Below are 55910 nucleotides of genomic sequence, written 5' to 3'. Positions count from 1 at the left end.
CCATGCCGCCGATCATCAGCCCGCCCTTGGCGAAGATGGCCAGGCCCAGCGAGGCCACCATCGTGGCCAGCACCATGCCCTGCACGTCCTCGGCGATCGAGTGGCGCAGCGCTTTCTCATCGGCGGTGGTGCCGGCGCTGTCGGGCGGCGGGGTCAGCGGACCGGCAGTGACCAGGTGGCCGTCAGCGTCGTCGCACGGCGCGGGGCCATGGGAGGGAAGGGACATACAGGTGGGGAACAGCAGGTGGGGAGCGGTATTAGACACGATCTGCATGACAGTTGCAGATGAAATCGTTCAGCCAACTTCGCCCATTCAGGTTATTTCGGGACCACCGCAGGCAGCACGGCCAGCATGTCCTCTCCGTCGTCGTCCATCCCGGTCTCGACGAACCCGAAGCTGCCGTAGAAGGCGCCGGCCACCGGGTTGCGCGGGTTGTAGCAGATCTCGATCTCGGCCAGCCCGGGCGTGGCCCGGATCTGCGCCAGCGCCAGCTCCAGCGCACGTCGACCGATGCCACGGCCCTGCCAGCGTTGATCGACCATGAAGCGCCAGATCGACATCCGCTGCGGCGTCTCCGGCACCCACATGAAGAACCCGACCCACTCGCCATCGGCACGGATGGCGCGGGTCTGGTAGCCGGGATGGAATGCCGCCTGCACCAGCGACCAGGTATTGCTGGCCACGAAACCCTGCTGCGCCTCGCTGACGTCGAGGTCACATACCGCCTCGTAGTTGTGGAGGGTGATCGTTTCCAGCGTGACCTGCATGCGGGCGTCCTGCCTGAGGATGGACGCCCAGTCTGCCCGCCCCTGCATTCCGCGGGGCCAGGCCGCCGACAACCGTTCAGCGTGGGGTTGCCTGCTCAGCCCTTGCCAGCCAGATGGTGCGCCACCAGCGCGTTGGCATGGCCATGGCCCAGCCCATGCTCACTTTTCAGGAAGCTGACCAGTTCCATGTGTTTCAGGCCCTTCTTCCCGGCCAGCAGCCCGAACCAGTGCGCAACCGGCTGCCCGTAGGTCTTCTCGATGGAGGGGAAGTACGAGGCCGGGCCTTTCGGCTTGGTGTCAGTGCTCATGCGGAAGCTCCTTGCGTTGGATGTACCGGTACGACGAACAGGAGAGCCGGAATTCGACAGGCCCGTTCAATCCGGGAGCCTTATCATCCGATCATGCCCCGCGAAAACCTCAACGACCTGCAGGCCTTCGTGCACGTTGCCCGCGAGGGCAGCTTCACCAAGGCCGCCGCCCAGCTGGGCGTCTCCCAGTCCGCGCTCAGCCATGCCATGCGCGGACTGGAGCAGCGCCTGGGCGTGCCCCTGCTGACCCGCACCACCCGCAGCGTGTCCACCACCGAAGCCGGTGCCCGCCTGCTCGACACTCTGGGCCCGCGCCTGGCCGAGATCGAGGACGGGCTGGCCGCGCTGGCCGAATACCGTGAACGCCCGGCCGGCACCATCCGCATCAATGCCACCGGCCACGCCGCCGAGTACATCGCCTGGCCGAGGTTGGCGCCGCTGCTGCAGCAGTATCCGGATTTGAAGGTGGAACTGGCTGCCGACTACGGGCTGGCCGACATCGTGGCCGAGCGCTACGACATCGGCATCCGCCTCGGCGAGCGGCTGGCGCGCGACATGGTCGCCGTGCCGATCAGCCCGCCGCTGCGCATGCGCGTGGTCGGCGCACCCAGCTACTTCCGCCAGCACGTGGTGCCACGCCATCCGGACGAGCTGGCAGGCCACAACTGCGTGACCCTGCGCCTGCCTACGCATGGCGGGCTGATGCCGTGGGATTTCGGCCAGGACGGCAACGAACTGAGCGTGCGCGTGAGCGGCCAGTGGACCTTCAACACCATGGGCATGACCCGCGCCGCTGCGCTGGCCGGCAGCGGACTGGCCTGGCTGCCGGAGGACCAGGTGCAGCCAATGCTGGACGACGGCCGCCTACAGTCGGTGCTGGACGACTGGTGCCCGCACTTCGATGGCTACTACGCGTACTACCCGTCGCGCCGCCACGTCACCGTGGCGATGCGCACGGTGCTTGATGCGCTGCGCGGACCGATGGGGTGAGGGTTGAGGAGTGCGGACCAACGGTCCGCACCCACCTGCACCCACCACCAACGGTGCGCGCCCACCAGCGATCCGCACCCGCCTGATGGTCAGCCCTTGGCCTGGGCCGCACGCTGGGCGTTGTAGCGCTCACCAACAATCGATACTTCATCCAGCGCCTGCGCGATGCGCTGCAGTTCCTCCGGCGCCAGCTGCAGGTCGGCCGCGCCCAGGTTCTCTTCCAGGCGATGGACCTTGGTGGTGCCTGGAATCGGCACGATCCACGGTGCCTGCGCCAGCAGCCAGGCCAGCGCCACCTGCGCCGGGGTCGCACCACGTGCTGCGGCAATCGCGCTGATGCGGTCCACCAGCGCCTGGTTGGCGCGGCGGGCTTCCACTTCGAACCGCGGCACGCTGTTGCGGAAGTCGTTGGCATCGAAGGTGGTATCGGCGTTGATCGCGCCAGTCAGGAAGCCGCGGCCCAGCGGACTGAACGGCACGAAGCCGATGCCCAGTTCCTGCAGGGTCGGCAGCAGCTCGCGCTCCGGCTCGCGCCACCACAGCGAGTACTCGCTCTGCACGGCGGTGACCGGTTGCACCGCGTGCGCACGGCGCACGGTGGCGGCACTGGCCTCGGACAGGCCGAAGTGGCCGACCTTGCCCTCGGCAATCAGGTCGCGCACGGTGCCGGCCACATCTTCGATCGGCACGTTCGGGTCGACGCGGTGCTGGTAGAACAGGTCGATATGATCAGTGCGCAAGCGCTTGAGGCTGGCTTCGGCCACCGCACGGATGTTCTCCGGGCGACTGTCCAGGCCGGTATCGACGCGGGCATCCTTGAAACCAAACTTGGTGGCGATCACCAGCCTGTCGCGGTACGGCGCCAACGCCTCGCCAAGCAGATCTTCATTGGTGTACGGGCCGTACACCTCGGCGGTGTCGAAAAAGGTCACGCCGCGTTCAACGGCGGCTTGCAGCAGGGCGATGCCCTGGCTGCGCTCGACCGGCTGGCCGTAGCCATGGCTCAGGCCCATGCAGCCCAGGCCCAGGGCGGAAACTTTCAGGCCACTGCGGCCGAGTTCACGTGTCTGCATCGTCGTGCTCCAGAGGGGGAGCGCTGACGATACGCCTGCAGGGGCCGCCGATTGAATGGGCAGCATTGCAGTTGGTCATGACTGGAATTCATCAATGCGCAGAGCCGCCCGCCCGTAGAGTCGAGCTTGCTCGACTCGAAAAGAACAGTCGAGCAAGCTCGACTCTACGGAACACGCAGGTCACCGGATCTCGGAGATCTCCACGCCATCCAGCCCCTGCGACAGGGTGCGCGCGTCGCCGCCCTGGCTGAGCTTGATGCGCAGGCGCACCTCGTTCTGCGAATCGGCGTAGCGCAGCGCGTCCTCGTAGCTGATCTCGCCGGCCTGGTACAGCTCGAACAGGCTCTGGTCGAAGGTCTTCATGCCCAGCTGGACCGAGTCCTTCATCACTTCCTTCAGCTTGTGGATCTCGCCATCGCGGATGTAGTCCTGAACCAGCGGCGTGCCCAGCAGGATCTCCATCGCCACCTTGCGCGAGCGGCCATCGGGCGACGGCACCAGCTGCTGCGCGACCACGCCCTTGAGGTTCAGCGACAGGTCCATCAGCAGCTGGTTGCGGCGGTCTTCCGGGAAGAAGTTGACGATGCGGTCCATCGCCTGGTTGGCGTTGTTGGCATGCAGGGTGCACAGCACCAGGTGGCCGGTTTCGGCGAACGCGATGGCGTGGTCCATGCCTTCGCGGGTACGCACCTCGCCGATCATGATCACGTCCGGCGCCTGGCGCAGGGTGTTCTTCAGTGCGGCTTCCCAGCTGTCGGTATCGATGCCGACTTCGCGCTGGGTGATGATGCAGCCCTCGTGCTTGTGCACGAACTCGATCGGATCTTCGATGGTGATGATGTGGCCGGTCGAGTTCTGGTTGCGGTAACCGATCATCGCCGCCAGCGACGTCGATTTACCGGTGCCGGTGGCACCGACGAACAGGATGATGCCGCGCTTGGTCATCGCCAGCGTCTTGATGATCGGCGGCAGGCTCAACTCTTCCACGGTCGGAATGCGCGTCTCGATGCGACGCAGCACCATGCCGACCTGGTTGCGCTGGTAGAAGCAGCTCACGCGGAAGCGGCCGACACCGGACAGGCCGATGGCGAAGTTGCATTCGTGGGTCTTCTCGAATTCCTCGCGCTGCGCCGGGGTCATCACGTTGAGGACCAGGTCGCGGCTCTGCTGCGGCGTGAGCGGGGTCTGCGTGATCGGCGAGATCTTGCCGTTGACCTTCATCGCCGGCGGCATGCCCGCGGTGATGAACAGGTCCGAGGCGCGCTGGTGCGCCATCAGCTTGAGGAACGAAGTGAAATCGATGGTGGTCGCGGTGGTGTTCACGGCGGGCTCCCAATGGGGCATGTACCAGGAAACGGTCGGTGGAGGAAACGGCGCGGGAACGGCGGCGCACTGGCGCACGCCGCCCCGTTGCGGCCCCGCCTTACTCGAACAGGCGCTTGTCCTTGGCGTACTCGCGGGCCTGGTTGCGGGTGATCAGGCTGCGCTTGACCAGGTCCTGCAGGTGCTGGTCCAGGGTCATCATGCCGTACTGCTGGCCGGTCTGGATGGCCGAGTACATCTGCGCCACCTTGTCCTCGCGGATCAGGTTGCGGATGGCCGGTGTGCCGACCATGATTTCCCACGCAGCGGTACGACCGCCGCCGACCTTCTTCAGCAGCGCCTGCGAAATGACCGCGCGCAGCGATTCGGACAGCATCGAGCGCACCATCGGCTTTTCGCCGGCCGGGAACACGTCGATGATGCGGTCAATGGTCTTGGCCGCCGAGCTGGTATGCAGGGTGCCGAACACCAGGTGGCCGGTTTCCGCGGCGGTCAGTGCCAGGCGGATGGTTTCCAGGTCACGAAGTTCGCCGACCAGGATGATGTCCGGGTCCTCACGCAGCGCCGAGCGCAGTGCTTCATTGAAGCCATGCGTATCGCGGTGCACTTCGCGCTGGTTGATCAGGCACTTCTGCGAGGTGTGCACGAATTCGATCGGATCCTCGACGGTGAGGATGTGGCCGTATTCGTTCTTGTTGATGTAGTCGATCATCGCCGCCAGCGTGGTCGACTTGCCCGAGCCGGTCGGGCCGGTCACCAGGATCAGGCCCTGCGGCTGCTGGATCACTTCGCGGAACAACGGCGGGCAGGCCAGGTCCTCGAGGGTGAGCACCTCGGACGGGATGGTACGGAACACCGCACCGGCGCCGCGGTTCTGGTTGAACGCGTTCACACGGAAGCGCGCCAGCGACGGAATCTCGAAGGAGAAGTCCACTTCGAGGAATTCCTCGTAATCGCGGCGCTGCTTGTCGGACATGATGTCGTACACCAGCGCATGGACCTGCTTGTGGTCCAGGGCTGGGATGTTGATCCGGCGAACGTCGCCGTCCACGCGGATCATCGGCGGCAGGCCTGCGGACAGGTGCAGGTCGGACGCTTTGTTCTTGACGGAAAACGCCAACAGCTCGGCGATATCCATGAGCGGCTACTCCCCAATAACGGCTTCGACTGGAAGGATCTTTCCCCGGGCGGCAGTATAGCCTCCTGATTCAACGGAACGCGTTACGTGGCCACTCCCCTGCCCCAGATTCTGAGCAACCTGCATGCCGCCGCCGAGGCCGCTGGCAGGCCCGATCCACGCCTGCTGGCGGTGTCCAAGACCCAGCCGGCCGAGGCCGTGGCCGCGCTGGCCGCACAGGGCCAGCACGCCTTCGGCGAGAACTACGTGCAGGAAGCACTGGCCAAGATGCAGGCGCTGCAGCACCTGGCGCTGGAATGGCACCTGATCGGCCACCTGCAGTCGAACAAGGCCGATGCCGTGGCCAGCCATTTCGACTGGGTGCAGAGCGTGGACCGGCCCAAGCTGGTGACTGCGCTGGCACGCCACCGTCCGGCCGCACGCGGCCCGCTGAACGTGCTGATCCAGGTCAACATCGACGACGAATCCAGCAAGCATGGCTGTGCACCGGAAGAAGTGGATGCACTGGCCGCCGCGATTGCCGCCGAACCCACCCTGCGCCTGCGCGGACTGATGGCGATTCCCGCACCGTGGCCCGAGGCCGAGCGCCGTCGGGATGCATTCGTGCGCATGCGCACACTTTTCCAGTCGCTGGCTGCCCAGCACGCGCAGATCGACACGCTGTCGATGGGCATGAGCAGCGACTACGCCGAAGCCATCGCCGAGGGCGCCACCCTGGTGCGCATCGGCACCGCCCTGTTCGGCGCCCGCCCGCGCCCAGCCTGATTTTCCAAGGAGACTTCCATGGCAGCTGATTCCATCACCTTCATCGGCGGCGGCAACATGGCGCGCAGCCTGATCGCCGGCCTGATCCGCCAGGGCGTGCCGGCCGCGCACATCCACGTGGCCGAACCGGTGGCCGCACTTCGCGCGTCACTGGCGGCGGACTTCGGCGTGCAGGTGCACGACAACGCCGCCGATGCCGCCGCGCAGGGCCGCACCTGGTTGTTGGCGGTGAAGCCGCAGGTGCTGCGCGATGTCTGCCAGTCGCTGCAGGCACTGGCGCAGGCAAACCAGCCGTTGGTGGTGTCGATTGCCGCCGGCATCACCAGCGCGCAGCTGGAACGCTGGCTGGGCGGCAATCTGCCGGTGGTGCGTGCGATGCCGAACACCCCGGCCCTGCTCGGCGCCGGCGTGACCGGCCTGTACGCCACGCCCTCGGTGGATGCGCAGCAGCACGCGCAGGCCGAACAGGTGCTGGCCAGTGCCGGGCGCACGGTGTGGATCGATAGTGAGGCACTGATGGATTCGGTGACCGCCGTATCCGGCAGCGGTCCGGCCTATGTGTTCCTGCTGGCCGAAGCGATGGAAGCGGCGGGTATTGCCCAGGGCCTGCCGGCCGACGCCGCGCGCACGCTGGTGGTGCAGACCCTGCTGGGCGCCTCGCGCATGCTGGATGAGGCTGGTGAGAGCCCGGCGGAACTGCGCCGCCGCGTGACCTCGCCCAACGGCACCACCCAGGCCGCGATCGAGAGCTTCCAGGCCGGTGGTTTCGAGGCCCTGGTGGACACCGCACTGCGCGCCGCGCAGGTGCGCGGGCAGGAACTGTCTGCGGCGAATGATTGATCCCGATGCGTGCCGACCAACGGTCGGCACCCACCGTCATCCGCGCATGGCGTGGATCTACTGATACCTGTCGCCGCTGGAATGCACGGTGCTCTGCTGCCTGCGGCGAATGATTGATCCCGATGTGTGCCGACCAACGGTCGGCACCCACCGTCATCCGCGCATGGCGTGGATGCTCATTGCCCCAATGTGGTCATGACGAAATCGACGAAGCACTGCAAACGCGGGCGCGGCCTGCGGTCGGGCAGGTAGATCAGGTGCATCGGCCGCGGTTCGGGCAGGTAGTCGCGCAGCAGCGGCTTCAACCGCCCTGCCGCGATCTCGCCGGCCAGCAGTGCGGTCGGCTGCAGCACCAGCCCTGCTCCGGCCACCGCGGCTTCGCGCAGTGCAACACCATCATTGCAGGTCAGGCGCGCCTCCCAATCCACCTGTTCGCCGTTGGCCAGCTGCCAACCATGGCCGCCGCGCCAGGCCAGGTGGCTCAGACAATCATGCCCCTGCAGATCCGCGGGCGTACGCGGCGTGCCGCGCCGGCGCAGGTAGGATGGCGCCGCACACAGGCTCATCGCATATGGTGGCAGCGGCCGCGCCACCACCTCCTGCGATGGCAGCGGCCCAACCCGGATCGCCACATCGAAGCCGTCCTCGATCAGGTCCACACGGCGGTTGCTCAGATCCAGTTCGATGTTCAGCTGCGGCTGCGCGCGCAGCAGGCCGGCCAGCTGCGGCGCCAGCACGCAGCTACCCCAGGTGGTGGGTGCGCTGACCCGCAGCAGCCCGCGCGGTTGAACCTGCAGGCCGGCCACGTCGGCTTCGGCCTGCTGCACCTGCTCCAGCACCTGCCGGCACCCGGCCAGGTAGGCACTGCCGGCTTCGGTCAGGCGCTGGCGGCGGGTGTTCCGTTGCAGCAACGCGGTGCCCAGGTGCGCCTCCAGCTGCTGGATGTACTTGCCGACCATCACCGCCGACACCTGCAGCTGTTCGGCGGCCCCTGCAAAGCTGCCGCGCTCGGCTACCGCGACGAAAGCCTGCATGCAGCGAAGGGTATCCATTGCTAATCCAGAGTTAGGAATCTGCGAAGCATACGCCGCTTACCTAACCCCACTGTGACGGCGCAGACTGCGCTCACTCCCTCACGCAAGGAACGGCCATGAAGATCCTCCTCGTCGGTGCCAGCGGCACCCTCGGCCAGGCAGTCGCCCGTCAGCTCGGCCAACAGCATCAGATTCTCGCCGCCGGCCGCAGCAGCGGCGAACTGCGCGTGGACCTGACCGATGACGCCAGTGTCGCCGAACTGTTCGCGCGTACCGGCCCGGTCGATGCGGTGATCTCCACCACCGGCTCGGTGCACTTCGGCCCGTTGCAGCAGATGACGCCAGCACAGTTCAACACCGGCCTGCAGGACAAGCTGCTGGGGCAGGTGCGGCTGGCACTGGCCGCCCAGCACCACCTCAACGCCGGCGGCTCGATCACCCTGACCAGCGGCATCATCAGCGCCCAACCGATCCGCGACGGCGTCAACGCCACTGCAGTGAATGCCGCACTGGAAGGCTTCGTGCGCGCGGCGGCGCTGGAACTGCTGCCGCGTGGCCTGCGCATCAACGTGGTCAGCCCGAACGTGCTGATCGAATCAATGGCGACCTACGGCCCCTACTTCCCGGGCTTTGAAGCGGTAAGCGCACAGCGCGCGGCGCTGGCCTTCCAGCGTGCAGTGGAAGGCATCCAGAGCGGCGAGACGATCACGGTCTGGTAAGAAAAAAGGGGACGGAGGGGATTAAGTCGTTAATGCACAAACGACATAATCCCCTCCGTCCCCTTTTCGCAGGTCATTCCCAGCGCATCGGGCCGTCGCCGCGTTCGCCGAGGACGTCTTCGGGGTTGGCCAGGCGGCAGCGCTGCAGCGACAGGCAGCCGCAACCGATGCAGCCGGTCAGTTCGTCGCGCAGCAGTTCCAGCATGTGGATGCGCTCCTCCAGTTCGGTGCGCCAGCGCGCGGACAGCTTGGCCCAGTCGGCCTTGGTCGGGGCGCGGCCCTCGGGCAGGCTTTCAAAGGCACGGCTGACGGCTTCCAGTGGCATGCCCACCCGTTGCGCGACGCGGATCACGGCCAACCGCCGCAGCACGTCACGGCTGTAGCGACGCTGGTTGCCCGAGGTGCGCAGGCTGCTGATCAGACCCTTGCGCTCGTAGAAATGCAGCGCGGAAACTGCCACGCCACTGCGCTGGGAGACTTCGCCAACGCTGAGTTCCTGGGACACCATTGCTTGACCTAAACTGCAGTTGAGGTGGCATGCTGCTATCTTCGCCGCCAGTTGACAAGCGCGGCCCGCATCTGACTCGTATGTCCCCCACTCTTTCGCCCGCCGACGCCCGTGCGCCGGCTGATACGTCGATCCTATCCCCCCGCTATCGCGCCACCACCATCGGCATGGTGGCGCTGGTGGCGCTGCATGCCTTCGAAGCCCTGGCGGTGGCGGCGGCCATGCCGACCGTGGCCGAGGCGCTGGATGGCCTGCGCCTGTATGCGCTGGCCTTCGGCGGCACCCTGGCTACCAGCGTGATCGGCATGACCCTGGCCGGACGCTGGGCCGACCGCCAGGGGCCCGCCAGGCCACTGTGGTACGGCCTGGCCTGCTTCGTGCTGGGGCTGCTGCTGGCCGGCTTTGCGATGCGCATGGGCATGCTGGTGGCCGGGCGCCTGCTGCAGGGCCTGGGTGCGGGCGCGATCTCGGTCTCACTGTATGTGATGGTCGGGCGCAGCTATCCCGAACACCTGCGTCCGAAGGTATTTGCCGCGTTCTCCGCGGGCTGGGTAGTGCCGTCAATGATCGGCCCCGCGCTGAGCGGGCTGATCGTGCAGCATCTCGGCTGGCGCTGGGTGTTCCTGGCCGTGCCACTGCTGGCCATTCCGGCCGCGCTGCTGCTGCGCCCGGCACTCACGCGCATGCAACCCACCGATGGCGGCCTCGCCGACGATGGGCGAGGCACCGTGGTGCGCTGGGCCAGTGGTGCCTCGTTGGCGGCGCTGCTGCTCTACTTCGGCGGCCAGCAGCAGGGCCTGCCTGCACTGCTCTGCATCGGCGTGGCCATGCTGGCCCTGCTGTTCTGCGTGCATCGCCTGCTGCCGGCCGGCACATTGATCCTGCGCCGCGGACTGCCCAGCGTGATCGCGCTGCGCGGCGTCGCGGCGGCCGCATTTTTCGCCTGCGAGGCCTACCTGCCCCTGCTGCTGCAGCGCGAGCGCGGGCTCTCACCCAGCTGGGCCGGTGCCGTGCTCAGTCTTGGCGCACTGGGCTGGTTCGCCGGTTCATGGCTGCAGGGCCACCAGCAGCGTGGCTGGTCGCGCCAGCAGCTGCTGCGCGTGGGCACACCGCTGATGACGATCGGTATTGCCGCCACACTGGCCGTGCTGTTCAACGCAGTGCCGCTGCCGGTGGCCCTGGTCGGCTGGGCCATGACCGGCTTCGGCATGGGCATGATCTACGCCAGCCTGTCGGTGCTGACGCTGTCATTGTCCGCACCACACGAGCAGGGTGCCAACACCTCGGCACTGCAGCTGAGCGAAGCGCTGTCGGTGACCACCGCGCTGGCGGTTTCCGGCGCACTGTTCGCGCTGTTCGTGCAAAGCGCACCCCATACCGGCTACGTGCTGTGCCTGGCAATCACCTTCGGCCTGGCGCTGCTGGCCACGGTGGTCGCGCGGCGGGTGTAGCGCCGCCGGATTGTGGGATTGCCGGCCAGCGGCCGGCACTACCGGGTGCCGGTCCCCATGTCATCGATATCCCGGTGCAGGATGCGCCGCACCTCCAGTACCGCCTGCGGGGTTTCCTGCACGCTGTGGCCGGAGATGATCACCTTCTCCGACAGCGCGCCCGGCAGATGTGCGCTCCAGTACGGCACCAGCCCGTCATCGGACTTCTCCACCGGCAGTTCCGGTTTGCGCTGGGCGATGATCGAGTGGTACTTCAGGCCCGCTTCGATCGGCAGCTGTGCGGCGGCCTTCACGAACGGATCGCTGGCCTTGAGGTTGTCGATGCTGTTCGGGATCTTCGGCTTGGCGGTGCCATCGACCTGCTGTTCGGCCTGCGCCAGTGCCATGAACACATCCTCGAATTTGCCGAGGATGGTCAGCGGCAGGCGCACCAGGCGACCGATCAGGCGACCGACCTTGTTGCCGGCAATGTCGGTGCCCTGGTGCGGCGCGGCGATGAAGATCGCGCGTTCCACGTTCGGCTGTGCCTTGAAATGCAGCAGCGGACCCAGCTTGTTCTGCACCCGCTTCAGCCGTTCACCCTTCAGGTCGTAGTTGGCCAGCAGGTCGTTCCACAGCACGTCGCCCGAATCGCTCACCAGCAGCCGGGCCAATACACCGCCCATGCTGTGGCCGATGTAAACCATGTCCTTCGATGCTCGCGTGCTGCCGTTGGGGTCGAAATGCTTCAGCGTGTCGTTGAATGCATTGGCGATCTCGTAGCGGTTCAGCGCGATCGGTGCATTGGTCGGGTAATAGACCTGCCACACCTGGAACTGCTGGCGCAGCTCGGGGTCGCCCATGATCTCGTTGGCCAGGTTCACCCAGGCTTCCGGGCTGCTGGCCAGGCCATGCAGCATGAAGATGATGCGGCGGTTCGGGTCCCACGGCTGCATCAGGTAGATGTGCGGCTCGCCGATGCCCTCGCTCATGCCGAACAGGGTGCGCAGCGACTGCCGGGCGAAGCCACTCTGCGCCAGCCACAGGCCATAGGCGGCAGTGAAGTTGCCGGCCAGCGGTACCTGCTCACCGTGCAGGGTGATGCGCTCGGTCGCTTCCGGCGAATAGGCATCCAGCTCGACCCGGCGCGTGCGCATCACGTCTTCCAGGCTGCTGCCCTCGAAGCGCAGCAGTGCGGTGACGTTGATCGAGGACATCTCACTGAACTCGGGCACCGAATCGTCATGCCGGTGGCGGCGGCCACGACGCTCGTCGTCCTCATCGTCCGATGCCGTTTCGGCCTTCGGGCCATCCGGCGCGATCACCGGCGCGACCAGCTTCGGTGGGTCCATCACCATCACCAGCTCGGCGCCGAAGCCATCGCGGCGATAGGTGCTGCGCAGGCCGACGAAGCTGACCGTTCCCGCCGGCACCAGCTGCGCGGGAATGCTCTTCAGGCCCAGCTGCTGGTAGTTGGAGGCCAGCGACCAGCTACCGACCGTGAGCGGCTTCGTGTAGTCCTCGCCAGCCAGCGCAGCGGCGCGTGCGCGCACGAACAGCACCACCGCCGCCTTCTCGGCCGCGTAGTTGTAGTAGTCACGCACCTGCGTCTGGCGGTCCTCGAAGGCACGGTCGGACGGTGAGCGTCCGCTGTAGAACAGGTAGGCATAGGCATAGCGCGCGGCTTCCAGCCAGGCATCCAATGCCGCATCGCTCATCGGCGGATCGCCGGCAGCCGTCTTCTTCGGCGTCATCGCCAGCGCGGCCTTCACCCACAGTTCGGACAGCGCCGACAGCCGCTGCTCGACATTGAGGTCATCGGTCATCAGCAGCGTGCTGCGGCAGACCAGGAAGTCCTTCTCGCACTGCGACTCGTCCAGCCCCGCTGCGCTGAGCGTTTCGCGCGCGGCCGGGCTGAGCTTGCCGGTGTTGAGCACGTCCGCGCGCTTGTTGACCAGCGAATCGCTGGATTTGACCTGCTTGACGGTGACCATCGCGCAGCCGCTGCTGCCCAGCAACAGGAAGGCGGCGAACAACACCGGCAGCAGGCGCTGCCAGCGAGTCAGAGAGAGTTGGGTCATTACTGCGGGTCCTGCTCGGTGCCGGGCACGCCCTGGCGGATCACGGTGGAGAAGTGGTCGCCGTCACCCAGGTCCAGTGCACGCTGGGTGATGCGGCCTTTGTCATGCAGCTCGGTGTACGGCACGCCCGGAGTGAGCGCGCCGACCTCCTGCGCGTACTCGGCCAGGTAACCGGACAGCAGCAGGCGGTAGTCCAGCGGCAGGCGCGGTGCGATGTGGCGGGCCAGGTCGAAGACGATCGTGGTGCAGTTGCTGGTCAGCGTGTTGTAGAAGCCGGGCTTCGCATCCAGTTCGCGGGCCTGTGCGATGTACGCAGCGAACAGTTCCTTCAGCTGCGCGCGGTCCATGCCATGCAGTCGGTACAGGTAGACATCCTCGCCACGCGCGTTGGTGCGTGTGCGGATGATGTCGGTCTCCTCCGAAGCCACCAGGGTCATCTCGAACTTGCGGAAGAAGCCACCCAGCGCCGAGAACGATTCACCGCGCTCCTTGCGGATCTCCAGCGAGAACACCACGTGGCGACCGTCCTCGAAACCAAACGAGATCAGCGTGTGGGCGATGGCCGGGCCCATCCAGTACGACAGCACCAGGTCGGCCGAGCGCAGCTGGTCCAGGTCGTACTCGCGGCGCACCCAGTGTGCGTCATAGTCGGTTTCGGTGCGCCAGCTGAAGTCACGCACATTGTCCAGCACCACATGGCGGCCATCGAAGGACACCACGTGCAGGCGCTGGGCCACGTCATCGGCCCACAGCCGGTCCTGGCGCGGCGTCAGCAGCAGCCACCACAGGCCGGCCAGTGCCAGCGATGCCCCGAACGCCAGGCCCAGGCGGCGCGAGGCACGGCCCCGCGCGACTCGCCACGATGCCCACAGCGCCACCAGCAGCCACAGCCCGGCGACGCCGGTGGCCAGCCAGCCCGGCCCCGGCAACTGATAGGCCAGCAGCCCGGTCACCCACAGCGCCAGCAGCGCCATGGCACTTCCTGTCATCCATCGTCCTGCGGCTTTCACTGGCATCCTGTCGCGTTCTTGAAGCCGCATAGTTAGCCACAAGCGGGTTCACCGTGGCATCTACGGCCCGTTCAGGCAGGCCGGCGCACCGTCGGCGGCGGCCGCTGCGGCCGCGTTCCACCTCACAGGAGCAACGATGGGCATCACTTCCGTGGCCGGCGTTCCGGTCCAACCCCGGCACCGCGCGACCTGCCACTGCGGCGCGGTCGAGCTGCTGCTGGAGCTGCCGGACGGCATCGTCGACCCGCGCCGCTGCGACTGCTCGATGTGCCGGCGCCGTGGCGCCATCGCCGCCAGCGTCAACCGCCAGGGCCTGCAGGTGCTGCGCGGGCAGAATCACCTGCAGATGTACCAGTTCAACACCCATGTGGCCGAGCACTACTTCTGTGGCGTGTGCGGCATCTACACCCACCACCGGCGCCGTTCCAACCCCGACCAGTACGGTTACAACGTGGCCTGCCTGGAAGGCATCGACCCGTTCGCACTGGGCATCATCCCGGTCAACGACGGGGTCAACCACCCGGCCGACCGCGGCGACTAGTGGCGCGTGCGTCGCGGCGGCGCGGCGATCTTCTGCCAGGGGGCCATGCCACTGCGGCCGGCCCGCACGGGGCGTTTCAACCAGGGCCGGCGGGGCGTCGCCTGCGGTTCGGCGGCGACCGGGGGAGGAACAGGTCTGCGGCCGGGCCAGAGATGATCGAGCAGCCACATGGCGGGTCTCCGTGGGGGACGGGGACGCTCTACGCTACCGATGGCCCGGCAAAGGACGGGTGAGGGCCTCGCTGCAGCCAGATGACAGCCGGCACCGGCCATCAGGCCGGCACACGGCCCAGACGGCGCACCAGCACGAAGAACAGCGGCACCAGCACCACCGCCAGCACCGTGCCGGACACCATGCCGCCGATCACGCTCATGCCGATCTCCCGGCGACTGACTGCACCCGCACCGGTCGCCAGCGCCAGCGGAATCACGCCGGCCACGAAGGCCAGCGACGTCATCACGATCGGCCGCAGGCGCAGGCGGGCGCCCTGCAGTGCAGCTTCCACCGCGGAGCTGCCGGCACGGTAGCGTGCTTCGGCGAACTCCACGATCAGGATCGCATTCTTCGCCGACAGACCGATGGTGGTCAGCAGGCCGACCTGGAAGTAGATGTCGTTGACGAAGCCTGCCGCCGTGGTCGCCAGCACGGTACCGATCACGCCCAAGGGAATCACCAGCACCACCGCCACCGGTACCGTCCAGCTCTCATAGAGCGCGGCCAGGCACAGGAAGATGAAGGCAATGGAGGCGGTGTACAGCCACAATGTCTGGTTGCTGGCCAATTGTTCCTGGTAGGACAGGCCACTCCACTGCAGGTCGAACCCGGGTTGATCGGCAACCAGCGCCTGCATGCGCTGCATCGCTTCGCCCGAGCTGCGCCCTTCAGCGGCGCTGCCCTGGATCTGCATTGCCGGCAGGCCGTTGAAGCGCTGCTGCAACTGCGGCCCGCGCGCCCAGTGGCTGCTGGCGAAGCTGGCAAACGACGCCATCTGCCCATTGCCACCGCGTACATACCACTGGCCGATGTCATCGGGCACGCTGCGATACGGCTGGTCGCCCTGCATGTAGACCCGCTTGACCCGGCCACGGTCGAGGAAATCATTGATGTAGCTGCCGCCCCAGGCAGCAGACAGGGTTGAGTTGATGTCGGCCTGGGACAGGCCAAGCGCACTGGCCTGGGCATGGTCGATGTCCAGCCGCAGTTCGGCCTTGTCACCCAGGCCGTTCAGGCGCACCGAGGTGAGCCCATCGTCCTCGCCGGCCGCACGCACGACCTGCTCCTGCGCCGCCTGCAACGCCACGCGCCCGGCAGCACTGGTGTCCTGCAACCACAGTTCGAAGCCGCTGGACTGACCCAGGCCGCGCACCGCCGGCGGTGCCAGTACATTGACCTTGGCGTCCGGCAAGCTGCGGAAGTAGGCATTGGCACGCGTGATGATCGCCGCAGCGGTGTTGTCGCCCGTGCGTTCGTCCCACGGCTTGAGCGCGAGGAAACCCTGCCCGGCGTTCTGGCCGGTGCCGGCGTTGTTGCGGCCGACCACCACGAACACCACATCCAGGTTCTGCTTCTCGTGCTCCATGAAGTAGCGGCTGATTTTCTCGCCCAGCGCTTCGGTACGCGCCATCGGCGTGCCCTCCGGCGTGGAGAACTGGAAGGTCACCTGACCCTGGTCTTCCACCGGCAGGAAGCCGGTGGGCATACGCGCGTACAGCGCGACCATGGCGACCACCAGCAGCAGGTAGAACGCCATCCAGCGCCGCGGGTGGCCAACCACACCCCCCAGCCGGCCCTGATAGGCCAACTGGCTGCGCTCGACACCCCGGTTGAACGCCCTGAAGAAACGGCCCTGCGGTTTCTGCGCCGAAGATGGCTTGAGCAGGGTCGCGCACAGCGCCGGGGTCAGCGTCAGCGCGACCAGCGCCGACAGCGCCATCGCCGAAGCAATGGTGATCGAGAACTGCCGGTAGATGATGCCGGTGGAACCACCAAACAAGGCCATCGGCAGGAACACCGCGCCCAGCACGACGGTGATGCCGATCAACGCACCGGTGATCTCGCCCATCGATTTTTCGGTAGCCTCGCGAGGTGGCAGGTGTTCGTCATGGATGATGCGCTCCACGTTTTCCACCACCACGATCGCATCGTCGACCAGCAGGCCGATCGCCAGCACCATCGCGAACAAGGTCAGCGTATTGATGGTGAATCCGGCAACCGCCAGCACGCCGAAGGTACCCAGCAGCACCACCGGCACCGTGATCGCCGGGATCAACGTGGCACGCAGGTTCTGCAGGAACAGGAACATCACCACGACCACCAGCACGATGGCTTCGATGAGGGTATGGATGACCCCCTCGATCGAGACCCGCACGAACGGTGTGCTGTCACGCGGATAGGCCACCTGCAGCCCCGGCGGGAAGGTCGGTCGCAGCCGTTCGATCTCCGCGCGCACGGCATCGGCAGTGGCCAGTGCATTGGCGCCGGAGGCCAGGGTCACCGAGAAGCCGGCCGCCGGATAACCGTTGAGATAGCTGCTGGTCTGGTAGTTCTCCGCGCCGATCTCGACCCGTGCGACGTCGCCCAGCAACACCGCCGCGCCATTGGGCAGGGTGCGCAGGATGATCGCGCGGAACTGTTCCGGCGTCTGCAGGCGCGACTGCGCGGTGACCGTGGCGTTGAGGCTCTGCGTCGGGCTGGACGGCATCGCGCCCAGCTCACCCGCTGTCACCTGCGTGTTCTGCGCCTGGATCGCAGTGCGCACGTCCGCCGGCATCAGGTCGTAGGCACGCAGCTTGTGCGGGTCCAGCCAGACCCGCATCGCATAGGCCGAGCCGAACACGTTGATCTCGCCAACGCCGGGAATGCGGCTGATCGGGTCCTGTACGTTGCTGACCAGGAAGTCGGAGACGTCCACGCGTTCCATGCGCCGGCTGGTGTCGTACAGCGAGACCACCATCAGCGAATCGCCCTGCGACTTGGCCACGGTCACGCCCTGCTGCTGCACTTCCTGCGGCAGCCGGTTGATGGCCTGGTTGACGCTGTTCTGCACCTGCACCTGGGCGATATCGGGGTTGGCGCTCTGGTCGAAGGTGACCGTGATCCGCGCCTGCCCCGATGACGAACTGGTCGACGAGAAATACAGCAGGTGGTCGATGCCCTTGATCTGCTGTTCGATCACCTGGGTGACGCTGTCTTCCACCGTCTGCGCCGAAGCGCCGGTGTAGTTGGCGGTGATGTTGACCTGCGGCGGCGCGATGTCCGGGTACTGTTCGACCGGCAGCTGGCTGACGGCAATCGCGCCGAAGGCCATGATGCAGATCGCCAGCACCCAGGCGAACACCGGGCGATGGATGAAGAAGCGCGGCAACATGGCTCAGCCCTTCCCGGCCGCTGCCGGCACGGCTGCCGGCGCGGGCTTCACCTGTACCGCCATGCCATCGGAGAGCCCCTGTGCGCCGGCCACCACCACCCGTTCACCGGCGGCGATGCCATCCAGCACCAGCCACTGGTCGCCGATCGCGCGGGCGGTACGGAACAGGCGCAGCTTCGCCTTGCCGCCCTCATCCACCACCCACACCTGCGCCTCGCCCTTCGGGCTGCGGTCCACCGCCGACTGCGGCACCAGCAGCGCCTGCCGCTGCGTACCCTGCCCCACCTGCGCGCGCACGTACATGCCCGGCAGCAGTTGCCCGGCGGGATTGGGGAAACGTGCCCGCAGGGTGATGCTGCCGGTGTCCTGCTGCACGTCGATATCGGCAAATTCCAGGGTGCCGGGCAACGGATACGCGCTGCCATCGGACAGGCGCAGCCGCACCGCGGCGGTGGTGGCCTGCACGCCACCGTCGGCGATCGCGCGGCGCAAGGCCAGGTACTCGTTGCTGGACTGGGTGATGTCCACGTTCATCGGGTCGACCTGGTGGATCCGCGCCAGCGGGTCGGCCTGGCCGGAGGTGACCAGTGCGCCCGGCGTGAACAGCGCACGACCGATGCGCCCGGCAATCGGCGCGGTAACCGTGGCAAAACCAAGCCGCGTACGCGCGGTATCGAGGCTCGCCTGTGCCGCCTGCACCGCGGCTGCGGCCTGCTGCCCACTGGCAATGGCGTCGTCCACGTCCTGGCGCGCGGCCAGCTGCTCGCCGCCCAGCGCCTGCATCCGCTGCGCGCGCAGGCGTGCGGTGACTGCCGCCGCTTCGGCGGTTTTCAGGTTGGCCTGGGCCTGGTTCAGTGCCGCCTGGTACAGGGCCGGCTCGATCTGGAACAAGGGCTGCCCGGCACGCACGGTTTCGCCTTCTTCGAACAGGCGTTTCACCAGCACGCCATCCACCTGCGGACGCACGTCCGACTCCTGCGATGCGATGGTCCGCCCCGGCAGCTCCTGTTCCATCGCCAGCGGCCTTTCCAGCAGTGTCAGCACTTCCACCTCGTGAAGCCTGCCGGCCGTCTTGGGCGCCTCCTTGCCGCAGGCCGTCAACAGGCCGAGCAGAATGAGCGCAAGCAGCAGGGGCCGCCGGAGCCGCGGTGGCCGGGCATGGCGTGGCAAGGGGGTGTGCAGGAGGTTCATCGGGTGCCGGGATTCCGCGCGCCGTGGGGAGACGCTCGGCGCCGAATATAGAAGACCCGTGCGCGGAATCCGGCGAATCGCGCATGAAACATTTTTCATTTGCAGTCACCGCGAACGGTTGCGAGGATGGCAGCCATCCAACCTGCACACTGGCCCATGCCGCGCGTACTCACCATCGAGGACGACCTTGTCACTGCGGAGGAAATCGCAACCGAGCTGCGCAGCCATGGCTTCGAGGTCGACGTTGCCGTTGATGGCACTGCCGGCCTCGCGTTGGCGCGTGCGGGCGACTACGCGGTGATCACCCTGGACCGCATGCTGCCCGGTATCGATGGCCTGGCATTGGTCACTGCGCTGCGGCGCGAAGGTATCGTCACCCCCGTACTGATGATCAGCGCGCTGTCGGACGTGGACGAGCGCGTGCGCGGCCTGCGTGCAGGCGGCGACGACTACCTGACCAAGCCGTTCGCCTCCGATGAGATGGCGGCCCGCGTGGAGGTATTGATCCGCCGCCGCAACCCGTCCGGCCCTGCCGACAGTGTCCTGCGCGCCGGCGACCTCGAACTGGATCTGATGACCCGTTCGGCCCGGCGTGGCGGGCAGGAGATCAGCCTGCTGCCGACCGAGTTCAAGCTGCTCGAATTCCTGGTCCGCAATGCCGGCCAGGTGGTCACCCGCAGCATGCTGTTCCAGGAAGTCTGGGGCTATCACTTCGACCCCGGCACCAACCTGATCGACGTCCACATCGGCCGCGTGCGCAAACGCATCGAGCAGCCGGGCCGCCCACAACCCATCACCACCGTACGTGGAACCGGCTATGTCTTCGATGCGCAATCCTGACCAGTGGCGCTCGTCCAGCAGCCGCCTGCTCGGGTTGTACTGCATCCTGTTCGTGGCCTGGTCGAGCCTGCTGCTGGGCGTGATGTACTGGCGCATCTCGGACTACCTCAATGACCTGACCGAATCCGGGCTGCAGCAGCGTGCCCATCTGTTCATGGCATTCGACGGCCAGGCACTGGACGATGCATTGCGCGACAGCCAGCGCTTCGACCTGCACCAGGTGTACACCTACGGGCTGTTCGACAGCCGCGGCTCGCCCAAGGGCGGCACGCTGATCGCCATTCCCGACGGACTGCCGCTGGATGGCCGCTCGCATCCGGTACAGGGCTGGACGCTGGCCGGAGGCCGGCACGACAGCGGCGGCAACGCGCTGGGCATGGTGACCCGGGATGGGCGGACGCTGGTGTTCGTCCGCCAGAACGGCAAGCTCACCGCCGTCAACAGCATCATCCTCGATGCGCTGTTGTGGGGCGTATCGCTGACCGTCATTCCCGGCCTGGCCGGATGGCATCTGCTGCGCCGGCGGCCCTTGAAGCGGATCCAGCAGATCGAAGCCGCCACCAACCGCATCGTGGCAGGTGACCTCGGTCAACGCCTGCCGGTATCCAACCGTCGCGACGAGATCGACCGGCTGTCGAGCATCGTCAATGCCATGCTTGAACGCATCGAACAGCTGATGACCGAGGTCAAAGGCGTGTGCGACAGCATCGCCCACGATCTGCGCACCCCGCTCACCCGCCTGCGGGCGCACCTGTACCGCATGCGCGTCGGCCTGGACGAGCAGGATCCGCATGCCGACCCGCTGGACAAGGCACTGGCGGAAACGGACATGCTGATGGCGCGCTTCACCGCGCTGCTGCGGGTATCCGAGCTGGAGAGCCACCAGCGCCGTTCGGCCTTCGACGAGGTCGACGTTGCCGAGCTGCTGCAGGAACTGCACCAGTTCTACCTGCCACTGGCCGAAGAGAAGCAGCAGTTGCTGGAGCTGCAGGTGGACCCACAGGTTGGCCTGCTGCGGGGCGACCGTGAACTGTTGTTCGAAGCGGTGGCGAACCTGCTGTCCAACGCCCTGCAGTTCACCCCTGCGCACGGCCGCATCCTGCTGCGTGCGGTCGATGATCACGGCGCGCCGAGGATCGATGTGATCGACAACGGGCCCGGCATCCCGCCGCAGGACCGCACGCTGATCTACCAGCGCTTCTTCCGAGGCAGCAGCAGCGCCGGCCAGGGGCCGGGATTCGGCCTGGGCCTGTCGATCGTGGCCGCCATCGCCGGCCTGCACGGCTTCCGGCTGCGCGCGGGCAGCGCCCCGGGTGGTGGCGCCTGGCTGAGCATCCGCGGCGCCTCGGACGGCCTGCCCTGACATACACCCCGGGCACTCAATCGCACTTGGGAATCATTTGTATTTGCAAGCTGGCATCCGGATAATCCGCCGTCACCGCCCTTCCCGGATTCCTGACGATGCCCGCCCTGTCGCCGCGCCGCCCGCTGCTGTATACGCTCGCCCTGCCCACCCTGCTGGCCTCGGCCATCGCCCAGGCCCAGGACGGCCCAGCGGCACGCACCCTGGACAAGGTGACCGTGGTGGCCGAGCGGGCCAGCACCGCGACCAAGACCGACACCGCCCTGACCGAGACGCCGCAGGCGATCAGCGTGGTCACCCAGCAGCTGTTCACCGATCGCGGTGCACACAACCTGCAGGAAGTGCTGCGCTACAGCGCTGGCGTCACCGCCGATGCCTGGGGCCTGGATACCCGCAACGATGCGACCTCGGTGCGCGGCCTGGACCCGGTGCAGTACCAGGATGGCCTGCGCCGCAGCTACGGGTTCAGCCCCCTCGCCCGCCCGGAGATCTATGGACTGGAACGGGTGGAAGTACTGCGCGGCCCGTCATCGGTGCTGTACGGTGCCGGCGCCACCGGCGGCATCATCAATGCGATGAGCAAGCGCCCGACCTTCGGCGCGCTCACGGGCGAGGTCGGCGTGCAGTTCGGCAGCTTCGACCGCAGGCAGCTTCAGGGTGACATCGGCGGTGCCTTGAACGATGCCGGTACGGTTGCCGGACGCTTCGTCGGGCTGGTGCGTGAATCGAACATGCAGACCGATGTACTCAACGATGACCGCATCTACCTGGCGCCCTCGATCAGCTGGCGCGGCGAACGCAGCACGCTGACCCTGCTGGCCAGCTACCAGCACGACAGGACCGGCTCCAGCCAGCAGTTCCTGCCCCTGGCAGCGACCCTGCTGGCGCCGCCAGGCCGTCGCCTGGACACCTCCACCTTCATCGGCCACCCCGGCTTTGATCGCATCGATTCGCGCGTCTACAGCCTGACCGCGCTGTTCGATCACAGCTTCAATGATGTGCTGAGCCTGCGCTCGGCGGTGCGCTACATCGATGGCAGGACCACCCTGCAGCAGATGTACGTGGACAGCTACAGCAATCCGGCAGATCCCTTCATCGACGCCGACCGCCGCGTGGTCAACCGCACCGCCTACGGCACCCGCCCCGACGTGCAGATCTTCAGCGCCGACAATGCGCTGCAGTTCGACTTCGCCACCGGTGCCTTCCAGCATCTGCTGCTGGCCGGTGTGGACTACAGCCAGTACAAGGAGCAGCTGCAGCGGCTGGACGCCACCGGCACGCCGATCGACATCTACACCCCGGTATCGGTCGCACCGATCGTGCGTGGCTGGGATCGTCAGCCGGACCAGACCTCCACCCAGCTGGGTGTCTATGTGCAGGACCAGATCCGCTGGGCCGACCGCGTCTCGCTGGTGCTGGGCGCGCGCCGCGACCATGCACGCTCCAGGACCGAAGGCCAACCCAGCCAGACCGACAACGCCACCACCTACCGCGCCGGCCTGATCGGCGACCTCGGCGCCGGAGTATCGCCCTACCTGAGCTACAGCGAATCGTTCCTGCCGGTCACTGGCCAGGACCTGTTCGGCCAGGCCTTCAAGCCGATGCGTGGCCGCCAGAGCGAGGCCGGCATCAAGTGGCAACCGGCACGCAACCTGCTGCTGACGATGGCGGCGTACCGCATCACCGAAACCAACCGGCAAACCAACGATCCGGACAACGTATTGAACGTGGTGCAGACCGGGCAGATCCGCTCCAAGGGCGTGGAACTGGAAGGGCAGTTCCAGTTCGCCAACGACCTGACGATCACCGCCGCCGTTGCGCGCAACGAGGCCGAGGTCAGCCGCAGCAACTTCGCGCTGGAAGTGGGCCAGCGCCTCAACGACACCCCACAGGACCTGGCCTCGGCCTGGGTGTCCAAGGGCTTCCAGCTGGACGATGCCGCACGCCTGCGTTTGGGGCTGGGCGTGCGCCATGTCGGCAACACGGCGTCGCTGGGTAATGGCGGGCGCATCATCACCCCCAGCTACACGTTGGCCGATGCCTTGGTGGAAGTGCAGGTGACCGACTGGACGATGGCATTGAACATCACCAACCTCACCGACAAGCGCTACTACGCCCCGTGCCGTACGTTTGGCGACTGCTTCGCCGGCTACCCGCGCGTGGTCACCGGCACCATCAGCTATCGGTTCTGAGCATTGCCAGCGCTGACCGATGGCCGCAGCAGCAGGTGCTGCCTGCACTGCCCACGCACGAAGGGCAGTTCTCGCTGCTATGGCCCGGTGGGCGCCATCCCGGTGCACGCCTGCGGGTGTTCATCGACTATGCCGTTGCCAACCTGTTCCGCGACGACGAGGCGTAGCGGATCCACCAAATCAGTTCGCACCCGCCGTCTGCAGGAAATTGCCCAGCACCGGCGACGGTGGTTCCGGGCGCACGCAGAACTGCAGGGCGAAACGGGCGGCTTCGCTCTCCAGCACGCGATAGACGATCTCCTGCGGGCGGAAGCTGGCCATGCTGGCCGGGACGATCGCCACGCCAGCGTCCACCGCCACCAGCGACAACACCGCGTGCATGCCCTGCGCTTCCTGCACCACGCGCGGGGTGAAGCCCGCCGCGGTGCACAGGCCCAGCACCTGCGCGTGGAAGCCGATGCCCTCACCCGCCGGCCATGAAACGAACGATTCGTCGGCCAGCATCGCCACACTGACCTCCGGCACGTCGGCCAGCGCATGAGCGCGCGGCAGCGCAATTGCCAGGCGGTCATGGTCGAAGTCGTGCAGCACCAGCTCGGCGGAGGGAATCGGTGGAATCAGCACGCCGACGTCGATGCGCTGCTCACGCAGCCACAACTGCTGCTGGCGCGACGTGACTTCCTGCAGGTGCAGTTGTACCTGCGGGTACTGCTGGCGGAAGCGGCGGATCAAGCCTGGCAGGCGCCCATACAGCGCACTGCCCACATAGCCCACGCGCAGGCTGCCGGACTGCCCGGCGGCGGCTTCGCGCGTGCGCTGCAATGCCTGCTCGGCCTGCTGCAGCGTTGCCCGCGCCTCCACCAGCAAGGTCTGCCCGGCCACGGTCAGGCCCAGCGTGCGGTTGCCGCGCACGATCAGTTCACTTCCGAGCTCGTCTTCCAGCCGTCGTATCGCCGCCGTCAGCGGCGGCTGTGACATGTGCAGGCGGGCGGCGGCGCGGTGGAAATGCAGTTCTTCGGCCACGGCGACATACTGGCGAAGCAGGCGCAGGTCGATCATCTCGATGCAAGCAATGGGAACCCGCCTAGGGTACGCCCTCAGCTGCGCGCGTCCACGCTGGCGCGGGCAATGGCTGGCCACTGCAGCGCCACCGACTCGATGCTGTCGGCACTGACCGCGCGCAGATCCCTTGGGTACGCCACATGCTCGGCCTCCTGCAGGCGCAGTGCGTGGAACTGGCCATTGCTTGCGCGCAGCACCCAGCCGCCGTCCTGGCAGCGCGTGGATGCCAGATAGGCCACACCTTGCGCAACAGCTTCCGGATGCAGTTCGTCGGGCTCGCCGTCGATGCCCCACATGCGCGTCTTCGCCACCGGCGAAACCGCATTGACCACGATGCCATGCTCGGTGCCTTCCAGCGCCAGCACATTGACCAGGCCGAGCGCGGCCAGTTTGCCCATTGCGTAGGCCGCCAGTCCGCGCTGTGCGTACTGCGGATACAGCGCGCGATCGGACGTGGTGATGACGATGCGACCACCACCCGCCGTGCGCATCGCGGGCCACGCCGCCTGCGCCAGCCACAGCGGCGTCTTCGCCGCCAGGCACAGCATCTGCTCCAGCGCCTCGTCCTCGATCGCTTCCAGTGGCTGGTACTCGACCCAGCCCGCGTTGTGGATCAGGAAGTCGATGCGGCCGTGCGCCTGCAGCAGTTCCTGCACCAGCGCATGGCAACCAGCACGATGGTCGATGGGACCGCTTGCGGCCTGCACCGGCAGACCCTGCGCCTGCAGCGCTTCGACGCTGCGCAGGATGCGCTGTGGATCGGCGCCGCGGCCATCGGTACCGGCACCGACGTCATGCATCACCACCTGCGCACCGCGCTCGGCCAGCAGGCGACTGTAGGCCAGGCCCAACCCACCCGCGGCACCGGTCACCAGGCCCACCTGGCCCTCGAAGGAAATACGCGAAATCGGCTTCATGCGCACAGCTTCAGCCAAGCGCACCGCCCCGGCCAATACCGTTGACCACCACCCACGATACGCCCCCGCTATCACCGGAAAAGGGGACGGAGGGATTAAGTCGTTTCAGGCACGGTAGGGCGAGTTACGACTTAATCCCCTCCGTCCCCTTTTCCTAGCGGCTGAAACGGCGCGCGCCGGCCACGCAGATCACCGCGACCACGGTCACCAGCACCATGCTGAGGCTGACCGATTCGTGCAGCAGCAGCGCGGCCAGGGCCAGGCCGAAGAAGGGCTGCAGCAGCTGCAGCTGGCCGACGGCGGCGATACCGCCCTGGGCCAGCCCGCGATACCAGAACAGGAAGCCGAGCAACATGCTGAACACCGCCACATACCCCAGTGCCCACCACGCCGAGGCATCGACCGCAGTAAACGAGGCCGGGCGCATCAGCACCGTCAACGGCAGCATCACCGGCAAGGCCAGCAGCAACGCCCAGCTGATCACCTGCCAACCGCCGAGATGACGGGCCAGCCGGCCACCTTCGGCGTAGCCCAGCCCGCACACCACGATGGCCGCCAGCATCAGCAGGTCGGCCTGCAACGACGCCTCGATGCCGTTGCGCACCGCATAGCCGACCACGCAGGCACTGCCCAGCAACGAAAACAGCCAGAACGCCGGACGCGGCCGTTCACCACCGCGCAGCACGCCGAACACCGCAGTGCTCAACGGCAACAGGCCGAGAAACACGATGGTGTGCGCCGACGATGCGTGACGCAGCGCGAGTGCGGTCAACAGCGGAAAGCCGACCACCACCCCGAGGCTGACCACCACCAGCCCCGGCAGGTCACTGCGCCGCGGCCACGGCTGGCGCAGCAGAAGGAGCAGGCCAAGGCCGAGCACGGCGGCAATGGTGGCGCGCGCAGCAGTGACGAATCCGGCATCCAGCTGCAGCACCGCAAGGCGGGTGGCCGGCAGGGAGCCAGCGAAGATCACCACACCAATGAAGCCATTGATCCAACCACTCGCCGACCGTTCCACGCCTGTACTCCTGAAGGTGCCGGACGATGCCCGGCTGGGCCTGTATGGAAGCATCCAGCGCGGGACGACCCCAGCTACAATCCAGTACAGTCTCAAGTAACTGTACTGCCCACACTTCCACTACGGTTCCGCCATGCCGCGTCCGCTCACCCGCATCGAATCGGTCATCCAGACCGTCCGCACCCGCATCAGTGCGCGGCTGGATGGTCCCGGCTCACGCCTGCCCTCAGTACGTGCGCAGGCGGCGGCGATGGGGGTATCGGTCTCCACCGTGGTCGAGGCCTACGAGCGCCTGGCGGCCGAAGGCCTGATCAGTGCGCGCGCAGGCTCGGGCTTCTACGTCAGTGGCCCGGCCGCACCGCTGGCGCTGGCCGAGATGGAGCCGCGGCTGGACCGCGCGGTGGATCCGCTGTGGGTATCACGGCAATCGCTGGAAACGCCGGCGGGCCACCTCAAGCCAGGTTGCGGCTGGATGCCCAGTGACTGGCTGTATCACGATGGCGTGCGCCGCGGCCTGCGCCGGCTGGCACGTGCCGATGCCATGCAGCTGGTCGACTACGCCGGCCCGCTCGGGCTGCCCGCATTGCGCCAGCTGCTGCAACGGCGCAGCGCGGCGCTGGGCATTGATGCACCGATGGAGCAGATCCTGCTGACCGAATCCGGCACGCACGCGGTCGACCTGCTCTGCCGCTTCCTGCTCAAGCCCGGGGACTGCGTGCTGGTGGATGATCCGAGCTACTTCAACTACCACGCGCTGCTGAAGGCGCACCAGGTGCAGGCCATCGGCGTGCCGTACACGCACAGCGGCCCGGACCTGGAGGCTTTTGCACAAGCACTGCAAGCGCATTCGCCGCGGCTGTACATCACCAACTCCGGCCTGCACAACCCGACCGGCGCGGTGCTATCCGCGAGCACCGCACACCGCCTGCTGGGCCTGGCCGAACGCAGCGAACTGATCATCGTCGAGGATGACATCTTCGCCGACTTCGAACTGCAGCCTGCACCGCGGCTGGCCGCGCTTGATGGACTGTCACGGGTGATCCACGTCGGCAGTTTCTCCAAGACGCTGTCGGCGGCCTCGCGCTGCGGCTACATCGCCGCGCGCCACGACTGGATCGAGGCGTTGACCGACCTGAAGCTGGCGACCAGCTTCGGCGGTGGCCATCTGGCCGCACAGTTGATGCACATCGCGCTGACCGACAGCGGTTACCGCCGCCACATGCAGTCGATACGTTCGCGCCTGGCCGATGCACGCCGGCACACGCTGCGGAAACTGCAGACGCTGGGCATCACGCCGTGGCTGCAGCCGGAAGCCGGCCTGTTCCTGTGGTGCCAGCTGCCCGATGGCCGCGACGCTGCCGCACTGGCGCGGCAATGCCTGCGCGAGGGCATCGTGCTGGCGCCGGGCAACGCGTTCAGCCAGTCGCAGCGCGCGGCCGACTATGTACGTTTCAACGTTTCGCAGTGCCAGGACCCGAGGGTCTGGCAGGTATTGGCGCGCGCGCTGCGTTGAGCTGGTAATGCGCGACCAGCGCATCCACCACCACGCGCAAGCCCGGCAACTGGCCGCGACGATGCCGCAGCGGCGCGCAATGCCTCTTGCGCGCCGCGCTACAGTGGTATGTCCCCCGCCGCAGGAATCCGCGCATGTCCACGTTCTCCGATCCGCAGGCGGTGGCCCGCTATGCCGAAGCGCCGCTGCGCCAGGTGCCCGGCTTCCTCGCCCTGCAGCAGATGAGCCGCCTGCTGCTGGCCGAACGCGTTCCCGCACAGGGCCGCGTGCTGGTGCTGGGCGCCGGTGGCGGGCTGGAGCTGAAGGCTTTTGCCGAGGCGCAGCCGGGCTGGCAGCTGCTGGGCGTGGACCCGGCTGCACCGATGCTGGCCCTGGCCGAACAGACACTGGGTCCGCTGATGTCGCGCGTGCAGCTGCTGGAAGGCTACATCGACGATGCGCCCGATCTGCGCTTCGACGGTGCCAGTTGCCTGCTGACCCTGCACTTCCTCGACGCCGCGCAGCGCCTGCACACGCTGCGCGAGCTGCACCGGCGCCTGCAGCCCGGCGCACCGCTGGTGGTGGCCCACCACAGCGTGCCGCAGGATCCGGCCGGCAAGCTGCGCTGGTTGCAGCGCTACGCAGCGTTCGCCGAAGCCTCGGGCGTTGCCCACGCCGATGCACAGCGCGCGATCGAGGCCATTGCCGAGCGGCTGCCGCTGCTGGCCCCCGAACAGGAAGTAGCGCTGCTGCAGGAGGCTGGCTTCGACGGTGTGGAGCTGTTCTATGCAGGCTTCAGCTTCAAGGGCTGGGTGGCGTACGCCGGGTGATGCCTACGGCACCACGGTGATGCCGATGCGCTGCATCAACAACGCTACCTGCTGCACGTCCAGCGTGGCGCCGCGCAGGCTGGTGCTGCGCAGGTCCAGCTCACCCAGCTCCGAGTTGGTCAGGTCGCAGTCGGTGAAGTTGGCGCTGTTCCAGTCGATGCCCTCGAACTGGCCGCCGGACAGGTCCGAGCCGGCGAAGCTGGCGCCACTCACATTCGCGCCATCCCATCGGTTTTCCCACAGCTCGCACTTTTCCAGCGTTACCCGCGAGAAATTGGCATAGCGCAGGTTCGACTTCTTGATGAACGCGCTGCAGAACCAGCTGCGCGTGGTGATCTGGTTCATGAAGCTGGCGTTGCTGAAATCCGCGCCCTGCGCACGGCACTCGCTGATCTCCAGGCCCAGCGCCTTGATGAAATTGAAATGGCACATGCTGATGTCGCAGCTGCGGAAACTGGCTTCCTTCAGCGTGGCGCCGTTGAAGCGGCAGCCGGTGCGGCTGTCGGCATCGTAGAAACTGCAGTTGATGAACTCGGTGCCGGTCAGGTCGGCACCGGAGAAATCGCACTCGTGGAACTGCTGGTCGACCACTTTCTGGCCGGTGTACTGGTCCGCGCCGATGCGCAGCTTGCGGTGAAGGGTGGGGGACATCAGGGATTCCATGCCAGGTGCCCCGCCATCATGCCGGGCCGCGGGGGCGATCCATAGACCCCGCGGCGGGCGGGTTCACCGGCAGTCCAGCCGCCCTGTACCCTCCCGACGAATGCACGTTGTTGCACGTTTATGCACGAACGTGCAGACTTGTGGCATGAGCGCCGACCCCAGCCCCCTACCCGCCCAGCGCACCCGGCAGATCCTCGAGGAGCTGCGCCAGCAGGGCCGCGTGGTCGCCGCCGAACTGGCGCGCCGTTATGCCGTCTCCGAAGATTCGATCCGCCGCGACCTGCGCGAGCTCGCCGCCCAGGGCCTGTGCCAGCGCGTCTACGGCGGCGCCGTGCTGCCGCCGCCCAAGGAACGGCCGCTGCGCGAGCGCCTGACCCGCGACCGCGGCGACAAGGCCGAGCTGGCCGCCCGCGTCTGCGCGCTGCTGCAACCCGGCCAGGTCGTACTGCTCGATGCCGGTTCGACCAATCTGGCGATCGCCCAGCAGCTGCCGGCCGCTCTCTGCTTGACGGTGATCACCAACGCGCCACAGATCGCCACCGCCGCCAGCATGCTTCAAGGCACCTCGGTGCAGCTGATCGGCGGCCGCCTGGCCAGCGGTGGCGGTGCGGTCGGTGCAGAAGCGCTGGCCCAGGTGCAGCGCCTGCGTGCCGACGTGTACCTGCCCGGCCCCTGCGCGGTGGACGGCGACACCGGCGTGTGGGCAATGGATTCGGAAGAAGCCACGCTGAAGCGCGCGATGGTGGCCTGCAGCAGCCGCGTCATCGTCGCCGCCACCACTGAAAAGCTCGGTGCGCGCGGCAACTGGCAGATCGCCAGCCTGGACGAGTTCGACGACCTGGTGCTGACCACCACCGCACCACCCGCACTGGCGGCTCGCTTCCGCGCCGCCGGCATCGCGGTGCACCCCACACCCCCCTGACCGTACCGCCCATGTCCCTTGCCAACCGCGCGCGTGCCGAACAGCACGCGACCCGCGCTGCGTTCTTCATTCCCGGCTTCGCCACCGCGCTGTGGGCCACCCTGGTGCCGTTCGCAAAGGCACGCACCGAAATCAACGACGCCACGCTGGGGCTGGTGCTGCTCTGCCTCGGTGCCGGTTCGCTGCTGGCGATGCCCTTGTCCGGCGTGCTGGCCGCACGCCTCGGTTGCCGCCGGGTGATGGTGGCCAGCAGTCTGCTGATCTGCCTGACCGTGCCCGGCCTGGCACTGGCCGGTTCGGCCTGGACGCTGGGCGTGGTGCTGTTCGTGTTCGGTGCGGCCGTGGGCGCGATGGACTGCACGATGAACGTGCAGGCCGTCATCGTCGAGCGCGAAGCACGGCGCGTGATGATGTCCGGCTTCCATGCCTTCTTCAGCATCGGCGGCTTCCTCGGCGCGGCCACCATGACCGTGCTGCTGTCCGCACAGTTGCCGCCCTTGGCATCGGTGCTGATCGGTGTCGGCGCCATGCTGCTGGTGATGCTGTTGTCGGCAACGTACTGGCACAGCGAACGCATGCCGCACGACACACCGATGCTGGCCCTGCCGCACGGCATCGTGCTGTTCATCGGCGTACTGGCGTTCGTTGCGTTCCTCGGCGAAGGTGCGATGCTGGACTGGAGCGCGGTGTTCCTCAGCGACGTGCGTCGCGTCGATGCCAGTCTTGCCGGCATCGGCTATGTGACCTTCACCCTGACCATGACCGTCGCGCGCCTGTTCGGCGATGCACTGGTGGCACGCGTGGGCCGCCAGCGCGCGATCGTGTTCGGCGCGTTGCTCGCCGCCGCGGGCGTACTGGTGCTGACCCTGGTCACGCCGTGGCAGGCGTCGCTGGTGGGCTATGTGCTGGTCGGCCTCGGCTGCGCCAACATCGCGCCGGCACTGTTCTCGCTGGCTGGCCACCAGACCCGCATGCCCGGCGCGCTGGCCATCACCGCCGTTTCCACGCTGGGCTTCGCCGGCATCCTTGCCGGACCGGCGTTGATCGGCTTTGCCGCCAATCATTTCGGTCTGATTGCTGCGTTCATCGGTGTGGCCACAGCCTTGTTGCTGGTGGCCGTGTCCACACGTTGGCTGCGGGTTTAGTCCAGGGCATCAGCGCCGCCTGCGCCGCAGCTTCATCCGCAACCGGCGGTAGCCGATCACCGTGGCCGTCGCGCACAGCGCAGTGCCCGCCAGGCTCAGCAGCAGCAACACCGCCGGCCGGGTGGTGTCCTGACGCAGCATCGCAGGCAGGTCCCAGCTGTGCAGGAAGTAGAACAGCCAGCGCCCCGCCCGCTCGCGATGCCCCATCGTCAGCAACGGGTCGCCGGTGGCCAGATCGAGGTAGACCCGCGTCGCCTCGGCATCGCCGAAATCAGCCACCGCCACCGGGAAGCGGCGTACCGCCGCGCCGTTCATGGCTTCCGGTGCACGCGGGTAGAAGTACGCATCCGCTGCATGCTGGACCCAGTACCCCTGCATGGGGGCATCCGACAGCGCCCGCACCTTCTGCTGCAACCACGCGGCCGGCAGCAACCGCGCAACCTGCAGATGGCCGTCACTGCCGGACACAATGCGGGTATTGCCTTGCCCATCCAGCAACACCGCGAACAGCTCGCCACCGATGCGTCGCCACTGGATCTCCACCGGCTTGAAGCGCTCGGCGTCGACGGCCGTCAGCAGCGCCGTCGGTTCGCCCAGTGCGCCATCCACCGCCACCGGACCACCTCGATAGCGTCCGCTGTCGATCGCCTCGCGCGTGCTACTGAAGACGCCCAACGGGTTCATCGACATCAGCCCGCTGAAGATCCAGGTGAATACGAAGGCCGCAGCCACCAGCCCGATCAGATGGTGCCAGCGCATCCATGGTTCGACGTATGGCGTCTTCGCACCCGAACGGTAGTGCCCACGGAAACGCCAGCGCCACACACCCACCACGATGCCGCTGACGGCGGCAACGGTGCACAGCGCGGACAGCACGATCACCACCCACGTCCACACCGGGTCCACCGACTGCATGCGCAGGAAGTACAGCCAGTGCAGCCAGGCGCCCACATAGTTCCAGCGCTGCTGCACATGCGGTGCGTCCAGCACCACTTCGCCGGTGTGCGAAGACACATACAGATCACCCGGCTGCGCGCCCCCCACCTCCACCCGGTACAGCGGCCGGTGCGCGTCCAGCCCGCGCGAATGCGTCCAGCGGTCTTCATCCACGCGCGTCGCACCCACGAAGGCCTGGCCGCCCGCGAACTGCGCAGCAGATGCTTCGGCACGCTGTGCCGACACCGGCAGCAGCGCCTGGCCGGTCACGGCAGACCAGGCGCCCACATTGCTGCCATTGCGCACCACGTACGCAGGCTCGCCACGCAGCGTCGTCAGCGCCACAACCTCCGGCTCGGCCTGCACCACGGCAGGCAGTACCGACAGCCCCTGCAAATCGCGAGCATCCCCCAGCACCGGCAACGCCGCCAGCCGCTCACCGGGTGTCAGCTTCGGGTAACCAATGAACAGCATCACCATGCCGCTGACAAACCACAGCAGCATCAGCAGGCATCCGCCGATGCCCAGCCAGCGGTGCGCCAGATAGGTCCAGCGCTTGGCGGTGGATCGCAACGTCATCGCCAGCGTCCTCAGAAGCGGTGATCGACGGTGAATTCGACGCGCCGGTCCGCACCCAGCAGCCACTGCGTGCTGGTGTAGTACGCGGTGGCGTAGTACGCCTTGTCGAACACGTTGAACAGCCGTGCGGACAGACGCGTGCGCGGCGCCGCCTGCCAGGTCAGTGCCAGGTCGGTGGTGCTGTAGCCGGGCAGCTCCAATGTGTTGGCGTTGTCGGCGTAGCGCTTGCCGACGTAACGCACGCCACCCGCCGCACTCCAGCCCGGTGCAAACTGCCAGCTCAGCCACACATTGGCCAGGCGCTCGGCCACGTTCGGTGGCACGTTGCCATCACGCGACACCAGCACCGCCGGCGAACCGGTGGTTTCCAGGAAGTCCTCGAACTCGGCCTTCAGCACCGTGGCGTTGGCATCGAGCGACCAGCGCGGCGCGAAGTTCCAGCTCAAGGACGCCTCAATGCCACGTGAGGTCTGCGCGCCCACCTGCACGCGGCGATCCGGCACCAGCGGATCGCGGCTGAGCAGCCCGGTCTTGCGGATGCGGTACGCCGCCAGCGTCCACTCGCCACCATCGAAGGCCTGCTTCAGGCCCACCTCGATCTGCCGCCCCTTGGCCAGATCGAAGGCACCATTGGCCGGGCTGATCATCAACAGGCCACTGACCGGGTCCGCCGCCTGCGAGTACTGCGCATACAGGCTCAACGTCGGCTGCAGCGCGAATACCGTGCCTGCACGCCAGCCGGTGCTGCTGTAGGTCTTCGAGAACGCATTCTGGCCGCTGACCAGATCGGTCCGATCGATGCGCGCGCGGTCGTGGCGCAGCCCACCCAGTACCGACCAGCGCTCGTTCAGCGCCAACCGGTCCTCCACGAACAGCGCGTACTGTTCGGCACGGTTGCGATAGCGCGGCAGGTTCGGCGCGTCGCTGGTGAACTGGCCCGGCACCGGATCGAACGGATCGACCGGGCCCGAGCTGCCGGCATAGGTGTTGTTGGTGTGCTTGAAGTGCGCGCGGTTCGCATCCAGGCCCACCGCGAAGCTGTTCTGCAGGCCACCCACCGTTCCCTGCACACGCAGCGTCGAGGTCAGTCCGCTCTGGTCCTGGTTGTGGGTGATCTCGGTGTTGCCTGAGCGATCGATCAAACCGGTGACCCCGTTGTAGACATAGGCTTCGGCATTGCGCCAATCGCGCTGGCTGTCGATCTGGTAGAGGCGCGTACGCCATTCGACGTTTGCGTTCGGCGTCCACAGCGCATCGAGCTGGGTCCAGCGGTCGCGGTAGCGGATCTCGCTGTCGTCCACGTTGTAGTTGCGGTGGCGCAGCTCCTCGAGCTGGCAGCCATCCACCAGCGGCGTGCCGAAGTAGCGCATCGGTTGCTGATGGCCCTGCGCATGGGTGAGGGTCAGCTGCAGGTCCGCGCGCGGCTGCCACAGCAAGGCACCGGAGAAGGTCGCATCGCTGTTTCGGCCACGGTCAACCCAGCCACCGCTGTAGTTGCCACTCACGTCCAGCCGATAGGCCAGGTCCGGGGTCAACGCACCGCCGCTGCCGAAGCCCAGGCGTGCGGTGTCCTCGCTGCCGACGGTCACGCTAATCTCGTTCTCGATGGCGCCACGCGAGGGCTTCTTCGGCACGATGTTGATCACGCCGCCGATCGCACCGTCGCCATGGATCACCGAAGCCGGCCCGCGCAGCACTTCGATGCGCTCGATCGACCAGGTGTCGAACGGGAAGGTGATGCCCACGCCGCCGTACTGGCGCAGCCCGTCGTACAGCCGCATCACCGAGGCACCGTCGGTGAAGCCGCGACTGGACAGCGCACTCAGGCCATTGCCGGGGTGCGGCATCGCACTGATCGCACCCGCCCGGCTGATCGCATCGTTGAGGTTGGTGTCGCCACGCTGCTCCAGCTGTTCGCGCGAGATCACGGTCAGGCTTGCTGGCGTCTGCAGCACGCTCAGGCCCAGCGCAGACCCGGCGCTGGCGGTGGAAGACAGTTCACCGCTGCGGGTGTCGACCACGCGCACGGTATCCAGCGTGGTCGGAGGTGCCGCATCGGCGGCAAGGGCGGGCACGGCGTGCAGCAGGGACATGCACAGCGCAGGCAGCGCCGCCCTGCGCAGGCGCGCGGAGTTGGGGTTGGTTTTCATTTATTCACGGCATGCAGGGCCACCCCGCAGTGGCAGGGCAGCTCAGGGAGTTCGGGGAACGCGCACGCAGTAGTGCCAGGCCATGCCTGGCAGCTTGGGAAAATCAATCCAAAGGCGTGCGCGCAGGGCTCAGACGGCCATCAGTGCCGGCGGCCCACGCGCTCCCAATGTGCCGCTGATCCGTTGCGGCAACGCCTGCACCGCACCGCGCAGCGCGCGGCATACCGGCGCCATCGGCGCCAACAGCAGCAATGCCGCCACCAGCAGGGTGATCAGCCGCGCGGCGATCAGGCAGTAATCGCAGTCCACGCCCATCTCATGGTCGGCGTGTGGATCGGCGGCCGGCTTCGGCGTCGATTCGCCGTGCTGCATCGCCATCGCGTGATGGTCGTGGTGCCCTTCCATCGTGTGCTGCGCATGCTCTGCGTGCATCGCGTGGTGCATCGCCGCCACCGGCGCAGCGGTAGCCACGTGACCGTGCGCCAGCCAGCGGCTCACCAACGGGGCGAGCAGCACCAGCAGCATGGCAAGCCATGCCAGGGACTGGAACCGGCGGTGGAGGACAGAACGACGCACGCCGCCATTCTACGGGGCTGCAGCCAACCTTGGACTACGTTCAGGGTTTGGCCCCTGCGACACGGTGACGCAGGGCTGTGCTGCCGGCCACAGCGATGGGTATGCCCTCCCTGCGCACGCCCATCACGCTGTGGATCCACGCCATGCGTGGATGCCTTTCGCGCATCAACTCACGTACTGCGCAACCCCGTTACCGAACGACCAGTTCTCCTTCTTCACTTCCACCAGGTTGATGAACACATCCTCGCGGCGGATGCCCACCGCCGCGTGCAGGCCATCAGCGATGCCGACGTACAGTGCCTTCTTCTGCTCCAGTGTGCGCCCTTCGTTCCAGGTGATCTGGATACAGATGAAGTCGTCGGTGCGGTTCACGCCCAGATAGCCGGGGTCGTAGATCAGCGTGCCGGGTGCGTGTTCCTGGAAGATCTGGAAGCGATCGTTTTCCGGCACGCCCACCGCGCGCATGGCCTGGTAGATGGTTTCACCGACGCGTTGCAGGTAGTCGGCGGATTTACCTTTGCGAAGATCGATGCGGGCGAGCGGCATGGCGGGGCTCCAGAGTGGATGGGTACGGCAGCAGGCTGAGACTACGCCTGCCCGGGGTGGCCGGACAGCGCAGGGGTGGAACCCTTTGCCTTCATCCGTGACACATTTCCGCCCGCGTGCGCCTGCAGGCCGCCGACCGTGCGCGCAGCGAAGGCGGCCCGGACGAACAGTTGGGCGCATTCCATATCGACGGACTGATCGTGGCCACACGACAACTGGTACGCGAGGCACATCATTGCCTCTCCGGCGGCGGCGCCTGATCGGCCCGGACATGCTCCCGCTACAATCGCGCAGGGAGCGCAGGGAGCGCAGGAGACCGCAATGGACGCCGAACACCTGGAGTACTTCAAGGCCGCACTGGAAGGTCGCGCAAGCGTGGGCTGGAACGTCTGGTTCGCAGCCAACCAGCAGGCGCTGGCACAACAACTGAGCCGCCCTGCACTGCTGCGCTTGAAGTTCAGCAAACTGGATGAAGCCGAACGCCTGCTGGCCGAGGCCGGCATCGTGCCCGGCAGCACAACGGGCAAGCGCTACGAAATGTACTGCGCGCAGTTCGCGGCAGACGTGGTGGACGCGAACGGTCGCCCGCTGCCGGCCATCTGGCGCGCGGCGCACGGCGGTGCCATCGGCCTGCTTGCCGATGGTGAGCAGGAGGCCGGGCAGGCGAAGCTGCTCGCGGAGTTCCGCCGGGTCCGCAAGCGCGGGATGCAGCAGGCCCACGAGTGGTTGGCCGATCTGTGCTTTGAAGGCGAGATGGAACTGACCAGCGGCAATGCCGAAGTGGGTCGTAGCCTGTTGGCGGTGGTGGTGCAGGCCGGCAGCGGTCACGACCTGCTGGATGCTACGGCGATGATCGCGCGCGCGCTGCTGGACGGACATGGCTGAGACGGTGCGCGCTTCCGGCTGATCTTTCTGGATCGCAGGCAACAAAAAAGCCCCCATTGCTGGAGGCTTCTTTCGTTCTGCAACATGGTGGGCGGTACAGGGATCGAACCTGTGACCCTTGCCGTGTGAAGGCAATGCTCTACCGCTGAGCTAACCGCCCGGTGTGTTGCTGAGCCGCTCATTATAGGGGCTTTTCAGAGGCCGTCAACCGTTTTTCACATTCGTGTTCACGGGTGTCTTCGGGCAACAGCAGTCGAGCATGGCTCGACTCTACAGGACCGCGAGGCGCTGCCTCACATCGTATGGGTCGGCTTGTCCGAGCCGGTCAAGCCGGCCAGCAGGGTCTCGATCTTGTGGCGCACGCCCTCGCCTTCGGCACCGTCGGCCAGCTGCACGCCGATGCCGGCGGTGCGGTTGCCCTGCGCGCCGGCCGGGGTCACCCAGATCACCTTGCCGGCCACCGGCAGGCGCTCGCTGGAATCCGGCAGGGTCAGCAGCAGGAACACCTCGTCGCCCAGGAAATAGCGCTTGGGCGTGGGCACGAAGATGCCGCCGTTTTTCACGAACGGCATGTACGCGCTGTACAGCGCGGCTTTGTCCTTCACGGCCAGGGACAGGATGCCCTGGCGGGCGTTGCTGGCACTCATCGATTTCCCCTTGCGGCAGCCCGCTCGTTCACCTTGTTCCAGGCCAGCAGCAACTCGACCACCGCAAGGTCTGCACGCACCGTGGTGCGCAGCAGGTCGCGGGTGCGGTTGGCAGCGTCGAACCAGGCTGCAAGCTTGTGCAATCGCTCCGGCGTGGTCAAGGCATCGGTGCTGGCCTGGGCCAGCGCCAGGTCGGCGGCAAAGCGCAGGCGCAGCGCCGCGTTGTCATCGCCACACCACTTCTGCGCCAGCTCTACCGCGCCAGTCTTGCCGGCGGCCAGCTGCTCCAGCTCGCGGCCTACTTCACGGCGCAGGCTCAGGCCGTCTTCACGCAGCCAGTTGTCGGCCTGGCCGGGATGGCCGCGCGCCGCGTCCAGCGCTTCGCGCGCCGATGCTTCGCTGTGGCCCTGCTGCTGCAGCCAGGCCATCGCTTCGTGCTGCGGCGGCAACTTGAATTCCAGGCGCTGGCACCGGCTGCGGATGGTCTGCGGCAGGCGCGCCGGATCGCTGCTGATCAGCCACAGGTAGCGGCCGGGCTGCGGCTCTTCCAGCGTCTTCAGCAGCGCGTTGGCCGCCGAGCGGTTGATCGCATCGGCCGGGTCGACGATCACCACCTGCGCCACGCCGTACTGTGGGGTCAGCGCCAGCTTGTCGGTGATCTCACGCACCTGCTCGATGACGATCTCGGTGCGCAGCTTGTCGCCGCTCTTGTTCGGAATGAAGCTGACCAGCTGCAGATCCGGATGAGTGCCGGCGGCGATCAGCTGGCGCGTGCGCGTGGCATGCGCGGCATCACCGCGCGCCAGCACGTGGTCGGCCAAGGCCAACGCCACCTCGCGCTTGCCCAGCCCCGCCGGCCCGCAGATCAGCAGGCCATGGCCGAGCCGATCAGCATCGAGTGCGGCAACTGTCTGATCGAACGCGCGCTGCTGCCATGGCGAAAACGTGCTCATGCACCCTCCCCGTCCTGCAGCCAATGCTCGACACATGCGACCACATCGGCCGCCACACGCGCCTGTACCTGGCCGGCGTCGATCAGCGCGAAGCGCTGCGGGTCCTGCTGCGCGCGGCTGCGAAACACTTCGCGCACGCGCTGGAAGAAATCGTCCTGTTCGCTCTCGATGCGGTCCGGCCACAGGTCACGGCCATTGGCGCGTGCACGGCCCACTGCCACGTCCACGTCCAGCAGCAGGGTCAGGCCCGGCAGCAGGCCCACCGCGCGACGTTCCAGATCGGCAATCCACTGCGGATCGAGGCCGCGGCCACCGCCCTGGTAGGCATAGCTGGAATCGGTGAAGCGATCGCTCAGCACATAGGCGCCGCGCTGCAGCGCCGGCTGGATCACCTGGCGCACATGCTGCGCGCGTGCAGCGAACACCAACAACAGTTCGGCCTCGGCACTGAGCGGCTCGGCGGCGATCTCGGCATCAGGTTTCAGCACCAGGCCGCGGATGCGCTCGGCCAGCGGCGTACCGCCCGGCTCGCGGGTCAGTACCACCTCGTGGCCATGGCTGCGCAGGCAGTCACGGATGGCATTGATGGCGGTGGTCTTGCCCGCGCCCTCGCCGCCTTCCAGGCTGACGAAACGCGGGTGGCGAAGCAGCGCGGGACTCATTGCGCCGGGGTCTCCTTGGTACGTTGCTGGCGCAGCTGCTGCAGGTAGCGGGCCACTGCGGCGTTGTGCTGGTCCAGGCTGGGCGAGAACACGTGCGCGCCGCTGCCATCGCCCACGGCGACGAAATACAGCGCGTCGCCCGGTGCAGGCTGTGCGGCCGCCATCAGCGCATCGCGGCTGGGCATGGCGATCGGGGTCGGGGTCAGGCCGGCACGGGTATAGGTGTTGTAGGGCGTATCGGTGGTCAGGTCGCGGCGGCGGATGTTGCCGTCATACGCGGCACCGATGCCGTAGATCACGGTCGGGTCCGTCTGCAGGCGCATGCCGATCTTCAGGCGGCGCATGAACACGCCGGCAATCTGCGGACGCTCGCTGGCCAGCGCGGTTTCCTTCTCGATGATCGACGCCATCGTCAGCAGTTCGTAGGGCGTGTTGATCGGCAGGTCCGGCGCGCGGCTTTCCCAGGCTTCATCCAGTGCCTTTTCCATCGCGGCGTGGGCGCGCTTGAGCACGTCCAGATCGCTGTCGCCGCGCTGGTAAACATAGGTCTCCGGCAGGAAGCGGCCTTCCGGATGCTGACCACCGAATCCGAGACGCTGCATCAACGCGGCATCATCCAGTGTGTCGGTGGTATGCAGCAGCGGCTCGGCGCGCTTGAGCGCGGCACGCAGCTGGCGGATGTTCCAGCCTTCGATGATGGTGACGCGGTGCTGCAGCACCTTGCCGGCGCGCATGCGCAGCAGCAGCTCACGCGGGGTCAGGTCGCCACTGAGCGCGTACTCGCCCACCTTCAGCTTGCCGGCCGCATCGAGCTGGCGCGCCAACAGCTGCCACTGGGTGTCCTGGCCCTCGTCCACACCGGCATCGCGCAGCTTGCGCAGCACGCTGTTCATGCCATCGCCACTGGCGATGACCACGCTCTCGGCGGACGGGGTGATCGGGGCATCGGCGAACCGGGTCTGCTGGTAGAAGAACCACGCGCCCGCGCCGGCCACGACGGCGGCCAGCACCACCACCAGCGTTACCACGAACAGACACCCGCGCTTGGCTCCCGCCATGGACTACCTCTGAACTCGATTCCGTCGTGCAGGATACCGTGCCGGTGGATTGGGGTCATGACCGGGTGGCGTCGCCGTGCCGACCAACGGTCGGCACCCACCCGAACAATGGCCCCCACTGGTACCGGTAGTGCCGGCCGCTGGCCGGCAATCGCGCGGATCATGGGTGTATCAGATTGCCGGCCAGCGGCCGGCACTACCGGAATACGCCTAGCCCTGCTGGCCCAGCGCGCGCAGCAGGCCGCGGGCCTTGGCGCGGGTCTCGTCCAGTTCCTTGTCCGGGTCCGAATCGACCACGATGCCGGCGCCGGTGCGGAAGCTCACCTCGTGGCCATCCACTTCGGCGGTACGGATCAGGATGTTCAGGTCCAGGTCGCCATCGCGGTTCAGCCAACCGAACGCGCCGGTGTAGGCACCACGCGGCACCTGCTCCAGCTCGCTGATGATCTGCATGCAGCGCACCTTGGGGCAGCCGGTGATGGTGCCACCCGGGAACGTGGCGGCAATCACCTCGCCGGGCGTGACCTCCGGGCGCAGATGGCCGCTGACATTGCTGACGATGTGGTGCACATGGGCGTAGCTCTCCACGGTCATCAGCTCATCCACCACCACGGTGCCCGGCAGGCAGATGCGGCCCAGGTCGTTGCGTTCCAGGTCGATCAGCATCACGTGCTCGGCCCGTTCCTTGGGGTGACCGACCAGCTCCTGGATGCGCGCAGCATCATCGTCCCCCTCGAAGCGCGGACGCGTGCCGGCAATCGGACGAGTCTGCGCGTGACCGGCATGCACCGACACCAGCCGCTCCGGCGAGGAACTGACCACATGGCGGCCGTGCGCGCTGAACAGGCCGGCGAACGGTGCCGGGTTGGCACGGCGCAGCTGCGCGTACAGCGCCTGCGGGCTGACCGGCACAGCGAACTGGGCGCTCCAGCGCCGCGACAGGTTCACCTGGAACACATCGCCGGCGCGCAGGTATTCGATCACCCGGCGCACGCCGTCGGTGAAGCGCTGCGGCGCATCCTCGCCCACCGACTGCGGCGGCTGCCAGCCCTGCCCGGCTTCGGGCAGCGCGGCCGAGGCCAGTGCTACCAGCGCATCCAGCAACGCCTGCTCGCCGGCTTCGGCGATGACGAAGCTGGCATCGTTGTGATGGTCGTGCAGCACCGCGGCCGGGCAGCGCAGTGCCAGCGCAGTCGGGCGGCCGTCCTCGCGCACACGCGCCGGCAGCACCGGTTCGATCTGGCTGGCCACTTCGTAGTCCAGCATCAACGCCCAGCCGCCGCGGAACGGCAGGCTGTGGCTGCCGTCGTGCGGCAGGCGTTCGCGCTGCCAGGCGCGATCCAGCACCTGCAGGAAGCTGCCGGCGTGTACCGCATCGTGCTGGTCGCGCACCTGGCCATCGGCGTCCAGCCGCAGGCAGTCGCCCTGCGCGGCCAGCAGCAGGCTCCAGCGACCCTGGGCGGTGCCCGAGTCGGTGGATTCCATCAGCAGCGGGAAGCGCGCCGGCTCGTGCTGCTGCAGGGCCAGCAGATCGATCGGGTGCGGCAGCGGGTGGATCAGCGGTGCGTGGGTCATGGCGGCCAGTTCAGGGATTCAGATGCACGGAAGCCGCCTTGCGGCGGCTCCGTAGAACGCGGAGTCGAGCATGGCCCGACGCTACAACTCGGTCAGACGCGCTTGAAGATCAGCGTGCCGTTGGTGCCGCCGAAGCCGAAACCATTCGACATCACCACGTCGACCTTGGCCTGGCGCGCTTCGTTGGGCACGTAGTCCAGGTCGCAGCCTTCGCCCGGCTGCTGCAGGTTGATGGTCGGCGGAATGACGTTGTCCTGCAGCGCCATCACCGAGAAGATCGCTTCCACGCCGCCGGCAGCGCCCAGCAGGTGGCCGGTCATCGACTTGGTGGAGCTGACCATCATCTTGTAGGCGTGGTCGCCGAAGGCGGTCTTCATCGCCATGGTCTCGCCCAGGTCGCCCAGCGGCGTGGAGGTGCCGTGCGCGTTGAGGTAACCGACCTGTTCCGGGGTCACGCCGGCGTCCTTCATGGCCATGGCCATGCAGCGCGCGGCACCTTCGCCGTTCTCGCTCGGTGCGGTCATGTGGTACGCGTCGGAGCTGGCGCCGAAGCCGGCCAGTTCACAGTAGATCTTCGCGCCACGCGCCTTGGCGTGCTCGTACTCTTCCAGGATCAGGATGCCGGCGCCGTCGCCCAGCACAAAGCCGTCACGGTCCTTGTCCCACGGGCGCGAGGCCTGTTCCGGAGCGTCGTTGCGGGTGCTCATGGCTTTCATCGCGCAGAAGCCGCCCAGTGCGGTCGGCGACGAGCCACGCTCGGCACCGCCGACCACCATCACGTCGGCATCGCCGTACTGGATCATGCGCATCGCGGTACCGATCGAATGGTTCGAGGTCGCGCACGCCGACACCGCCGAGAACGACGGGCCCTTCAGGCCGGTGATGATGCTCAGCTGGCCCGGCAGCATGTTGATGATGGTCTTGGGCACGTAGAAGGGCGAGATCTTCTTGCCCTCATGGAACTCGATGGTCTGCTCTTCGATGCCGAGCAGGCCACCGATGCCGGCGCCGACGATGGCGCCCATGCGATCGGCATTGGCTTCGGTGATCTCCAGGCCCGAGTCGTGCAGGGCCATGAACGAGGCACCGAGGCCGTAATGGATGAACGGGTCCATCTTCTTGGCATCCTTGCCGCTGACCCGGAATTTGCCGAACAGTTCGTTGTCGGCGGTGATGTCGAATCCCTTGACCTCACCTGCAATCTTGGTGGTGAACCGATCCAGGTAGGCATCAGAAACGTTGGTCAGCGGACCGATGCCCGAACGACCATGGGTGATGCCTTCCCAGCTGCTGGCCAGATCATTGCCCAACGGCGAGACGATACCCAGGCCGGTTACGACGACGCGACGCTTCATTGCTGATTCTCCTGGCCCGGATGATTTCAACGGGCAACTCGGTTTGCTTCGGTGTGATGCTCAAACACACGGGGCCGCAACTGCGGCCCCATGGGGTGCGGTGCGCGGCGAGCGTGAACCCGCGCGCGCACTGCCGTCTGACATCAGGCCTTGACGTGGGCCTTGATGTAGTCGATGGCGGCCTGCACGGTGCTGATCTTCTCGGCTTCTTCGTCCGGGATCTCGCACTCGAATTCTTCTTCCAGGGCCATCACCAGCTCGACGGTGTCCAGCGAGTCAGCGCCCAGGTCATCGACGAACGATGCGCTGTTGGTGACTTCTTCTTCCTTGACGCCAAGCTGTTCGACGACGATTTTCTTGACGCGTTCTTCGATGGTGCTCATGGGATCTCGCTCCAGATGGAGTTGTGGTTCAAAAGTGGTCGCCATCAAAGGCGATGGCCGTGGGATAGTGTAGTGGAAACCGGCGCGGCCTTGCATCGCAGCAAAAACCTCAGCAGATCAACCACTTGCGGCGCAATCCCTGCGCCCCTTGCTTACGGCATGTACATGCCACCGTTCACATGGAGGGTTTCGCCGGTGATGTAACCGGCAGCCGGGCCGGCCAGGAAGGCCACCGCATGGGCGATGTCTTCCGGCGAACCCAGGCGTTCGAGGGCGATGTCGTTGATCAGCGCGGTACGCGCTTCTTCCGGCAACGCCTTGGTCATGTCGGTGTCGATGAAGCCGGGTGCGACAACATTGACGGTGACACCGCGCGAACCGATTTCCTTGGCCAGCGACTTGCTGAAGCCGATGATGCCGGCCTTGGCAGCCGCGTAGTTGGCCTGGCCGGCATTGCCGGTCACGCCCACCACCGATGCGATGTTGATGATGCGGCCCTTGCGCGCCTTCATCATGCCGCGCATCACCGCCTTGCTGGTGCGGAACACGCTGGTCAGGTTGGTGTCGATGATCGACGCCCAGTCCTCGTCCTTCATGCGCATCAGCAGGTTGTCGCGGGTGATGCCGGCGTTGTTGACCAGGATCGAGATCGGACCGAATTCCTTGGCGATGCCGTCCAGCACGCTGTCCAGCGCAGCGGCGTCGGTGACATTCAGCGCGCGGCCGTGGCCACCGTGGGCGGCCAGGCGCTCACCAATCGCGGCCGCGCCGGATTCGGTGGTGGCGGTGCCGATGACGGTGGCGCCCTGGGCGGCCAGCAGATCGGCGATGGCGGCACCAATGCCACGGCTGGCGCCGGTGACCAGTGCGATTTCACCCTGCAGGGGCTTGCTCATGATGTTTTCCTCAGGCTGGGACAGCCGTCGTACCCGTACCGCTTGCAGCGGCCACCGGTACGCTCGGCAGGAACAAGGGGGATCAGGCCGACCATGCCTCGCGGGCGGCTTCGAAGTCGCCCGGCGTGGCCAGCGAACGGCCGTCGATGGCCTTGTCGATGCGCTTGACCAGGCCGGTCAGCACCTTGCCCGGGCCGCACTCGGCGATCTGGGTGACGCCACGGCCAGCCAGCGCCTGCACGCACCCGGTCCACTGCACCGGCTGGTACAGCTGCTGGACCAGCGCAGTACGGATCGCGTCGATGCCGTCATACACCTTGGCGTCGACGTTCTGCACCACCGGCAGCTGCGGCGCCTGCCAGGCCAGGCCGGCCATCACTTCGGCCAGGCGGTTGGCGGCTTCGCGCATCAACGGGGTGTGCGAAGGCACGCTCACGGCCAGCTTGACCGCCTTGCGCACGCCCTTCTCGGCCAGCAGCGCCAGCGCACGGTCAACCGCGTCGGCGTCGCCACCAATCACGATCTGGCCCGGCGAATTGAAGTTGGCCGGCACCACCACCTGGCTGCCTGCCGCTTCAGCGCAGACGTCCAGCACCAGCTGATCTTCGGCGCCGAGCACGGCGGCCATGGCGCCGACACCGGCCGGTGCAGCTTCCTGCATCAGCTGGCCGCGCAGGCGCACCAGGTGCGCACCGTCATGCAGGCTCAGCGCGCCAGCGGCAACCAGGGCGGTGTATTCGCCCAGACTGTGGCCGGCCAGCACCGACGGGCGCGGACCGCCCACGGCGTTCCAGGCGCGCCACACGCCGATGCTTGCGGCCAGCAGGGCCGGCTGGGTGTATTCGGTGCGGTTGAGCATTTCCTCCGGGCCGCCCTGGGACAGCGCCCACAGGTCGACGCCGGCACCATCGGATGCCTCGGTGAAGGCGTCACGCACCTGCGGGTGCAGTTCAGCCAGCTCGGCCACCATGCCCACAGACTGCGAGCCCTGGCCGGGGAAGACAAAAGCGAGGGTGGATACGGTCACGCGGTCATCCGCTTGTTGCAATCGAAGCGGGCCATGATAAGGGGGAACATGCCGTGTCGTCTGTACGTGCGCGTATGCACGCGTATGGTGAAGGGCTGTCGCAACGCGCTGGAGATCGGGGTCGGATCCCTCTCCATGGGAAAAGGGATCCGGCCTCAGCCGTTGATCAGCAGAACAACTGCAGGACGTCCAGATCGCCGTCGGCGAGGAAATCCACGCACAGGCCGACCAGCATCAGCACGCCCGCGGTGCTGGCGCCATGGGCGATGAAGATCGAATGGGCCAGCGCGCGCGCTGAGCGGCCCAGCTTCATGCAGACCCGGGCCAGGCTGCGCAGGCGGCCACTGACCGCGTGCACGTGCTCGCGCACCGGCGCCTGGGCATCGCCCATCGCCTCGGCCATCATCGCCTGCAGGTGCTCGGGGCGGTCGGCATAGTACTTGGCCACGCCATAGCCGAACATCAGCCAGTCGCGGGCCTGCGCTTCGGACAGATCCATCACTTCCAGCGGATCTTCCTCGAAGTCGATGAAACCGACCTTCTCGCCATCCCAGGTGAGATTGCGTGGCAACGGCTGGCCGAAATAGGCGCCGCGCTCATGCGCTGCGGCAATGGCCAGCATCGCCGCCATCACCAGGCGGTCGCGGCCTGCCTCGTCGGCTTCGCGCAGGCAGGTATTGAACGAACTGCCGTTGTCGCCGATCACCAGCGCGGCATGCCCGGTGCCCAGCACATCGGGCACGTTCACGCCCTGCGCCTGCAGTTCTGCAAGGCGACGGGCTTCGGTTTCGCGTGCGGCATCACCGCCACGGTGCGGCGGCGGGCGCAGGGCGTCCAGATGAAAACGACGGGCAACAAAATTGAGCAGGCCAAGGGCCAGCGCCCGGCTTCCCTTGCCGTATTGCTTCAGCCAGGCACGTTGCCCTTCGATGACGATGGGCTCAACCATGACAGGTCCTCCTTAAACGCGTTACGGCCCCAGAGGGGCCGCAACGACAAAGCTTCACGTTGTCGTAACTTGCACTATCAATAGCGCAGCAGAGCCGAACCCCACGTGAAGCCGCCGCCGAAGGCTTCCAGCAGCAGCAGCTGGCCGCGCTCGACCTTGCCCGAACGCACGGCGGCGTCCAGCGCCAGCGGCACCGAGCCGGACGAGGTGTTGCCGTGCTTGTCGACGGTCACCACGACCTGGTCCATCGACATGTCCAGGCGCTTGGCGGTGGCTTCGATGATGCGCAGGTTGGCCTGGTGCGGAATCAGCCAGTCCAGGTCGGACTTGTCCAGGCCGTTGGCGGCCAGGGTCTCGTCCACGACCGAGTCCAGCGCCTTGACGGCGTACTTGAACACGTCGTTGCCCTTCATGTTGATGGTGCCGCCGCCATTGGCGCCGTCCTTGAAGCCGGTCGAGACACCGACCGGGTTCCACAGCAGCTCCTTCTTGCTGCCATCGGCATGCAGGTGGGTACTGAGGATGCCGGTCTCTTCGTCGGCCTTGAGCACGACGGCGCCAGCACCATCACCGAACAGCACGCAGGTGGTGCGATCGTTCCAGTCGACCATGCGGGTCAGCGTTTCGGTGCCGATCACCAGCACATGCTTGCAGTCACCGGAACGGATGAATTTGTCGGCCACGCCCAGCGCGAACACGAAGCCCGAGCAGGCTGCGTTGACGTCAAAGGCAGGGCACCCCGCAACACCGAGCTTGGCCTGGATCAGGCACGCGGTGGACGGGAAAATGAGATCAGGGGTGGTCGTGCCGACCACGATCATGTCGAGCTGCGAGGCGTCGATGCCTGCGGCTTCAAGCGCGCGCAGGGCGGCGTTGTAGCCAAGGTCGCTGGTGGTTTCGCCTTCGGCCGCGATGTGCCGTTCACGAATTCCGGTGCGCGACTGGATCCACTCATCCGAGGTTTCGACCATTTTTTCCAGGTCGGCGTTGGTCAGGACTTTTTCCGGCAAATAGCTACCGGTGCCCGCGATCCTCGAATAGATCCGCTTGCTCATCATGTTTCCTGTTGCGCGGGCCGCCGATCACCGGCACACCCGGGAAAGAAGGCAAAGGCCGCTGCCCGGAGGCAGCGGCCTTCCCGGCACATCAATCTTCTTCGACGGCCGAGGTCTTGGTCTGGATGACCTTCTTGCCGCGGTAGAAACCATCGGCAGTGATGTGGTGACGCAGGTGCACTTCGCCGGTGGTCGGGTCGGTCGACAGCTGCTTGGCGCTCAGGGCGTCATGCGCACGACGCATGCCGCGGCGGGACGGGGTGACACGGGATTTCTGCACAGCCATGGGATTGCTCCAAACTCGGTTCGTTTTGCTTCGTCGTATCGTCGCGCAGGACGCCAGCGCCCAGCACACTTTCGCTTTCGCCGCAGCCGCCGACGACAATCCGGCTGCTATTGTTTCTTCAGTGCCGCCAACGCCGCGAACGGGTTGGCCTGCTTTGTTTCTTCTTCGCTCGGTGCCCAGTCCTTGTCGACTGCTTCACCGTCGGGCGACAGCGGCACCACAGGCACCGCCAGCACCAGCTCGTCCTCGACCAGGTCCAGCGGACGCAGCTGACCGTCTTCCGGCACCAGCAACGCCTCGTATTCCTCCGGCAGGGACGATTCCTCGTCCTCGTCGCGGATCAGGCCAAGCCTCTGGGTCATCTTCACCGGCAACAGGAATCGCTGCATGCTGCGCTGACAGGTCAGCGGCAACGCGGTGTCGATGGTCAATTCCACATAGGATACCCGCAAGACGTCGTCGCGACCGAATTCAAGCGAGTAATTGCACTCGCCGTCGGTATCTGCGACCAACCCTTGCAGGCGGGTCAATTCAGCCAGGGAGACCTGACCGTCGAAGCGCCTTCGCGCTACAACCATCCGCCAGGCATCCAGCGTTTCGGGCACGTTCGCGGACATAAGCCGCTGAATACTAAGGATCGGGGCGGCGACTGTCAAATGCCCGCCATACAGGACTTGCCGCTGGCGCTGCGGACACGCCAGACTGCCATGCCCTGCCCCGGTATTCTCGCATGTCACTGGTCCTGGCCTCCACCTCCCGCTACCGCCGCGAACTGCTGCAGCGACTGGGCCTGGCCTTCGACTGCGCGCGCCCGGAGGTGGATGAAACCCCGTTGAACGGCGAAGCGCCACTGGCCCTGGCCACCCGCCTGGCCGCCGCCAAAGCGGCCGAGGTGGCGTCCCGTCATCCCGGCGCGTGGGTGATCGGCTCGGACCAGGTCGCGGACCTGAACGGCCAGCCGCTGGGCAAACCGGGTACGGTCGAGGCCGCCTGTGCTCAGCTGGCAGCGATGTCCGGGCAGACCGTCCGCTTCCACACCGCCGTCTGTCTCAGCCGTGATGGAGAATCATTCACGGCCGTCGATCTGACCGAAGTCTGCTTCCGCGCACTGGAACCGGACGAGATCGCCCGCTACGTGGCTACCGAACAGCCACTGGACTGCGCCGGCAGCTTCAAATGCGAGGGCCTGGGCATCAGCCTGTTCGACGCCATCGACAACCGCGACCCGACCGCACTGGTCGGCCTGCCGCTGATCGCGGTATGCGGATTGCTGCGCAGGGCCGGTTTCGCGGTGCCCTGAACTGTAGCGTCGAGCCATGCTCGACTGCCCTTTTTGTAGAGTCGAGCCGTGCTCGACTGCTTCTGCTGTAGATGGCAGGCGACCCGGAAAAAGCAGCCGAGCATCGGCTCGGCTCTACAGGACCAGAGGACCTCAACGAACCTCGAACGGTTGTTCCTGCCATTCCTCCACGCTGCCGTCGCGGCCGTGCAGGCGCAGGCCCAGCCAATGCCGACCCGGCGCCAGCGTGGCGGTATCCAGCGACGCATCAAAGCCCACCGCCGGATGCTGCGGATCGGTGCTGTCCGGCCAGATGTGGCGCACGTCGAACACACGCCCATAGCGGGCGTCACCGATCGAGCGGCCATCGAGCAGCATCTCCACGCGTGCCAGGCCGACGCCATCCTTGAACGCCCAGCCCTTGATCGCGAGTGTGCCGGACACCTTCTCGCCATTGGACGGCGCATCCAGCCACGCCATCGCCGGCGTCACGCACGGCCCTTCCGCGCGCTGCACCGGCAGGCGGAACAGCAGGAAGCGCTGGAACCCGTGATCACTGCTGACCACGCGTGGCGCAGGCATCGGCCCCACCTGTTCGCAGATGGCGTGATAGCGCTCCAACAGTTCGCGATAGCGCTGGTCGCTGGGTGACAGCACCAGCAGCATCGGCGCCGTGCGCTCGCCCTCATGCAGCAGGCCCCACTGCGCCAGCTGCGCGGTGCGGCCATGCTTGTCATTGAGCGGATGCGGCAGCACCTCGATGTTGCCGTTGCCCAGCTGGAAACCCAGCTCGGCGCCGACCTTGAAGTTGCCGGCCAGCACGCGCGTCCCTTCCGGCATCTGCCGCAGCTCTTCGTGGACCGCTACCGCCAGTGGCTGCCAGCCGGCGAAGTTGCGCGGGTAGTACTTGCTGCCGGCCATCTGCTCGCGCAGTGCCGGCGTGGATGCCATCAGGTAGTAGCCGAACGCCAGCACCATGCCCGCGCCTGCAAGCCACCAGCCGGTGCGGCGCAGCCAGCGCGGCCAGCCGTTGAGCACCACCGGCACCGCTACCAGCAGTGCGAGGTAGCCCGGCAGCGGCCAGTGGAAACTGATCCGCTCGACGTCAGTGAAGAAGCCGAGCACGAAAATACCCAGCGTGGATACGCCACCCACCAGGCCGAAATAGCGCCACTGCACGCGCGTACCGCCACCGCTCCGGGTTCCTGCCAGCGCCACCTTCCACATCGCCATGCACAGGATCGGCGTCACCAGCATCGGCTGGATCACCAGGAACCACAGCCCGCCCCATTCAAAGGCCCAGGGATGACGCTCGACCACCTGGAATTTCAAACCGGCATCGTGGTTGTCCGCATTCCACGCCAGCAGTGGCAGCCATGCCAGCACGCCCACCGCCAATGCCACCCACACGCGCGGATCGGCCAGCATGCGCCGCCCCTGCGGCAATGCCAGCAGCGCGATGAAACCGACGCCGATGACACCGATGAAACGGTAGTGGCTGAGTGCACCGATCAGCAGGCCCAGTGCCAGCTTCATCGCCGAGGAGGCATCCACGTTGTGCAGCAGGCGCGCACCGGCGTGCAGGCAGATCACCGCCGCCAGTGCCATCGGCACGTCCGGCACCGCCAGCAGGCCCAGCGTCGCCGACAACGGCATCAACAGCGTGAGGCTACCTGCCTGCCAACCGGCCACATTGCCGAACCAGCGCGTGGCCGTGCGCACCACCAGCAGCGGCAGCAGCGCACCGATGGCCAGGAACGGCAGGCGCAGCGCGAGCACGTGATGCCCACCGATCTCCACGCCCAGGCGGGCCAGCCAGGCGGTCAATCCGGGCAGATCCGAATAGGCCGCGGCCAGATGCTGGCCTTCCTGCCAATAGAACGCTTCGTCGACGAACAGCGGCAGGCGCGCGGCAACGATCAGCTTGGCCGCTGTGACCAGCGTCCATAACCAGAGAAATATCGTCCGTGCGCGCTGTTCGCCTTGCATTGCTCTATGGATAATCGAGTGGATTCCAGATCTGAGACGATCATGCCAGCTTCGTCCCCCAACCCCAGCATGCTAACCGATCAATTGCGTCAGGCCCTGCGGGAGGCACAGGATCAGGTGAACGCACTGGTACTGGGCAAGGTGCCGGAAGTCAGGCTGGCCTTCGTCGCATTGCTGTCCGGCGGTCACCTGCTGATCGAAGATCTGCCCGGCCTGGGCAAGACCACGCTGGCGCATGCACTGGCCAGCAGCCTCGGCCTCAGCTTCCAGCGCGTGCAGTTCACCTCCGACCTGTTGCCCGCCGATGTGCTGGGCGTGTCGGTGTATGAAGCCGGCAGCCGCCAGTTCCAGTTCCACCCCGGCCCGGTGTTCACCCACGTGCTGCTGGCCGACGAGATCAACCGTGCCCCACCGCGCACGCAGAGCGCGTTGCTGGAAGCAATGGCCGAGCAACAGGTCACCCTGGACGGGCAGACGCATCCGCTGCCCGACCCGTTCTTCGTGATCGCCACGCAGAACCCGGTGGACCTGTCCGGCACGTTCCCGCTGCCGGATTCACAGCTGGATCGCTTCCTGCTGCGGCTGGCGATGGGCTACCCCAGTGCCCAGGCCGAACGCGAACTGCTGCGTGGCAGCGACCGTCGCGACCTGATCGCGCGTGCCGTACCGAAGCTGGATGACACCCAGGTGCGCGCGCTGCGCGACGCGGTGAACCAGGTGCACGCCAGCGACGCGCTGATCGACTACGTGCAGGCGCTGCTGACCCGCAGCCGCCAGCACGCCGGCGTGCGCGTCGGCCTGTCACCCCGTGCCGGCCTGGCGCTGCTGCGTGCGGCCAGGGCACATGCCCTGCTGCTGGGTCGCGGGCATGTCGTGCCCGAGGACGTGCAGACGCTGTTCGTCGCAGTGGCCGGTCACCGGCTGGTGGCGGAAGCCGAATCCAGTTCGGGACCGGCACTGGCGCGCGCGATCCTGCAGACCGTCGCGGTGGATTGAGCGTGGCCACACGCTGGGCACGCATGCAGCTGCTGGCTCGGCCACGCAGGCCCGAAACCTTGCCGAAGCGGCTGGATCGCCATCGCATCTATGTGCTGCCCACCCGCTTCGGCCTGTTCGTTGCCACCCTGCTGGGGGCCATGCTGCTGGGCGCGCTGAACTACAACAACAATCCGGCGCTGCTGCTGGCCCTGCTGCTCGCGGCAGCGGCAATCGCCAGTGCCATTGCCGCGCATCTCCAGTTGTCCGGCGTGCAGATCGATGCGATCTCCGCCGAGCCGGTACCGGCCGGGCAACCGTTGCGCCTGCGCGTGGACCTCTCACTGCGTGATCCGCGTGCGCGGCACGGCCTTCATCTGCAGCTGGGTGACAGCAACGCCTGGACCTCGCTGCCTGCGCACGGCCGCGGCGAAGTGGAACTGGACGTTCCCAGCGAACGCCGTGGCTGGCTGGAACTGCCGCGTATCCGCCTGTCCACCACCCAGCCCCTGGGCCTGGTGCGGGCGTGGTCGTGGGTGTGGCCGGAACAGCCGCTGCTGGTCTACCCGCTGGCCGAAGCCATGGCACCTGCACTGCCGGAGAGCGGCAGCGATCCGCTGCATACCCGCGCCCACGCCAGCGGCGAGGAACTGCATCAGCTGCGTCCCTACCGGGCGGGCGATGCGCCGCGCAGCATTTCCTGGAAGCACTCGGCTCGCCGCGACAGCCTGCTGGTGCGCGAGTACGAAAAGCCGGTCGGCATCGAAGTGATCCTCGACTGGCGCTCATTGGCGCCGCTGGGCCATGAAGCACGCATCGCTCGATTGGCGCGCTGGGTGGATGTGGCCGAGCGCGAGGGCCGCCGCTACACCCTGCTGCTGCCTGCGCACCCGCCGTTCGGGCCTGGCCAGGGCGCCAGCCACCATCACCTGTGCCTGCGCGCGCTGGCGCTGATGCCGCATGACTGAGACCCCGGCCCTGCTCGACCGCAATGCCCGCAACTGGACCCTGGCCAGCGCGGCGCTGGCACTGTTGCCGTTGCTGCTGCAGCTGCCGCCACTGCTGGCTGGCGTGATCGCGCTGGCGGCGATCATCACCGCCGTCCTGTCGTGGCGGACCGTGTTGCCGATGCCGGTACGCCTGCTGCTGGTGCTTGGCATGCTCGGCGCCATCGTCTGGCAGATGGGCATGGTGCGCCCGGGACGCGATACCGGTTGCGCGCTGCTGGCCGCGATGCTGGCGATCAAGTCCAGCGAGCTGCGCAGCCTGCGTGATGCCCGCAGCCTGCTCGGCTTCGCGCTGTTCTCGCCCTTTGCAGCCTTCCTGCTCGACCAGGGGCCGCTGACAACAGTACTGGCCGCGCTGGCCGGGGGCAGCGCACTGATCGCGCTGCAACGCCTGGCCCAGGATGAAGGCCATGCTGGCCGCCTGCCACTGCGTGGGCAGCTGCATGGTGTCGGCCGCCTGCTGGCGATCGGCCTGCCGCTGGCATTGGCCTGCTTCTGGCTGTTCCCGCGCCTGGCCACGCCACTGTGGGGTGTTCCCGAGCGCGCCGTGGGTACGCCGGGGTTGTCCGACAGCATGGAGCCCGGCCAGTGGCTGGACCTGATGGCCGACGACAGCCCGGCGCTGCGCGTGCAGTTCTTCGGCGCTCCACCCGAGCCGGCGCAGCGCTACTGGCGCGGCCCTGTACTGACCGCCTTCGATGGACGGCGCTGGACACGCGACCGCGCCAGCGCGCGACGACCTGCCGCGGTGGTTGAAGCCGGTACACAGGGCTGGGATTACCAGATCGACTACGAGCCCACCGACCGCCGCCAGCTGGTGGCGCTGGACCTGCCCAGCCGCGCACCTGCGGGCAGCGTGCTGGATGCGGACATGAGCCTGAGCAGCGAACGCCCGCTGGCCTCGCTCAGCCGCTGGCGGTTGCATTCGGCCCCTCCACTGCGCTTCGACAACACGCTGTCGCCCTACCTGCGCCGCGCGACGTTGCAGCTGCCGGCCGGCTTCAACCCGCGCACCGCCACGTTGGCGCAGCAATGGCGACAGCAGGCTGGCAGCGATGACGAGGCCGTCGTGCGCCGCGCGCTGCAGTGGATCACCACCGATTTCTCGTACACGCTGGACACCCCTGCGGCGGGTCGCGACCCGATCGACGAGTTCCTGTTCGGCTACAAGGCCGGCTTCTGTGAACACTTCAGCTCGGCCTTCGTGGTGCTGATGCGCAACGCCGGCGTCCCGGCGCGGGTGGTGACCGGTTTCGCCGGCGGTACCCGCAACCGCATCGGCGACTACTGGGTGGTGCGGCGGATGGATGCCCACGCCTGGGCCGAGGTATGGCTGCCGCAGCGCGGCTGGGTCCGGGTCGACCCGACCGCAGCCGTTGCACCGGAACGCATCCTGGACACACTGGACGACCGCCTGCAGGCCGGTACGGACACGCCACTGCAGCAGCGTTGGCTGCAGCTGGGCCAGATGGGCGACTGGCTGCGCCGCGGCTGGAACGACCTGGTGCTGTCCTTCGATGCGCGCCGCCAGCAGCAACTGCTCAAGCCCTTCGGGCTGGACGATCTGGGCCCCGGGCAACTGGTCGCCGGCTTCGTGGTGGCCGCACTGCTGGCGCTTGCGTGGATGGCCTGGCTGCTGGCCCGAGGCGAGCGCGAACGCGACCCGCTGCTGCGCGCCTGGCACCGGCTCGGACGGCGCTACGCCCGCCTCGGCCTGGCCCGTGAACCGCACGAAACCGCACAGGACTGGGCACAGCGGGTGCACCGGCAGCGCCCCGACCCGACCCTGCTCGCACTCAGCCAGCGTTTCGCCGACGCGCGCTACGCTGGAACTTGCACCGACCTCGCTTCATTATTGCGGGACCTGCGCAGGCATCGCCCGACTTCCGGAGCCTCCCCATGAACACCAAGTTCCTTCTCACCGCTGTGGCCACGCTGGCCCTGTCGGCCTGCGCCACGGCCCCCAAGCCGCTGCAGGGACAGTTCAGCCTGGTCTCCCCTCGCGACTCGGTCGCTACCCAGCAGGTCGGCACGCCGGTCCGTTGGGGCGGTCGCATCATCGAAACCAAGCCCGGCCAGGGCGAGACCTGCTTCCAGATCATCTCGCGCCCGCTCAATGGCAGTGGCCGCCCGAACACCACCTCGTCCGACGCCAGCGACGGCCGTTTCATCGCCTGCCGTGCCGGTTTCTACGACCCGGCGGTGTTCGAAGCCGGTCGTGACGTGACCTTCATCGGCAAGATCGACGGCTACCAGAACACCCGCATCGGCGAGTACGACTACCGCCTGCCGAAGCTGTCGGCCGATGTGATCTACCTGTGGCCGGAGCAGCGCCAGGTCGACGTGGTGCCCTACCCCTATGGCCCGTGGGGCCCGAGCCCGTATGGCCCGTACTGGGGCGGCTACGGTCGCTGGGGCTGGTGGTGATCGTCACCGCACAGGCATGACGGAAAAGGCCGCCCTCGGGCGGCCTTTTTTCATCCACTGACCCGTCCTGAATTGGGTTGACACCTTTTCCCTCTGGAAAAGGAATGTTCAATGAAATCAACAATCAGGCGCAGCCAACGGGATTACTCGCTGGCCTTCAAGTTGTCAGTGGTCGACCAGGTCGA

53 protein-coding genes, 1 tRNA gene and 2 pseudogenes (1 of these 56 running past the window's edge) are annotated in these 55910 nt (G+C 67.1%); 21 read left to right on the top strand and 35 right to left on the bottom strand.

From position 1 onward, the window contains the following. From EKL94_RS07390 to EKL94_RS07380, 3 genes are all read right to left on the bottom strand, one after another. Positions 1-226, bottom strand: partial view of a YitT family protein gene (locus tag EKL94_RS07390; RefSeq protein ID WP_024956077.1) — the start only. It extends 482 nt beyond the left edge of the window; only the first 226 of its 708 coding nucleotides appear in the window; its start codon is at positions 224-226; its stop codon lies off the left edge, out of view. A 92-nt stretch (positions 227-318) separates the two neighbouring features. Next, positions 319-768, bottom strand: coding sequence for a GNAT family N-acetyltransferase (locus tag EKL94_RS07385; RefSeq protein ID WP_126928589.1), 450 nt, complete (start codon positions 766-768; stop codon positions 319-321). Positions 769-863: 95 nt separating this feature from the next. Beyond that, the gene (locus EKL94_RS07380) at positions 864-1076 is read right to left on the bottom strand and encodes a DUF4287 domain-containing protein (RefSeq protein WP_014646220.1); all 213 of its coding nucleotides are present in this window, start codon (positions 1074-1076) and stop codon (positions 864-866) included. Between the two features lie 93 nt (positions 1077-1169). Between EKL94_RS07380 and EKL94_RS07375 the strand changes: the two genes are divergently transcribed. Further along, entirely contained in the window at positions 1170-2066 is an 897-nt protein-coding gene (locus tag EKL94_RS07375) for a LysR family transcriptional regulator (RefSeq protein ID WP_126928588.1), read from the top strand. An 89-nt stretch (positions 2067-2155) separates the two neighbouring features. On the opposite strand, the gene EKL94_RS07370 is transcribed toward EKL94_RS07375, so the two are convergent. From EKL94_RS07370 to EKL94_RS07360, 3 genes are all read right to left on the bottom strand, one after another. After that, positions 2156-3139: an aldo/keto reductase gene (locus EKL94_RS07370; protein ID WP_126928587.1), complete on the bottom strand. Its 984-nt coding sequence runs from the start codon at positions 3137-3139 to the stop codon at positions 2156-2158. Between the two features lie 180 nt (positions 3140-3319). Beyond that, complete coding sequence (locus EKL94_RS07365) at positions 3320-4483, bottom strand: PilT/PilU family type 4a pilus ATPase (protein ID WP_049400675.1); 1164 nt, start codon at positions 4481-4483, stop codon at positions 3320-3322. 79 nt (positions 4484-4562) lie between these two features. Then, positions 4563-5600 (bottom strand): type IV pilus twitching motility protein PilT, encoded by a 1038-nt coding sequence (locus EKL94_RS07360; RefSeq protein WP_004147099.1) that lies wholly within the window; start codon positions 5598-5600, stop codon positions 4563-4565. An 87-nt stretch (positions 5601-5687) separates the two neighbouring features. On the opposite strand from EKL94_RS07360, the gene EKL94_RS07355 reads away from it, so the two are divergent. After that, positions 5688-6365, top strand: coding sequence for a YggS family pyridoxal phosphate-dependent enzyme (locus tag EKL94_RS07355; RefSeq protein ID WP_043398305.1), 678 nt, complete (start codon positions 5688-5690; stop codon positions 6363-6365). 18 nt (positions 6366-6383) lie between these two features. Further along, positions 6384-7205: a pyrroline-5-carboxylate reductase gene (proC, locus tag EKL94_RS07350; RefSeq protein WP_126928586.1), complete on the top strand. Its 822-nt coding sequence runs from the start codon at positions 6384-6386 to the stop codon at positions 7203-7205. Positions 7206-7381: 176 nt separating this feature from the next. On the opposite strand, the gene EKL94_RS07345 is transcribed toward proC, so the two are convergent. Further along, positions 7382-8257, bottom strand: a complete 876-nt coding sequence (locus EKL94_RS07345) for a LysR family transcriptional regulator (protein ID WP_126928585.1) — start codon at positions 8255-8257, stop codon at positions 7382-7384. A 71-nt stretch (positions 8258-8328) separates the two neighbouring features. Between EKL94_RS07345 and EKL94_RS07340 the strand changes: the two are divergent. After that, positions 8329-8958: pseudogene (locus tag EKL94_RS07340) on the top strand (short chain dehydrogenase); the annotation flags it as partial. A gap of 73 nt (positions 8959-9031) precedes the next feature. Here the strand turns inward: EKL94_RS07340 and soxR are convergent. Then, on the bottom strand, positions 9032-9466 hold the full coding sequence (soxR, locus tag EKL94_RS07335; protein ID WP_126928583.1) for a redox-sensitive transcriptional activator SoxR: 435 nt from the start codon (positions 9464-9466) through the stop codon (positions 9032-9034). A gap of 29 nt (positions 9467-9495) precedes the next feature. On the opposite strand from soxR, the gene EKL94_RS07330 reads away from it, so the two are divergent. After that, complete coding sequence (locus EKL94_RS07330) at positions 9496-10917, top strand: MFS transporter (RefSeq protein WP_126928582.1); 1422 nt, start codon at positions 9496-9498, stop codon at positions 10915-10917. A gap of 38 nt (positions 10918-10955) precedes the next feature. On the opposite strand, the gene EKL94_RS07325 is transcribed toward EKL94_RS07330, so the two are convergent. Beyond that, the gene (locus EKL94_RS07325; RefSeq protein WP_126928581.1) at positions 10956-12977 is read right to left on the bottom strand and encodes an esterase/lipase family protein; all 2022 of its coding nucleotides are present in this window, start codon (positions 12975-12977) and stop codon (positions 10956-10958) included. Continuing rightward, on the bottom strand, positions 12977-13951 hold the full coding sequence (locus EKL94_RS07320) for an Lnb N-terminal periplasmic domain-containing protein (protein ID WP_126928602.1): 975 nt from the start codon (positions 13949-13951) through the stop codon (positions 12977-12979). Before EKL94_RS07320 ends, EKL94_RS07325 begins: the two co-directional genes overlap by 1 nt. A gap of 172 nt (positions 13952-14123) precedes the next feature. Between EKL94_RS07320 and EKL94_RS07315 the strand changes: the two genes are divergently transcribed. Further along, a complete protein-coding gene (locus tag EKL94_RS07315) occupies positions 14124-14528 on the top strand; it encodes a GFA family protein (RefSeq protein ID WP_126928580.1) in 405 nt (134 codons plus the stop codon). Between the two features lie 271 nt (positions 14529-14799). Here the strand turns inward: EKL94_RS07315 and EKL94_RS07310 are convergent, their stop codons facing one another. After that, a complete protein-coding gene (locus EKL94_RS07310) occupies positions 14800-17895 on the bottom strand; it encodes an efflux RND transporter permease subunit (RefSeq protein ID WP_126928579.1) in 3096 nt (1031 codons plus the stop codon). Between the two features lie 3 nt (positions 17896-17898). Then, complete coding sequence (locus EKL94_RS07305) at positions 17899-18939, bottom strand: efflux RND transporter periplasmic adaptor subunit (protein ID WP_260473401.1); 1041 nt, start codon at positions 18937-18939, stop codon at positions 17899-17901. Positions 18940-19242: 303 nt separating this feature from the next. Here EKL94_RS07305 and EKL94_RS07300 point away from each other — a divergent pair, with 303 nt between their 5' ends. The 4 genes and pseudogenes from EKL94_RS07300 to EKL94_RS07285 all read left to right on the top strand — a co-directional run. Next, a complete protein-coding gene (locus tag EKL94_RS07300) occupies positions 19243-19926 on the top strand; it encodes a response regulator transcription factor (protein ID WP_126928577.1) in 684 nt (227 codons plus the stop codon). Then, entirely contained in the window at positions 19913-21289 is a 1377-nt protein-coding gene (locus tag EKL94_RS07295; protein ID WP_126928601.1) for a sensor histidine kinase, read from the top strand. Before EKL94_RS07300 ends, EKL94_RS07295 begins: the two co-directional genes overlap by 14 nt. A 98-nt stretch (positions 21290-21387) precedes the next feature. Next, complete coding sequence (locus tag EKL94_RS07290) at positions 21388-23481, top strand: TonB-dependent siderophore receptor (RefSeq protein ID WP_126928576.1); 2094 nt, start codon at positions 21388-21390, stop codon at positions 23479-23481. Beyond that, positions 23482-23648: pseudogene (locus EKL94_RS07285) on the top strand (LysR family transcriptional regulator); the annotation flags it as partial. 13 nt (positions 23649-23661) lie between these two features. Here EKL94_RS07285 and EKL94_RS07280 read toward each other — a convergent pair. From EKL94_RS07280 to EKL94_RS07270, 3 genes are all read right to left on the bottom strand, one after another. After that, entirely contained in the window at positions 23662-24540 is an 879-nt protein-coding gene (locus tag EKL94_RS07280; protein ID WP_126928575.1) for a LysR family transcriptional regulator, read from the bottom strand. Positions 24541-24578: 38 nt separating this feature from the next. Next, positions 24579-25460, bottom strand: coding sequence for an SDR family NAD(P)-dependent oxidoreductase (locus tag EKL94_RS07275; RefSeq protein WP_126928574.1), 882 nt, complete (start codon positions 25458-25460; stop codon positions 24579-24581). Between the two features lie 154 nt (positions 25461-25614). Next, positions 25615-26478, bottom strand: coding sequence for a DMT family transporter (locus EKL94_RS07270; protein WP_126928573.1), 864 nt, complete (start codon positions 26476-26478; stop codon positions 25615-25617). Between the two features lie 133 nt (positions 26479-26611). Here EKL94_RS07270 and EKL94_RS07265 point away from each other — a divergent pair, with 133 nt between their 5' ends. Continuing rightward, positions 26612-27991 carry an aminotransferase-like domain-containing protein gene (locus tag EKL94_RS07265; protein ID WP_126928572.1) on the top strand — a complete coding sequence of 460 codons (1380 nt, stop codon included), beginning with the start codon at positions 26612-26614 and terminating at the stop codon, positions 27989-27991. 134 nt (positions 27992-28125) lie between these two features. Beyond that, positions 28126-28800: a class I SAM-dependent methyltransferase gene (locus EKL94_RS07255; RefSeq protein WP_126928571.1), complete on the top strand. Its 675-nt coding sequence runs from the start codon at positions 28126-28128 to the stop codon at positions 28798-28800. A gap of 3 nt (positions 28801-28803) precedes the next feature. On the opposite strand, the gene smqnr is transcribed toward EKL94_RS07255, so the two are convergent. Further along, positions 28804-29451 carry a SmQnr family pentapeptide repeat protein gene (gene smqnr, locus EKL94_RS07250; RefSeq protein WP_126928570.1) on the bottom strand — a complete coding sequence of 216 codons (648 nt, stop codon included), beginning with the start codon at positions 29449-29451 and terminating at the stop codon, positions 28804-28806. Between the two features lie 157 nt (positions 29452-29608). On the opposite strand from smqnr, the gene EKL94_RS07245 reads away from it, so the two are divergent. Both EKL94_RS07245 and EKL94_RS07240 read left to right on the top strand, forming a co-directional pair. Continuing rightward, positions 29609-30385, top strand: coding sequence for a DeoR/GlpR family DNA-binding transcription regulator (locus EKL94_RS07245; RefSeq protein ID WP_126928569.1), 777 nt, complete (start codon positions 29609-29611; stop codon positions 30383-30385). 11 nt (positions 30386-30396) lie between these two features. Further along, positions 30397-31530, top strand: coding sequence for an MFS transporter (locus tag EKL94_RS07240; protein WP_126928568.1), 1134 nt, complete (start codon positions 30397-30399; stop codon positions 31528-31530). 9 nt (positions 31531-31539) lie between these two features. On the opposite strand, the gene EKL94_RS07235 is transcribed toward EKL94_RS07240, so the two are convergent. From EKL94_RS07235 to EKL94_RS07220, 4 genes are all read right to left on the bottom strand, one after another. After that, positions 31540-33045 carry a PepSY domain-containing protein gene (locus EKL94_RS07235; protein ID WP_126928567.1) on the bottom strand — a complete coding sequence of 502 codons (1506 nt, stop codon included), beginning with the start codon at positions 33043-33045 and terminating at the stop codon, positions 31540-31542. 11 nt (positions 33046-33056) lie between these two features. Continuing rightward, positions 33057-35195 (bottom strand): TonB-dependent receptor, encoded by a 2139-nt coding sequence (locus tag EKL94_RS07230; RefSeq protein WP_126928566.1) that lies wholly within the window; start codon positions 35193-35195, stop codon positions 33057-33059. A gap of 129 nt (positions 35196-35324) precedes the next feature. After that, complete coding sequence (locus EKL94_RS07225; RefSeq protein ID WP_126928600.1) at positions 35325-35720, bottom strand: DUF2946 family protein; 396 nt, start codon at positions 35718-35720, stop codon at positions 35325-35327. A gap of 216 nt (positions 35721-35936) precedes the next feature. Further along, entirely contained in the window at positions 35937-36317 is a 381-nt protein-coding gene (locus tag EKL94_RS07220) for a tautomerase family protein (protein WP_126928565.1), read from the bottom strand. A 116-nt stretch (positions 36318-36433) separates the two neighbouring features. On the opposite strand from EKL94_RS07220, the gene EKL94_RS22535 reads away from it, so the two are divergent. Both EKL94_RS22535 and EKL94_RS07215 read left to right on the top strand, forming a co-directional pair. Beyond that, positions 36434-36577 carry a hypothetical protein gene (locus tag EKL94_RS22535; protein WP_221767980.1) on the top strand — a complete coding sequence of 48 codons (144 nt, stop codon included), beginning with the start codon at positions 36434-36436 and terminating at the stop codon, positions 36575-36577. A 61-nt stretch (positions 36578-36638) separates the two neighbouring features. Next, positions 36639-37202, top strand: coding sequence for a hypothetical protein (locus EKL94_RS07215; protein WP_126928564.1), 564 nt, complete (start codon positions 36639-36641; stop codon positions 37200-37202). An 85-nt stretch (positions 37203-37287) separates the two neighbouring features. Here EKL94_RS07215 and EKL94_RS07210 read toward each other — a convergent pair. The 14 genes from EKL94_RS07210 to EKL94_RS07145 form a co-directional block, all read right to left on the bottom strand. Further along, a tRNA-Val gene (locus tag EKL94_RS07210) sits at positions 37288-37362 on the bottom strand. 133 nt (positions 37363-37495) lie between these two features. Then, positions 37496-37849 carry a PilZ domain-containing protein gene (locus EKL94_RS07205; RefSeq protein WP_005412452.1) on the bottom strand — a complete coding sequence of 118 codons (354 nt, stop codon included), beginning with the start codon at positions 37847-37849 and terminating at the stop codon, positions 37496-37498. Beyond that, on the bottom strand, positions 37846-38802 hold the full coding sequence (locus EKL94_RS07200; RefSeq protein WP_126928563.1) for a DNA polymerase III subunit delta': 957 nt from the start codon (positions 38800-38802) through the stop codon (positions 37846-37848). Before EKL94_RS07200 ends, EKL94_RS07205 begins: the two co-directional genes overlap by 4 nt. Then, the gene (tmk, locus tag EKL94_RS07195; RefSeq protein WP_126928562.1) at positions 38799-39464 is read right to left on the bottom strand and encodes a dTMP kinase; all 666 of its coding nucleotides are present in this window, start codon (positions 39462-39464) and stop codon (positions 38799-38801) included. The genes EKL94_RS07200 and tmk overlap by 4 nt, the downstream gene beginning before the upstream one ends. Next, positions 39461-40522: an endolytic transglycosylase MltG gene (gene mltG, locus EKL94_RS07190; RefSeq protein WP_126928561.1), complete on the bottom strand. Its 1062-nt coding sequence runs from the start codon at positions 40520-40522 to the stop codon at positions 39461-39463. The genes tmk and mltG overlap by 4 nt, the downstream gene beginning before the upstream one ends. 210 nt (positions 40523-40732) lie before the next feature. After that, the gene (locus EKL94_RS07185) at positions 40733-42097 is read right to left on the bottom strand and encodes an aminodeoxychorismate synthase component I (protein WP_126928560.1); all 1365 of its coding nucleotides are present in this window, start codon (positions 42095-42097) and stop codon (positions 40733-40735) included. Between the two features lie 92 nt (positions 42098-42189). After that, entirely contained in the window at positions 42190-43452 is a 1263-nt protein-coding gene (gene fabF / locus EKL94_RS07180) for a beta-ketoacyl-ACP synthase II (protein WP_126928559.1), read from the bottom strand. A gap of 143 nt (positions 43453-43595) precedes the next feature. After that, on the bottom strand, positions 43596-43835 hold the full coding sequence (acpP, locus tag EKL94_RS07175; RefSeq protein ID WP_005415509.1) for an acyl carrier protein: 240 nt from the start codon (positions 43833-43835) through the stop codon (positions 43596-43598). Positions 43836-43987: 152 nt separating this feature from the next. Next, positions 43988-44731: a 3-oxoacyl-ACP reductase FabG gene (fabG, locus tag EKL94_RS07170; protein ID WP_004146899.1), complete on the bottom strand. Its 744-nt coding sequence runs from the start codon at positions 44729-44731 to the stop codon at positions 43988-43990. A gap of 82 nt (positions 44732-44813) precedes the next feature. Beyond that, complete coding sequence (fabD, locus tag EKL94_RS07165) at positions 44814-45758, bottom strand: ACP S-malonyltransferase (protein WP_126928558.1); 945 nt, start codon at positions 45756-45758, stop codon at positions 44814-44816. A 166-nt stretch (positions 45759-45924) separates the two neighbouring features. Beyond that, on the bottom strand, positions 45925-46707 hold the full coding sequence (locus EKL94_RS07160) for a BUD32 family EKC/KEOPS complex subunit (protein ID WP_126928557.1): 783 nt from the start codon (positions 46705-46707) through the stop codon (positions 45925-45927). A gap of 77 nt (positions 46708-46784) precedes the next feature. Then, positions 46785-47762, bottom strand: coding sequence for a beta-ketoacyl-ACP synthase III (locus tag EKL94_RS07155; RefSeq protein ID WP_049434317.1), 978 nt, complete (start codon positions 47760-47762; stop codon positions 46785-46787). 91 nt (positions 47763-47853) lie between these two features. Continuing rightward, positions 47854-48048 carry a 50S ribosomal protein L32 gene (rpmF, locus tag EKL94_RS07150; protein ID WP_004154640.1) on the bottom strand — a complete coding sequence of 65 codons (195 nt, stop codon included), beginning with the start codon at positions 48046-48048 and terminating at the stop codon, positions 47854-47856. Positions 48049-48155: 107 nt separating this feature from the next. After that, a complete protein-coding gene (locus EKL94_RS07145; RefSeq protein WP_032127767.1) occupies positions 48156-48665 on the bottom strand; it encodes a YceD family protein in 510 nt (169 codons plus the stop codon). A gap of 113 nt (positions 48666-48778) precedes the next feature. Here EKL94_RS07145 and EKL94_RS07140 point away from each other — a divergent pair, with 113 nt between their 5' ends. Next, a complete protein-coding gene (locus EKL94_RS07140) occupies positions 48779-49348 on the top strand; it encodes a Maf family protein (RefSeq protein ID WP_126928556.1) in 570 nt (189 codons plus the stop codon). Positions 49349-49480: 132 nt separating this feature from the next. Here EKL94_RS07140 and EKL94_RS07135 read toward each other — a convergent pair whose 3' ends face one another. Beyond that, positions 49481-51316: a glycosyltransferase family 39 protein gene (locus EKL94_RS07135; RefSeq protein WP_126928555.1), complete on the bottom strand. Its 1836-nt coding sequence runs from the start codon at positions 51314-51316 to the stop codon at positions 49481-49483. Positions 51317-51358: 42 nt separating this feature from the next. Here EKL94_RS07135 and EKL94_RS07130 point away from each other — a divergent pair, with 42 nt between their 5' ends. The 4 genes from EKL94_RS07130 to EKL94_RS07115 are packed head-to-tail and all read left to right on the top strand — an operon-like array spanning position 51359 to position 55725. Further along, complete coding sequence (locus tag EKL94_RS07130) at positions 51359-52312, top strand: AAA family ATPase (protein WP_043398214.1); 954 nt, start codon at positions 51359-51361, stop codon at positions 52310-52312. Between the two features lie 23 nt (positions 52313-52335). Continuing rightward, the gene (locus EKL94_RS07125) at positions 52336-53259 is read left to right on the top strand and encodes a DUF58 domain-containing protein (RefSeq protein ID WP_185830003.1); all 924 of its coding nucleotides are present in this window, start codon (positions 52336-52338) and stop codon (positions 53257-53259) included. Beyond that, the gene (locus tag EKL94_RS07120; protein WP_126928553.1) at positions 53252-55201 is read left to right on the top strand and encodes a transglutaminase TgpA family protein; all 1950 of its coding nucleotides are present in this window, start codon (positions 53252-53254) and stop codon (positions 55199-55201) included. The genes EKL94_RS07125 and EKL94_RS07120 overlap by 8 nt, the downstream gene beginning before the upstream one ends. Beyond that, the gene (locus EKL94_RS07115; RefSeq protein ID WP_032127773.1) at positions 55198-55725 is read left to right on the top strand and encodes a Slp family lipoprotein; all 528 of its coding nucleotides are present in this window, start codon (positions 55198-55200) and stop codon (positions 55723-55725) included. The genes EKL94_RS07120 and EKL94_RS07115 overlap by 4 nt, the downstream gene beginning before the upstream one ends. The last annotated feature ends 185 nt before the right edge of the window (positions 55726-55910 follow it).

The sequence above is a fragment of the Stenotrophomonas maltophilia genome (genome assembly GCF_003970865.1).
Taxonomy (GTDB): domain Bacteria; phylum Pseudomonadota; class Gammaproteobacteria; order Xanthomonadales; family Xanthomonadaceae; genus Stenotrophomonas; species Stenotrophomonas maltophilia_AR.
Note: the sequence above shows the minus strand (reverse complement) of the source record. Positions and strands in the feature narration are given on the sequence as shown.

Bases quoted from the DNA above. Each gene is read 5' to 3' on its own strand.
- acpP (WP_005415509.1), bottom strand. From the start codon at position 43,835: ATGAGCACCATCGAAGAACGCGTCAAGAAAATCGTCGTCGAACAGCTT.
- EKL94_RS07360 (WP_004147099.1), bottom strand. From the start codon at position 5,600: ATGGATATCGCCGAGCTGTTGGCGTTTTCCGTCAAGAACAAAGCGTCC.
- EKL94_RS07160 (WP_126928557.1), bottom strand. From the start codon at position 46,707: ATGGTTGAGCCCATCGTCATCGAAGGGCAACGTGCCTGGCTGAAGCAA.
- EKL94_RS07225 (WP_126928600.1), bottom strand. From the start codon at position 35,720: ATGCTGCTGGTGCTGCTCGCCCCGTTGGTGAGCCGCTGGCTGGCGCAC.
- EKL94_RS07125 (WP_185830003.1), top strand. From the start codon at position 52,336: ATGCAGCTGCTGGCTCGGCCACGCAGGCCCGAAACCTTGCCGAAGCGG.
- EKL94_RS07230 (WP_126928566.1), bottom strand. From the start codon at position 35,195: ATGAAAACCAACCCCAACTCCGCGCGCCTGCGCAGGGCGGCGCTGCCT.
- EKL94_RS07315 (WP_126928580.1), top strand. From the start codon at position 14,124: ATGGGCATCACTTCCGTGGCCGGCGTTCCGGTCCAACCCCGGCACCGC.
- EKL94_RS07215 (WP_126928564.1), top strand. From the start codon at position 36,639: ATGGACGCCGAACACCTGGAGTACTTCAAGGCCGCACTGGAAGGTCGC.
- EKL94_RS07310 (WP_126928579.1), bottom strand. From the start codon at position 17,895: ATGTTGCCGCGCTTCTTCATCCATCGCCCGGTGTTCGCCTGGGTGCTG.
- EKL94_RS07365 (WP_049400675.1), bottom strand. From the start codon at position 4,483: ATGCCCCATTGGGAGCCCGCCGTGAACACCACCGCGACCACCATCGAT.
- EKL94_RS07205 (WP_005412452.1), bottom strand. From the start codon at position 37,849: ATGAGTGCCAGCAACGCCCGCCAGGGCATCCTGTCCCTGGCCGTGAAG.
- EKL94_RS07115 (WP_032127773.1), top strand. From the start codon at position 55,198: ATGAACACCAAGTTCCTTCTCACCGCTGTGGCCACGCTGGCCCTGTCG.
- EKL94_RS07200 (WP_126928563.1), bottom strand. From the start codon at position 38,802: ATGAGCACGTTTTCGCCATGGCAGCAGCGCGCGTTCGATCAGACAGTT.
- EKL94_RS07325 (WP_126928581.1), bottom strand. From the start codon at position 12,977: ATGACCCAACTCTCTCTGACTCGCTGGCAGCGCCTGCTGCCGGTGTTG.
- EKL94_RS07255 (WP_126928571.1), top strand. From the start codon at position 28,126: ATGTCCACGTTCTCCGATCCGCAGGCGGTGGCCCGCTATGCCGAAGCG.
- EKL94_RS07380 (WP_014646220.1), bottom strand. From the start codon at position 1,076: ATGAGCACTGACACCAAGCCGAAAGGCCCGGCCTCGTACTTCCCCTCC.
- EKL94_RS07320 (WP_126928602.1), bottom strand. From the start codon at position 13,951: ATGGCGCTGCTGGCGCTGTGGGTGACCGGGCTGCTGGCCTATCAGTTG.
- EKL94_RS07290 (WP_126928576.1), top strand. From the start codon at position 21,388: ATGCCCGCCCTGTCGCCGCGCCGCCCGCTGCTGTATACGCTCGCCCTG.
- EKL94_RS07155 (WP_049434317.1), bottom strand. From the start codon at position 47,762: ATGAGCAAGCGGATCTATTCGAGGATCGCGGGCACCGGTAGCTATTTG.
- EKL94_RS07240 (WP_126928568.1), top strand. From the start codon at position 30,397: ATGTCCCTTGCCAACCGCGCGCGTGCCGAACAGCACGCGACCCGCGCT.
- rpmF (WP_004154640.1), bottom strand. From the start codon at position 48,048: ATGGCTGTGCAGAAATCCCGTGTCACCCCGTCCCGCCGCGGCATGCGT.
- mltG (WP_126928561.1), bottom strand. From the start codon at position 40,522: ATGGCGGGAGCCAAGCGCGGGTGTCTGTTCGTGGTAACGCTGGTGGTG.
- smqnr (WP_126928570.1), bottom strand. From the start codon at position 29,451: ATGTCCCCCACCCTTCACCGCAAGCTGCGCATCGGCGCGGACCAGTAC.
- EKL94_RS07145 (WP_032127767.1), bottom strand. From the start codon at position 48,665: ATGTCCGCGAACGTGCCCGAAACGCTGGATGCCTGGCGGATGGTTGTA.
- tmk (WP_126928562.1), bottom strand. From the start codon at position 39,464: ATGAGTCCCGCGCTGCTTCGCCACCCGCGTTTCGTCAGCCTGGAAGGC.
- soxR (WP_126928583.1), bottom strand. From the start codon at position 9,466: ATGGTGTCCCAGGAACTCAGCGTTGGCGAAGTCTCCCAGCGCAGTGGC.
- EKL94_RS07140 (WP_126928556.1), top strand. From the start codon at position 48,779: ATGTCACTGGTCCTGGCCTCCACCTCCCGCTACCGCCGCGAACTGCTG.
- EKL94_RS07120 (WP_126928553.1), top strand. From the start codon at position 53,252: ATGACTGAGACCCCGGCCCTGCTCGACCGCAATGCCCGCAACTGGACC.
- EKL94_RS07345 (WP_126928585.1), bottom strand. From the start codon at position 8,257: ATGGATACCCTTCGCTGCATGCAGGCTTTCGTCGCGGTAGCCGAGCGC.
- EKL94_RS07385 (WP_126928589.1), bottom strand. From the start codon at position 768: ATGCAGGTCACGCTGGAAACGATCACCCTCCACAACTACGAGGCGGTA.
- EKL94_RS07245 (WP_126928569.1), top strand. From the start codon at position 29,609: ATGAGCGCCGACCCCAGCCCCCTACCCGCCCAGCGCACCCGGCAGATC.
- EKL94_RS07280 (WP_126928575.1), bottom strand. From the start codon at position 24,540: ATGATCGACCTGCGCCTGCTTCGCCAGTATGTCGCCGTGGCCGAAGAA.
- EKL94_RS07330 (WP_126928582.1), top strand. From the start codon at position 9,496: ATGCTGCTATCTTCGCCGCCAGTTGACAAGCGCGGCCCGCATCTGACT.
- EKL94_RS07130 (WP_043398214.1), top strand. From the start codon at position 51,359: ATGCCAGCTTCGTCCCCCAACCCCAGCATGCTAACCGATCAATTGCGT.
- EKL94_RS07300 (WP_126928577.1), top strand. From the start codon at position 19,243: ATGCCGCGCGTACTCACCATCGAGGACGACCTTGTCACTGCGGAGGAA.
- EKL94_RS07265 (WP_126928572.1), top strand. From the start codon at position 26,612: ATGCCGCGTCCGCTCACCCGCATCGAATCGGTCATCCAGACCGTCCGC.
- EKL94_RS07295 (WP_126928601.1), top strand. From the start codon at position 19,913: ATGCGCAATCCTGACCAGTGGCGCTCGTCCAGCAGCCGCCTGCTCGGG.
- EKL94_RS07275 (WP_126928574.1), bottom strand. From the start codon at position 25,460: ATGAAGCCGATTTCGCGTATTTCCTTCGAGGGCCAGGTGGGCCTGGTG.
- EKL94_RS07220 (WP_126928565.1), bottom strand. From the start codon at position 36,317: ATGCCGCTCGCCCGCATCGATCTTCGCAAAGGTAAATCCGCCGACTAC.
- fabG (WP_004146899.1), bottom strand. From the start codon at position 44,731: ATGAGCAAGCCCCTGCAGGGTGAAATCGCACTGGTCACCGGCGCCAGC.
- proC (WP_126928586.1), top strand. From the start codon at position 6,384: ATGGCAGCTGATTCCATCACCTTCATCGGCGGCGGCAACATGGCGCGC.
- EKL94_RS07370 (WP_126928587.1), bottom strand. From the start codon at position 3,139: ATGCAGACACGTGAACTCGGCCGCAGTGGCCTGAAAGTTTCCGCCCTG.
- EKL94_RS07375 (WP_126928588.1), top strand. From the start codon at position 1,170: ATGCCCCGCGAAAACCTCAACGACCTGCAGGCCTTCGTGCACGTTGCC.
- EKL94_RS07135 (WP_126928555.1), bottom strand. From the start codon at position 51,316: ATGCAAGGCGAACAGCGCGCACGGACGATATTTCTCTGGTTATGGACG.
- fabF (WP_126928559.1), bottom strand. From the start codon at position 43,452: ATGAAGCGTCGCGTCGTCGTAACCGGCCTGGGTATCGTCTCGCCGTTG.
- EKL94_RS07185 (WP_126928560.1), bottom strand. From the start codon at position 42,097: ATGACCCACGCACCGCTGATCCACCCGCTGCCGCACCCGATCGATCTG.
- EKL94_RS07235 (WP_126928567.1), bottom strand. From the start codon at position 33,045: ATGACGTTGCGATCCACCGCCAAGCGCTGGACCTATCTGGCGCACCGC.